The sequence below is a fragment of the Streptomyces hawaiiensis genome, assembly GCF_004803895.1.
GTDB classification, from domain to species: domain Bacteria; phylum Actinomycetota; class Actinomycetes; order Streptomycetales; family Streptomycetaceae; genus Streptomyces; species Streptomyces hawaiiensis.
In genome coordinates this window covers 6304468-6362138 of sequence record NZ_CP021978.1, presented here as the reverse complement: position 1 = coordinate 6362138, position 57671 = coordinate 6304468, and the positions used below count along the sequence as shown (strand labels likewise).

The following is a 57671-nucleotide window of genomic DNA, read 5'->3' as shown; positions in this document are numbered from 1 at the left end:
CCGGGTCGCCATGTCCACGATCTCCACCTTGGAGACCCGGGCCGGGGACAGCGCGTTCGCCACCATGTCGGCCGGGTCATCCGACCAGTCGACGATGTCGATCTTCTCGCCGTTCAGCTCACCCATGACGTTGCGCACACGGCCGCCCATGGGGCCGATGCAGGCGCCCTTGGCGTTCAGGCCCGATCGGGTGGACCGTACGGCGATCTTCGTGCGATGACCGGCCTCACGGGCGATCGCGGCGATCTCCACCGACCCGTCGGCGATCTCCGGCACCTCCAGGGCGAAGAGCTTCTTCACCAGGTTGGGGTGCGTGCGCGACAGCGTCACGGACGGGCCGCGGACGCCCTTGGCGACCCGGACGACGTAGCTGCGCAGCCGCATGCCGTGCGGGTAGGTCTCCCCCGCCACCTGCTCCTGCACCGGCAGGATGGCCTCGAGCTTGCCGATGTCGACGAGCACGTTCTTCGGGTCGCGGCCCTGCTGGACCACGCCGGTGACGATGTCGCCCTCGCGGCCGGCGTACTCACCGAGCGTCGCGTCGTCCTCGGCGTCGCGCAGGCGCTGCAGGATGACCTGCTTGGCCGTGGTGGCGGCGATACGGCCGAAACCGGACGGGGTGTCGTCGAACTCGCGGGGCTCCTGGCCCTCCTCGAGGTCGTCGGGGTCCTCCTTCGCCCACACGGTCACATGGCCGGTCTCCCGGTTGAGCTCCACGCGCGCGTGGCGGCGGCTTCCCTCGGTGCGGTGGTAGGCGATGAGGAGGGCCGACTCGATCGCCTCGACCAGCAGGGGGAAGGAGATCTCCTTCTCCCGTACCAAGCCCCGCAGGGCGCTCATGTCGATGTCCACGGCTACGCCTCCTCTTCCTTCTTGTTGTCCTTGCGGCTGAACTCGACCTGGACACGCGCCCGGACGATGTCGTCGAAGGCGAGTCTGCGCGCGGTGGCCTTGCGGCCCTTCACCCCGGGCACCTCGGTGTCGACACCCTCGTCGTCGACCTTCAGGATCCTGGCGACCAGCTCGCCGCCCTCGGCCAGCTGGAACTTCACCAGCCGGTCCGTGGCTCGGACGTAGTGCCGGTGTTCCGTGAGGAGGCGCTCCGCGCCCGGGGTGCCGACCTCGAGGGTGTACTCGCCCTCGCCCATCGCGTCCGTCTCGTCGAGCTTCGCCGAGAGCGCGCGGCTCACATCGGCGATCTGGTCCAGGTCGGCGCCCGTGTCCGAGTCGACGACGACGCGCAGCACACGCTTGCGGCCGACGGAGTCCACTTCGATCTCTTCGAGATCCAGGCCCTGGGAGCTGACGAGCGGTTCCAGGAGCTCTCGCAGCCTCTCGCTCTGGGTGGTGCTCATCCGGGTGACTCCTCGGCCGCGTGTGCTGTTGTGGGATGGGTCGCGTGTCTGATCAAAGGGTATCCGGTCGCGGGGAGTGTTGCCGTCCACCCGGTCACGAACGGTGCCGCTGAGTGATGCCGGGCGGGGGCCCGGGTACCGTGATCACGGGCGTGCAGCCCTTGCGGTCCCTTCTCTCTCGCATACCTCTCGAATGTTTCTCGAAACGAGCCCCGAGGACGTCTGACGTGCCGTTCCCCTCATCGCCGCGTGCCCGCTCGGGGCCGCGCAGAAGGAGTCTGCTCACCGTCGCCCCGGCGGCCCTCGCCCTGGCGGGCTGCACCGGCGGGGATTCCGGCGGCCCGGCCGGTGACGGTCCGTCGGCCGCCGACCGGGCCGCACGCGCGCGTGCGGCCCGGGACAGCGAGGGGCTGGTGGAGCGCTACGACGCGGTGATCGCCGCCCGGCCGGGACTCGCGGGGCGGCTGCGGCCGCTGCGCGAGGAGGTCGTACGGCACGCGAAGGCCTTCGGCGGTGGCCGGAAGGCATCGCCTTCCGCCTCTCCTTCGGCAGCGGCGTCCTCTGCGGCCTCGCCCTTCCCGTCCGAGGCTGTGCCGGGGAACGACAAGGACGCTCTCGCCGGGCTCGCCGCGGCGGAGAAGGAGCTCGCAGACCGGCGGGCCAAGGCACTGGGCGGGGTGCCGGGCGAGCTGGCCCGGCTGCTGGCGTCGGTGGCGGCGGCCGGGGCGGCGCACGTGTATCTGCTGACGGAGGGGGACGCGTGAGCGAGGACAAGGACCGGGAGCTGCGGGCCCTGCAGGCGGCGCTGGCGGCCGAGCACGCGGCGGTGTACGGGTACGGCGTCGTCGGCGGGAGGATCGGCGACGGGCAGCGCACCGAGGCACTCACGGCGTACGACGCTCACCGGGCGCGCAGGGATGCGCTGGTGCGCGAGGTGAAGGACCTGGGGGGCCGGCCGGTGGCCGCGTCCGCCGGTTACGCGCTGCCCTTCCAGGTGCCGGACTCGGCGGCGGCCGTGCGGCTCGCCGCCGAGCTGGAGGACCGGGTGGCCGGGGTGTACGCCGACCTGGTGCGCGCGGCGGGCGGCGGGCGGCGGGCCCTGGCCGCCGAGGCCCTGCGGGAGGCGGCGGTGCGGGCGGTGCGCTGGCGGGGCGAGAGCGTAGCCTTCCCTGGGCTCGCCGAGCGGGCCGGCACGGCCCCGCCCTCGGCGGCGCCGACGGCGTGACCTGCGCAGGCCACGCACCGCGGACAGCACGAAGGGAACGACTCGCGCATGGTTTTCGAACCGCCGAAGCGTCTGGTCAGGGCGCTCGGTGAGACGGCGCCGGACGGTGACGACTGGCTGGAGAAGCTGCCCGAGGCGGCGCAGCAGGCCGTCGCGCTACGCGAGTTGACCGTGGAGCGGGTGCAGGTGCCCGGCGGGCGCAGCAGCCTGGTCGTGCTGGTGCGGGCGGCCGACGGGACGCCCGCCGTGCTCAAGCTGGCGCCGGGCCGGTCCCGCCCGGAGGCGGAGCGGGCCGCGCTGGCGCACTGGGCCGGGCGGGGTGCCGTGCAGCTGCTCGAACCTTCCCCGGGCTCCGGGCTCGGCTCGAGCAGCGAGGTCCCCCCGTCCGCGGCGGGCGTGCTGCTGCTGGAGCGGCTGCGTCCGGACGTGTCGGTGCGGTCGCTGCCGGAGGCGAAGGCGCTGCTGGAGGCGGCGGGGACGCTGCGGCGGCTGTGGGTCGAGCCGCCCGCCGGCTTCCCCTTCGAGACCGTGGCCGAGCGGACCGGCCGGCAGGCCGAGGCGATGCGGGCACGGGCGCAGGCCGATCCCGAGGTGGCCCCGCTGGTCGGCCTGGCGCTCGCGGCGCGCGAGGAGCTGCTGGCCGCGCCGCCCGAACACCGGCTGCTGCACGGCACGTTCCGGCAGAGCAAGGTGCTCGGCGGGGAGCGGATGCCGTGGCTGGCCGTGGGGCCCGACCCGGTGGTCGGCGAGTGTGCCTTCGATCTGGCCCGGCTGGTCCGGGACCGGGTGGAGGACCTGATCGCCCAGCCGTCCGGCGCGGCCACGACCCGGCGCCGGGTGAAGCGGCTCGCCGAGTCCCTGGACGTGGACCAGGAGCGGCTGCGGGGCTGGACACTGTTCCGGGCAGTGGAGTCGGGCGTGCGGGCGCGGCGGGTCGGGCGGCCGCGGGACGCCGAGGTGCTGCTGGAGTTCGCGGGCTGGCTGTGAGTGCTCGGGAACGGGACCGCTGAGGCGGTCATCGGCGCGGGCCCACTCCGGTCCGGAACCGGGAGGCCACGCAGGCACCGGCGCGGGCGCAAGGGGCCCGGGGCCACGCCGGCACCGGCACAGACACGAACGCGCCGGAACCCACGCCGCCACCCCACGCAGACACGAACGCACGGAAACCACGCAGGCCCCGGCACAGACACGAACGCGCCGGAAGACCACGCCGCCACCCACGCAGACGCGACGGGCCTACGGGCCGCGGCGGCGGCGCCGCGCAGGCGCTCCGGGTTGGAGCGTCTGCGCGAGTACCGGCACGGGTGGGGGCGGCTGCGCGACGGGGCGTCCGGGGCGGGGCGGTCTCTCGCTGCGGCGGCCCCTTCGGGGCTACGCCGTGAGGCGGGCGACGGCCTCCTCGACCGTGAGTTCCTCGCGCTCGCCGGTGCGGCGGTCCTTCAGTTCCACCACGCCGTCGGCCGCGCGCCGGCCGGCCACCAGGATCTGCGGTACGCCGATCAGCTCGGAGTCCGTGAACTTGACGCCCGGGGAGACGCCGGGGCGGTCGTCGACCAGGACGCGGACACCGGCCGCGGCCAGCTTCCCGGAGATGTCGAGGGCCAGTTCGGTCTGGAGAGCCTTGCCGGCGGCGACCACGTGGACGTCGGCCGGGGCGACCTCGGCGGGCCAGCACAGGCCCTTGTCGTCGGCGCTCTGCTCTGCCAGGGCGGCCACCGCGCGGGAGACGCCGATGCCGTAGGAGCCCATCGTGACGCGGACCGGCTTGCCGTTCTGGCCGAGGACGTCGAGCTTGAGGGCGTCGGCGTACTTGCGGCCCAGCTGGAAGATGTGGCCGATCTCGATGGCGCGGTCGAGGACGAGGCCCGTGCCGCACGTCGGGCAGGGGTCGCCCTCCTGCACGACCACGACGTCGACGTACTGGTCGACCTCGAAGTCACGGCCCGCTACGACGTTCTTCGTGTGCGTGCCGGCCTTGTTGGCACCGGTGATCCAGGCCGTGCCCGGGGCGACCCGCGGGTCGGCGAGGTAGGTGACCTTGTCGAGGCCCTGCGGTCCGACGTAGCCGCGGACCAGGTCGGGGCGGGCCGCGAAGTCCGTCTCGGTGACCAGCTCGACGGCGGCCGGGGCGAAGTGCGCCTCGACCTTGGCCAGGTCGACCTCGCGGTCCCCGGGGACGCCGACGGCGACGATCTCGCCGTCGACCTTCACCAGGAGGTTCTTCAGCGTGGCCGAGGCCGGGACGCCGAGGGAGGCGGCGAGGGTCTCGATGGTCGGGGTGTCGGGGGTCGGGATGTCCTCGGCGGCCGGCACGTCCGAGGCGTCGACGGGCTTCAACTCGTACGTGATCGCCTCGGTGTTGGCGGCGAAGTCGCAGTTGGGGCAGTCGGCGAAGGTGTCCTCGCCGGCCTCGGCGGGGGCCAGGAACTCCTCGGACTTGGAGCCGCCCATCGCACCGGCGGTCGCGGCGCAGATCCGGTAGTCGAGGCCGAGGCGCGCGAAGATCTTCTGGTAGGCCTCGCGGTGCAGGGCGTAGGACCGGGCGAGGCCCTCGTCCTCGGTGTCGAAGGAGTAGGAGTCCTTCATCAGGAACTCGCGGCCGCGCAGGATGCCGGCGCGGGGGCGGGCCTCGTCGCGGTACTTGTTCTGGATCTGGTAGAGGATGACCGGCAGGTCCTTGTAGGAGGACGCCTGGTCCTTCACCAGGAGGGTGAAGATCTCCTCGTGGGTGGGGCCGAGGAGGTAGTCGCCTCCCCTGCGGTCCTGCAGGCGGAACAGCTCGGGGCCGTACTCGTCCCAGCGGCCGGTGGCCTCGTAGGGCTCGCGCGGCAGGATGGCGGGGAGCAGGACCTCCTGGGCGCCGACGGCGTCCATCTCCTCACGGACGATCCGCTCGACGTTGGCCAGCACCTTCTTGCCGAGGGGCAGCCAGCTCCAGATGCCGGCGGCGGTGCGCCGGACATAGCCGGCGCGGACGAGGAGCTTGTGGCTGAGGACCTCGGCGTCGGCCGGGTCGTCGCGCAACGTCTTCGCCAACAACTGGGACATGCGCTGGACCGGTGCGTTCGCCATGGTTCCTCTGCTCCTGCTGCGTGTAGGTGATGGCAGGAGGTTATCCGGGGGGCGCGCGGCGGTGGAAATCGGTTATCCGCGGCTCAGGGGCAGGGGGGCGCCCATCACTGCGTACGGCTTGGGCGCGCTGGGGAAGAGGACCTGGCCGGCGAGGTCCTGGTAGCCGAGGGAGCGGTAGAGGGCGCGGGCCGGGCTGTCGGTGTCGATCGCGGAGAGGATCGAGCGGGGTTCGGCGGCGCCGTCGGTGATCGTGGTGATCAGGGAGCGTCCGAGGCCGCGGTTCTGGTGCTCCGGGTGGACGTGCAGTTCGGTGATCACGAAGGAGTCGTCGAGCCAGTGGTCGTGGCCGTTCGCCCGGAGGTACGGCTCCACGACGGTGGACCACCAGTGGGTGCGGTCGTTGGGCATGCCGTAGACGAAACCGACCAGGTTGCCGTCGGCTGTCGCGCCGAGGGCGCGGGCGCCGGGGTAGGTCATGTGGCGCAGGACGATCTGGCGGCGGACGGCGACTTCGTCGGGGCCGAGACCGAAGGCCACGGCTTGGACGGCCAGGGCCTCGTCGACGTGGGCGGAGAGGTCGAGGGAGCCGATCACCAGGTCCATGGCGGGGAGCCTACAGGGGGGTTTCGGTCGTCAGCCGGGTGCGGGCTGTCTTTGGCTGGTCGCGCGCACGCGGCGCCGCGCATCGATACCGTCCCGCGCCCCTCGGAGGCGTGTTTCAGAACAGGACGCTCATGAAGGCGCCGACCTCCTGGAAGCCGACCCTTGTGTACGTCCTCCTGGCCGCCGTGTTGAAGTCGTTGACGTAGAGGCTGGCCACGGGGGCGACGTCGGCGAGGGCGTAGCGCAGTACGGCCGCCATGCCGGGGGCCGCCAGGCCGGTGCCCCGGTGTTCGGGGGCCACCCACACGCCCTGGATCTGGCAGGCGCGGTGCGTCGCGGCGCCGATCTCGGCCTTGAAGACGACCTTGCCGTCCGAGTCGAAGCGGGCGAAGGCGCGGCCGGAGCCCACGAGTTCGGCGACGCGGGCCTGGTAGAGCAGGCCGCCGTCGCCGGCCAGCGGGGAGACGCCGACCTCCTCGGTGAACATCGCCACGCACGCCGGCATGATCGTCTCCATCTCGTCCTTGCGGACGCGGCGGACGTACGGGTCCGGGGCGATGCCGGCCGGCAGGCGGTCGGCCACCATGAGGGGTTGGTGGCGGCGGACCTCGCGGGCCGGGCCCCAGTGGGGTTCCAGCAGCCGCCACAGGTCGGAGGCGGCGCCGGAGGGGCCGACGATGGAGGAGCAGCGGCGGCCGGCCCGGCGGGCGCGGTCGGCGAAGGCGCGGACGGCGCGCGGTCCGGCGCAGATCGGGACCAGGTTGGCGCCGGCGTAGCAGAGGGATGTGAGGATGCCGTCCTCGTACCAGCCCCACATCTCGCCGCCGAGCCGCCACGGGTCGAGCCCGGCGATCTGCACGCGGGACGTCACGAAAGCGTTCGCGACCGGCTCACGGTCGAGGACGGCGAGCGCGGCGTCCAGGTCGCTCGGTTCGAGGACCCGTGAGGTCGTCTGGGTCAACACGTGCGGGGGCCTCACACACTGGGGACGGCTGGTCCCCGCACTATAGCTGCGCTGCCTGGGCGGGTCGCCTCGGAGCTCGGGAGTGACGCTTCGCCGGCGGGTGCGGGTTCGTCGTGGCTTGTCGCGCCGTTCCCCGAGCCCCCGGGAATGGGCGCGGGTCGACCGGCGTCGAGGACCGTCAGCCCGCGACCGCCACCGACGGCTCGCCCGAGGCCACGCCGTCCTGTTCCATCTGCTCGGCCAGCTTCATGGCCTCTTCGATGAGGGTCTCCACGATCTTGGACTCGGGGACGGTCTTGATGACCTCGCCCTTGACGAAGATCTGGCCCTTGCCGTTGCCGGAGGCGACGCCGAGGTCGGCCTCGCGGGCCTCGCCGGGGCCGTTGACGACGCAGCCCATGACGGCGACGCGGAGCGGGACCTCCATGCCGGTGAGGCCGGCGGTGACCTCTTCGGCCAGCTTGTAGACGTCGACCTGGGCGCGGCCGCAGGACGGGCAGGAGACGATCTCCAGGCCGCGCTGCTTGAGGTTGAGCGACTCCAGGATCTGGTTGCCGACCTTGACCTCCTCGACCGGCGGGGCCGAGAGGGAGACGCGGATCGTGTCGCCGATGCCCTGGGAGAGCAGGGCGCCGAAGGCGACGGCCGACTTGATGGTGCCCTGGAAGGCCGGGCCCGCCTCCGTGACGCCGAGGTGCAGCGGGTAGTCGCACTGGGCGGCGAGCTGCTTGTACGCCTCGATCATGACGACCGGGTCGTTGTGCTTGACGGAGATCTTGATGTCGCGGAAGTCGTGCTCCTCGAAGAGGGACGCCTCCCACAGGGCCGACTCGACGAGGGCCTCGGGGGTCGCCTTGCCGTACTTCTGCAGGAGGCGCCGGTCGAGGGAGCCGGCGTTGACACCGATGCGGATCGGGGTGCCGTGGTCCCGGGCCGCCTTGGCGATCTCCTTGACCTTGTCGTCGAACTGCTTGATGTTGCCCGGGTTCACGCGGACCGCGGCGCAGCCCGCCTCGATCGCGGAGAAGACGTACTTGGGCTGGAAGTGGATGTCGGCGATGACCGGGAGCTGCGACTTGCGGGCGATGGTCGCGAGGGCGTCGGCGTCGTCCTGGGTCGGGCAGGCGACACGGACGATCTGGCAGCCCGACGCGGTGAGTTCGGCGATCTGCTGGAGCGTGGCACCGATGTCCGACGTGCGTGTCGTGGTCATCGACTGCACCGAGACAGGGGCGTCTCCGCCGACGGCCACGGATCCGACCTGGATCTGGCGGCTCTTCCGGCGCTCGGCGAGCTTGGTCGGAACGGACGGCATGCCGAGAGAAATCGCAGTCATCTGCTGTGCAACCCCAAGTCGTGGATCAAGGTCCGGTCCCGTGAGCAGCGGGCTCCGAGCTTCGAGATTACGGCACGTGCCTCGGCGCGGGCACATCCCACCCGTAGTGCCACTCGATGGGAGGCGGCCCGGCGGAAAGTATGCCGAGCCGCCTCGAACTGCGTATGACTAGGAGATTCTCACCGGGTTAACCACGTCCGCGATCAGGACCAGGATCGTGAAGCAGATGAAGATCCCGGCGACGACGTAGGCGACCGGCATGAGCTTCGCCACGTCGAAGGGGCCCGGGTCCGGCCGGCGCAGCACCTTGGCCGTGTTGCGGCGCAGCGACTCCCACAGCGCGCCCGCGATGTGGCCGCCGTCGAGCGGCAGCAGCGGGAGCATGTTGAACAGGAACAGGGAGAGGTTGAAGCCGGCGACCAGCATGAGGGCCATGGCCAGCTGCTGGGTGGGTGGGATGTCGAGGGTGAAGATCTCGCCGCCGACGCGGGCCGCGCCGACCACGCCCATCGGGGAGTCGGCCTCGCGCGGCGCGCCGTCGAAGGCCGCGTTCCACAGGGCCGGGACCTTGCCGGGCAGGGCGGCCAGGGAGTCGACGGCCTCGCCGATCCGGTCGCCCATCCAGGTCACGGAGTCGCCGAGGTCCTGCTTGACCACGCCCGTGGCGGCGCTGAAGCCGAGGAAGCCCGCCTGGACGTACTGGCCTTCGACGATCTGGCCACTGGAGTCCTTCTTGGCGACCTGGTTGGTGGCGATCTTGGCGTGCAGGGTGACGTCCTGGCCCTTGCGGTCGACGACGATCGGCACCTCCTTGCCGGGGGTGGCGCGGATCAGGTCGGACAGCTTGTTCCAGTCGTCGGTCTTGACGCCGTTGAAGGAGACGATCTTGTCGCCGGCCTTGAGCCCGGCGGCGGCGGCCGGGGCGGCCGGGTCGCCCTTCTCGCACTTGTCCCGGTTCTCGTTCTGCGCGATGACGCACTGGGAGACCGAGCTGACCGTGGTGGTCTGCTGGGTGATGCCGAAGCCCATCAGGACGGTGAGGAACAGCGCCACCGCCAGGATCAGGTTCATGAAGGGGCCCGCGAACATCACGATCACGCGCTTCCAGGGGGCGCGCGTGTAGAACATGCGCTTCTCGTCGCCCGGCTTGAGCTCCTCGTAGGCGGCGGTGCGGGCGTCCTCGATCATGCCGCGCCACGGGGAGGTGGAGCGGGCCTCCATGCGGCCGTCGGGGCCGGGCGGGAACATGCCGATCATGCGGATGTAGCCGCCGAACGGGATGGCCTTGATGCCGTACTCCGTCTCGCCCTTGTTGCGCGAGAAGAGCGTGGGGCCGAAGCCGACCATGTACTGCGGCACGCGGATGCCGAAGAGCTTGGCGGTGGACAGGTGCCCCAGCTCGTGCCACGCGATCGAGAACAGCAGGCCGACCGCGAAGAGGACTATGCCGAGGATGAACATCAGGGTCGTCATGCACGGGCCTCCGCCGTCTGTGCCGCCAGTTGCCGGGCCCGGGTGCGCGCCCAGGTCTCCGCTTCGAGGACGTCCGACACGGTGAGTGAGGTTCCCGTACGCGGTGTGCCGTGCTCCTCGACGACCCGGGTGACGGTGTCCATGATCCCGTTGAAGGACAGTGCGCCCTGGCGGAACGCCTCCACGCACTCCTCGTTGGCCGCATTGAACACCGCCGGGGCGGTGCCCGCGAGCTCGCCCACGTGCCGGGCGAGGTTCACCGAGGGGAAGGCCTCGTTGTCGAGCGGGAAGAACTCCCAGGTCGAGGCCTTGCTCCAGTCGAAGGTGGGCGCCGCGTCGGGCACCCGCTCGGGCCAGCCGAGGCCGATGGCGATGGGCCCGCGCATGTCGGGCGGGGTCGCCTGGGCCAGTGTCGATCCATCCGTGAACTCAACCATCGAGTGGACATACGACTGGGGATGCACGACGACCTCAATGCGGTCGAAGGGAATGTCGTAGAGGAGGTGTGCCTCGATGACCTCCAGGCCCTTGTTGACGAGGGTCGCGGAGTTGATCGTGATGACCGGGCCCATGGCCCAGGTGGGGTGGGCGAGGGCTTCCTCGACGGTGACGCTCGCGAGCTCGGCCTTCGTACGGCCGCGGAAGGGGCCGCCGGAGGCGGTGACGACCAGCTTGCGGACGTCGGCGCGGGTGCCGGCGGCCAGGGCCTGGAAGAGTGCGGCGTGCTCGGAGTCGACCGGGATGATCTGCCCGGGCTTGGCGAGGGCCTTGACCAGCGGGCCGCCCACGATGAGCGACTCCTTGTTGGCGAGCGCGAGGGTGCGGCCCGCCTCCAGGGCGGCCAGGGTCGGGGCGAGGCCGATGGAGCCGGTGATGCCGTTCAGGACGGTGTGGCAGTCGGACACCGCGAGCTGGGTGGCGGCGTCCGGCCCGGCGAGGAGCTCGGGGAGCGGCTCGCTCGTGCCGTACTGCGCGGTGAGCGCCTCGCGCAGGGCCGGCAGGACGTCCTCGCGGGCCACCGCGACGGTGCGCACCCGCAGCCGGTACGCCTGCTCGGCGAGCAGGGCGACCCGGCCGCCGTTGGCCGAGAGGCCGGTGACGCGGAACCGGTCGGGGTTGCGCAGCACGAGGTCGATGGCCTGGGTCCCGATGGACCCGGTGGAGCCGAGGATCACCACGTCCTTGGGACCGTCTCCCGCTACGGGGTCGTAGACCAGGTGGGGATCGGCGAGGGGGGCTGGACTGTCGCTCATTGCTCCATTGTTGCCGTAAGGGCGGTGTGTGAGGACAGCGCATCCCCCTCACGGGGGGTGTGTTACCGGCCATCGCCTCACGCACGCGCACGAGATCACGGCGCGTCTCCTCATGGGGGGCGCGGTTCCACGACGCCGCGCCCCCCCCATGAGCTCGGTCAGCGGATCGGCCGGTGGACGTTCTCCTTCTGGCTCGGCCCCGGTGTCGCGTCCGCGATCCAGGGGCCCTCGCCCGACGGGTCGACGATGCCCTGCTCCAGCCACTCGTACGTGCCCGACAGGACGCCCTTGACGACCTTGCGGTCGAGGTCGTCGGTGTTGGTCCACAGGCGGGTGAAGAGCTCCTCGATCCGGATCCTGGCCTGGCGGCAGAAGACGTCGGCGAGCTGGTAGGCCTCACGGCCGTGGTCGCCCTGGCCGCGTAGCAGTTCGGCCCGGACGCAGGACGCGCTCATGGCGAACAGTTCGGCGCCGATGTCGACGATCCGGCCGAGGAAGCCCTGCTTGGACTCCATGCGGCCCTGCCAGCGGGACATGGCGTAGAAGGTGGAGCGGGCGAGCTTGCGGGCGGTGCGCTCGACGTAGCGCAGGTGCCCGGAGAGGTCCACCTCGTGTTTGAACTCGCCGTAGGAGGCCGGGAGCTGGCCGGGCCCGGCGACCAGTTTCGGCAGCCACTTGGCGTAGAACACGCCCGCGTTCGCGCCCGCCTTCGCCTTGTCGCCGAGGGACTTGTCGGGGTCGATGAGGTCGCCGGCGACCGAGAGGTGGGCGTCGACGGCCTCGCGTGCGATGAGCAGGTGCATGATCTCGGTGGAGCCCTCGAAGATGCGGTTGATGCGCAGGTCGCGCAGGAGCTGCTCGGCGGGGACGCCGCGCTCGCCGCGGGCCCTCAGGGAGTCGGCCGTCTCGAAGCCGCGGCCGCCGCGGATCTGGACGAGTTCGTCGGCCATCGTCCAGGCCATCTCGGAGGCGTACAGCTTGGCGAGGGCGCCTTCGATGCGGATGTCGTTGCGGTCCTCGTCGGCCATCTGCGAGGCCAGGTCCGTCACGGCTTCCAGGGCGAAGGTGGTGGCCGCGATGAAGGAGATCTTGGAGCCGACCGCCTCGTGGTGCGCGACGGGCTTGCCCCACTGCTCGCGGGCCGCCGACCACTCCCGGGCGATCTTCAGGCACCACTTGCCGGCCGCGACGCAGGAGGCCGGCAGGGACAGCCGCCCGGTGTTGAGGGTGGTCAGGGCGATCTTCAGGCCCTGGCCCTCCTCGCCGACGCGGTTGGCGGCGGGGACGCGGACCTGGTGGAAGCGGGTGACGCCGTTCTCGATGCCGCGCAGTCCCATGAAGGCGTTGCGGTTCTCCACGGTGACGCCCGGCGAGTTCGTCTCGACGACGAAAGCGGTGATGCCGCCGCGGTGGCCCTCGCTCTTCGGGACCCGGGCCATGACGACCAGCAGGTCGGCGACGACTCCGTTGGTCGTCCACAGCTTCACGCCGTCGAGGACGTAGTCGTCGCCGTCGGGTACGGCCGTGGTGGCGAGGCGGGCCGGGTCGGAGCCGACGTCGGGCTCGGTGAGCAGGAAGGCGCTGATGTCCGTGCGGGCGCAGCGCGGCAGGAAGCGCTCGCGCTGCTCCTGCGTGCCGAACAGCTTCAGGGGCTGGGGCACGCCGATCGACTGGTGCGCGGAGAGCAGCACGCCGATCGCGGGGCTGGCGGAGCCGGCCAGGGAGAGCGCCTTGTTGTAGTACACCTGCCCGAGGCCGAGACCGCCGTACTTGGTGTCGATCTTCATGCCGAAGGCGCCGAGCTCCTTCAGCCCGTCGATCACCTCGTCGGGGATCCGGGCCTCGCGCTCGATGAGGGCCCCGTCGACCTTCGTCTCGACGAAGTCGCGGAGCTTGGCGAGGAACTCCTCGCCGCGCTGGGCGACCTCGTCGTCCGGGAGGGGGTGGGGGTGGATGAGGTCGAGCCGGAAGCGGCCGAGGAACAGCTCCTTGGCGAAGCTGGGCTTGCGCCAGTGCTGTTCCCGGGCGGCCTCCGCCACCTCACGGGCCTCCCGCTCGGTGACGGCGGGACGGGAAGAGGGGGTAGTGGAAGCGGACATGAGGGGCACCTCGCCGCAACTAGGAAGATTGAGGACCGTTTCGTTACTGACCAGTGCTACTGGATCGTTGGTACCCGAATCCGGACGCTCCCACCAGTCCCCGCGCGTCCGTTCAGCCGAAGGGGGCGGAGCGCGCCCGGCACTTGTCGCGCGCCTGACGACGGTGTTGCATCGAGGTGCCGTCCCGGCGACGACTCCCTGCCCTGAGAGCGCTCCGGGAAAACCGTATCGAAGCGCTTCGACAACCTATGGACACCCACTCCTGCTGGAGCTACTGTCGAACCACCCTCACCCACCGTTATCAGCAACGCGCATTGTCGAAGCGCTTCACAAGAGCTTGGAGAGCTGGATGGTCACCCTCGCCGAGGTCGCCCAGCACGCCGGAGTCTCGGCGAGCACGGTGAGCTATGTCCTCAGCGGCAAGCGGTCCATCTCCGCGAACACCCGGCAGCGGGTCGAGCGGAGCATCCGCGAGCTCGGGTACCACCCGAACGCCGGGGCCCGTGCCCTGGCCAGCAGCAAGTCGAACATCATCGCGCTGATGGTCCCGCTGCGCACGGACATGTACGTGCCCGTGATGATGGAGATCGCCATCGCCGTGGCGACCTCCGCCCGCGCCCACGGGTACGACGTGCTGCTGCTCACCGGCGAGGAGGGCCCCGACGCGGTGCGCCGCGTGGCGGGCAGCGGGCTCGCCGACGGGATGATCCTGATGGACGTCGAGCTCGACGACGAGCGGCTGCCGTTGCTGCGCGCGACGGACCAGCCGTCCGTGCTGATCGGGCTGCCCGCCGACACCTCGGGTCTGACCTGCGTCGATCTGGACTTCCGGGCGACAGGTGCGCTGTGCGTGGAGCACCTGGCCAAGCAGGGGCACCAGGACATCGCTGTCATCGGGGAGGCCCCGGCCGTCTACGAGCGGCACACCGGCTTCGCCGAACGCACCCTGGACGGACTCCGGTCCCGGTCCCGTGAGCTGGGGGTGCGGCTGCTGCACCGGCCGTGCGAGGGAGGGTACGACGCGATGGCGGTGACGCTCGCCCGGATCCTCGACGAACGCCCGGACACCTCGGGACTCATCGTGCAGAACGAGTCGGCGGTGGAGCCGCTGCTCGCGCTGCTGCGGCAGCAGGGCCGGGCCGTGCCGGAGGACGTGTCGGTGGTCGCGATCTGCCCCGACCAGGTCGCGATGCAGGCCTCGGTGCGGCTCACGTCGGTCGCCATCCCCGCGCAGGAGATGGGCCGGCACGCCGTGGACCACCTGGTCGCCAAGCTCGAGGGGCGGGGCAGCGACGAGGTCGTGCTGATCGCGCCCGAGCTGACGGCACGGGGGAGCACGGGGCCGGCGCCGACCCGGTCGTAGGCCCCTCGTCCCCACCCGTCGTGAACACCGCCCTCCTCTGAGGGCACCCCCATGTCTGCACTCCTCCAGGAGCACAGGAGCACGCCACGTGAATCAGCCTGCCGAAACCCAGCCCCAGGTGAGCCTGGCGCAGTCCTCCCCCACCGTCGGCACGTTCCGCGAGCGGGGCGGCGCGCTGGAGTGGAGCGGCCGTCAGGAGACCGTCCGGATCGAGCCGTGGGGTCCGGACGCGGTCCGGGTGCGTGCCCGGCTCGGCGGTCCGGTCCTCGAAGGACTCCCGGGCGCGCTGCTCGACGAGGCTCCCGCCACGCCGTCGACGGTGAAGATCGAGGACGGCCAGGGACTGCTGACCGTCGGCGCGCTCACCGTCGAGGTGAGCGCCGAGGGCCTGATCCGCTTCCTGCGGACGGAGGACTCCGCCGAGATCCTCGCCGAGGACCGCGCCCACTTCTGGTGGCCCGGCTCCCGCCTCTACACGGCCGTCGGCAACGGCCACCACCGTCTGGAGCAGCGCTTCGCCGCCTACGACGACGAGAAGCTGTACGGCCTCGGCCAGCACCAGCACGGGCGCCTGGACCAGAAGGGCCTGGTGCTGGACCTGGTCCAGCGCAACGCCGAGGTCGGCATCCCGGTGCTGACCTCCAGCCGCGGCTACACCCTGCTGTGGAACAACCCGGCGATCGGCCGCGTGGAGCTGGCACACAACGGCACCCGGTGGGTCGCCGACTCGGCGCGGCAGATCGACTACTGGATCACGGCGGGCGAACCGGCCGCCGCCCAGCGCCGCTACAGCGCGGTCACCGGCCGGACGCCGATGCTGCCTCAGTGGGCGGCGGGCTTCTGGCAGTGCAAGCTGCGCTACCGCACCCAGGACGAACTCATGGCGGTGGCCCGGGAATACAAGCGGCGCGGGCTGCCCATCTCGGCGATCGTCTGCGACTTCTTCCACTGGACGCACCTCGGCGACTGGAAGTTCGACCCGAAGGAGTGGCCGGACCCGGCGGCGATGGTGCGCGAGCTGGAGGAGCTCGGCATCAAGCTGGTGGTCAGCGTCTGGCCGTCGGTGTCGCCGCTGAGCGAGAACCACCCGGTCCTGGAACAGCGCGGCTGGTTCATCGGCACCCAGTACGGCCCGATGGCGCACGCCGACTGGCCCGACAAGGAGGTCGCCTCCACGGTCCAGGTGGCCTTCTACGACGCCACCAACCCGGAGGCCCGGGAGTTCGTGTGGTCGAAGGTGAAGGAGAACTACCTCGACCCGTACGGCATCACGGCGTTCTGGCTGGACGCCTGCGAGCCGGAGCTGAAGCCGGGCTTCCAGGAGAACCTGCGCTACTGGGCGGGCCCGGGCCTGGAGGTCGGCAACTCCTACCCCGCGGAGAACGCCCGCACGTTCTACGAGGGCCTTGCGGCCACCGGCGAGGAGGAGATCGTCACCCTCAACCGCTCGGCGTGGGCGGGCAGTCAGCGCTACGGCGCCGCCCTGTGGTCGGGTGACATCGGCACGGACTTCCCGACCCTGCGCCGCCAGATCGCGGCCGGCCTGAACACGGCCCTGTCGGGCATCCCGTGGTGGAACACCGATATCGGCGGCTTCCACGGCGGCGACCCGGACGACCCGGCCTACCGGGAGGTGATGGTCCGCTGGTTCCAGTTCGGCGCGCTGTCCCCGCTGATGCGGCTGCACGGCTTCCGCGACCCGGGCATGCCGCTGGGCCCGGAGATGACCGGCGGCCCGAACGAGGTGTGGTCGTACGGCGAGGAGGCCGGGACGATCCTGGAGCGGTACCTGCGGCTGCGCGAGCGGCTGAAGCCGTATGTGCTGGACGTCATGCGGGCGGCCCACGAGGAGGGCCTGCCGGTGATGCGGCCGCTGTTCCTGGAGTTCCCGGACGACCAGGCGACCTGGTCGGTCGACGACTCCTACCTGTTCGGCCCTGACCTGCTGGTCGCCCCGGTGCTGACGGCCGGCGCCACCGCCCGCACGGCGTACCTGCCGGCGGGGGCGTCCTGGACGGACGCCTGGACGGGTGAGACGTACGAGGGCGGCCGGGCCGTGACGGTCGACGCCCCGCTGGACCGCATCCCGCTCTTCCTGCGGGACGGGGCGCGGCTGCCTGTAGCGGAGTAGCCGCGTCGAAGGGGGTGGCCGGACCGATGGAGGTCTTCCGGCCATCCCCTTTCGCCTGCCCGTCCAACTTCGGTCCACTCAAGGCAAGTTCAAGAGGGTAGGTTTCCCGCGTGTCCTCGTCTCCGATCGCCCTCACCCTCGCCAACCTGGCACTGCGGCCCGCCTTCGGCTCCCGCAGGGACCCCGGACGGATCTTCGACCGCATCGTGGTGGAGGCCGGGGAGGCGCCGGGAGACCGGGAGTTCGTCGACGACTTCCGGGCCCTGCTGGGCTGGTGGGCGAAGGCCGAGCACCTCACCCCGGTCGGCTGGCAGGCCGCCCAGGGGCACGTCCGGCGCCAGCTCGCCAACCGGGCGCGGGTGCGGCGGCTGATCGCCGAGCATCCGCAGATCGAGCGGGAGCCGATCGAGAAGCCGGTGTTCGTGGTGGGGCTGCCGCGCACCGCGACCACGGTCACGCACTCGGTGCTGTCGATCTCGGACGAACACCGATGTCCTTCGCTGTGGGAACTGCTCACGCCCGATCTGGAATTGCCGCCCCGGCAGCGACGGAAGGCGGTCACGGCCGGGCGCCGGATGGTGCAGGGCACGGACCTGTTCGCGCCGCGCTTCCGTGACATCCACGCGATGGCCGCCGAGGGCCCCGAGGAGTGCACCTTCGCCCTGCCGCACGCCCTGATGCCGTTCTCCCAGGCCCGGATCCCCGAGTACCTGGCCTGGCACTGCGAGCGCGACTTCACCGCCGACTACCGGTACCTCAAGCAGGTCTACCAGGTGCTCCAGTACGGCCGTCCGCGGCGGCGCTGGATGCTGAAGTCCCCCATGCACCTGGAGAACCTGGACGCGCTGCTGACGGTCTTCCCCGACGCGACGATCGTGTGGTGCCACCGCGACCCGGTGACCGTCGTGGCGTCCTTCTGCTCCCTGATCGAGCACGGCATGGCCGTCAGCACCCGCCCCGTCGACCTGACCGGCATCGGCGCCACCTGGCTGGGCCTGCTGAGCAGGGCCATGACGCGCGGTCTCGCCGCCCGGGCCGCCATCCCCGCGCAGCAGCTGGTGGACGCCCCGTACTCCTGGCTGGGCTCGGATCCCACGACCGGCGCCCCGAAGCTCTACGCCGCTGTCGGCGCCCCGTGGACCGGGGCCGACGCGGCCCGGCTCCCCGCGGCCGTCGCCCGCCCCAAGGGCGCCCGCAAGCACACCTACGACCTGTCCCGCTACGGCCTGACGCGCGACCGGGTCGAGTCGGCCTTCGCCGAGTACAACGTGCTGCGGGCCGAGGTCGACCGCGCCTGACGGCACGGCCGGCCCCGGCCACCGCGACGGATCAGCTGCTGCTGACCGTCAGGTTGTTGGTGGTGAAGTTCAGCCCGCCGGACGACGAGGTGATCTCGTAGCCGAACTGCACGTCACCGATCGTCTCGTTGCCCATCCACTTCTTGGTGTCCTTGATCCACTTCAGGATCGGCAGCATGTTGACGCTGCCGGAGCTGGAGTCGGACGTCCGCAGGAACGAGAAGACCTCGTTGCTGCCGTTGCTGCCCTTGTACACGTTCCAGGTGTGACCGCCGAGGGTGACGGACCCCTGAGAGGTGCCGATGGGGCCGACGGCGCCGTTGTAGTTGACCCAGAGCATGATCTCGTAGTCGTAGTCGGTGTCCCAGATGTCGTACGACGTGTTGTACGCGCCGGACGACGGGACGCTGACGTTGTAGTTGCTGGTCAGCGAGGACAGGGAGGTGATCGACTTGTTGATCACCTTCTTGGAGTTGGGGTAGGACTTGATCCCGCCGGTGTTGGGGTGGTCGGCCCAGGCGCCCCAGTTGGTGCCGGAGTTGGCCCAGATGCACTGGCTGCCGGCGCCGCCGCCCCAGATGTTGTTGTAGAGCGTGTAGCCGTTGAGGCTGGTGTTGCCCCACTGGTCGCACGAGTTCCAGACGGCGGCGGAGGCGGGGGCGGAGGCGAGGCCGATGGTGGCGCCGAGTGCCAGGGCGGGAGCCAGCAGGGCCTTGGTGACCCTGCTCAGCGTGCGTGATGCCATGGTGTCCCTTCCATGGGTGGGGGGGGGTGGGGGGAACTACCACGCCCTCAGGGCGAGGACGTGGTCTTCTCCGGCGACGAGGTGGAGGGATTCTGCGCCGGAGGAAGTCCGCAGTTCGACGCGGTGGGTGCGGCCGGGCCGGATGACGGCGCGGGCGCCGTCCCGCGTCCAGGTGAGGTCGAGCTCGGCCCCGAACCGGGTGCGCACCCCGCGCAGGGCACCTTCGGGGTACGCCGCCGGCGGCGCGGGCAGCAGGACCAGCCGGTCGGGGGTCGACTGGACGAGCATCTCGATCAGCACGGCGGGCAGGGTGTGCGCGGCGTCGGCGTTGTAGACGTCACGGCCGGGGTAGTGGGCGCTCATCAGGGAGGCGTGGAAGAAGTCGCCGTCCAGGACCTGGCCGAGGGCGTGGGCGACGCGGCCCGCGTCCCGGAGCCGGGCCGCGATGAGGGCGTGGTGCAGATGGCCGTGCGCGGAGTCGTTCTCGGCGCCGCGCAGTTCGAGGGCGCGGTGTGCGGCGGCGGCGAGTTCGGGGGTGTCGTAGGGGGTGATCTCGTCGAGCGGCCAGACGCCGTAGAGGTGGCTGAGGTGCCGGTGGTCGTAGGAGTCGGTGAGGCCGGGCCACGCCCATTCGGCCAGGGCTCCGTCCTCGTTGATCCGGTGCGGCGGGAGCCGGTCGGCGAGGGCGTTCCAGCGGTCCGCGTCGGGGCCCGGGTGGTAGGCGGCGGCCGTGCGCAGGGCGTGGCGGGCCGCGGAGAGGTCCATGGCCGCGTTGAGGGTGCCCCAGCTCGCGTTGGCGGGCCGGTTCTCGGGTGAGTAGGAGGGGACGACGACGAGGTCGCCGTTCTCGTCCGTCCTGGTGAGGAAGTCCTCGTAGAACAGGGCGACTTCGGCGAGTGCGGCGGCGGTGCGCGGGTCGCGGGTGCCGTGGGTCTCGTCGTGGTCGACGAGCGGCTTGAGCAGCCAGTCGGCGCCGGCGGTCCACAGGTGCAGCGGGTACTCACGGTTGTAGTGGTAGGAGTGGCCGGACTCGCCGTCGGTGTGGGCGGGGGCGACGACGCCCCGGGCTCCGAAGATCGCGCGGGCGTTGTCGCGCCAGTCGGGAAGCTGTCGCCGGATCAGGTTCGCGTGGGCTTCGGTGACCTCGGGGAGGGCGGCGGCAGCAGCCGAGGCGGTCTGGAGGTTGAGGTTGGCGTCGTTGGTGAACGCGCCCGACCAGGCGGTGTTCCAGTCGCCGGTCCACAGTCCGGTCAGGCGGGGCGGGAAGAGGCCGCTCGCGCAGAGCAGGTGGTAGCGCCCGGCCGCGAAGAGGCGTTCCAGCAGGGCGGCGCTGCGGGGCTGCTTGAGCAGCTCCGAGCCCGGCAGGGCCCGTTCGGCGGGGTCGGCGGCGAGGTCGAGGGTGACGCGGTCGTAGGCGGTGCGGTGGAGCGCGAGGTGGCGGTCGAGGAGCTCGTCGAACTCGGTCGGCAGGTCGCGCAGGGCACGGCCCTCGGCGACCACGTCGAGTTCGCCGGTGTGCCGGTGCACCCGGGTGAGGAGCAGCACGGACCGGGCGCCCTCGATGTGCACGCCCGGGGGCACGAGGGTGGTCGTGCCGCCGGTGACGGTGACTTGGGTGACGCCGGTGCAGGCCCGGTCGCTGTCCGGGTAGCGGGCGCGCAGGCTGAGCAGGGCGCCCTCGGGGGTGAGGACGGCTCCGTGGCCGATGCCCAGTCCGGCGGGAGCGCCGGGCAGCCGGGGGTCCAGGTCGACGTCGAGGGTGAGGCCCGGTCCGCCGACGTGCTGGACGATCACGTCGTCGGCGCGGGAGACGAAGACCCGGCCGGTCCAGCCGGCACAGGCCGCACTGACCACGCCGGTGGTGAAGTCGACGTCACGGCGATAGTCGTGACCGGCGTCGGCGGGCCGGTTCAGCCGGACCTGGAAGGCGGGGTGGAAGGGCTGCACCCACTGGTGCGGGCGGCCGTCCGTGAAATCCTCGGCGGCTCCGGTGTCCCCCGCCAGGAGGCGGTCCTGGAGCGCGGCCAGGTCGCCGGCGAGCTGCGGGGGGCGGGGGTCCCGGCCGTTGGGCCGCACCAGGGTGTGGTGCGTGACGACGACCCGCTCGGCGTGCGGATCACCGAACACCAGGGCGCCGTGCCGGCCGTTGCCGCTGAGGAAGGCGTCCTCCCAGCGGGCGGCCGGGTGCGGCTCCCAGGTGCCGTGGACGGGAGCGGAGGCGGTCATGGCCGGAGCACCGCCGCCTCGTAGCGGCCGAGGGTGACCCGGTCGGTGACGTCCGCCCCGGTCAGCAGGTCGCGGTGGGTGCCGGGCACCTCGACGGTCACCGGCTCCCGGCCGTGGTTGAGCACGAACAGCACCTCGCCCCGGCGCACGGCCTCGACCTGTTCGGGGAGGCCGTCGAGCACCGGCCGGACGTCCACGCCCCCGGCGATCGAGGCCAGCAGGCCGCGCAGCGCCTCGGGCTCCGGAAGCGTGGAGACGTACCAGGCCCGGCCCTTGCGCAGGACGGCGGGCAGTCCGTCGAGTTCGCCGCCCTTGTACGGGACGGTCTCCTCGGCGGTGCCGTCTCCCTCCAGCTCCTCGGACCACAGTGTGCCCCGGAAGCCCTCACAGGCGACGGTCTCCCCCGCGTCCAGCGGCCACCACTCGTGCAGCGTGCGGATGCCGAACAGGTCGCGCAGCCGGGCGTCCATGCCGCCGGGGCGCACACGGTCGTCCTGGTCGGCGACGCCGGTCTGGAACCCGCAGACTAGGGTGCCGCCCTGCCGTACGTAGGCGAGGAGATTGTCGATCGCCGCGTCGGTGAGGGCGTACAGCTGGGGCACGACGACCAGCGAGTACGACGTCAGGTCGTGCTCGGGGTGGGCGAAGTCGGTGGTGAGGTGCGCCTGCCACAGGGCGCGGTGCCAGGCGCGCAGCACGTCCGGGTACTCCACCTGACTGGACAGGCGGCCGTCCTGGGCGCCGGCCCACCAGGCGTGCCAGTCGTGCAGGACGGCGACGTTCGCGGTGATGTGCCGGCCGCTCACCTCGGGCGCGATCCGCTCCAGGTCGGCGCCGAGCCGCTTGACCTCCTGGTACGTCCGGCCCTCCTCCCCCGCGTGGCTGACCATGCCGGAGTGGAACTTCTCCGCGCCCTGCCGCGACTGCCGCCACTGGAAGTAGCAGACGGCGTCGGCTCCCCGGGCCACCGCCTGGAGGGACCACAGCCGGTTGAGGCCGCGCGGCTTGGGGTGGTTCACGCCCCGCCAGTTGACCGGCCCGGCCGCCTGTTCCATCAGCATCCAGGGCCCGCGCGCCTGGGAGCGGGTCATGTCCTGGACCAGGGCGCCGTTCTGCGCGCCGAGGGGGTCGCGCGGGTCGGGGTAGAGGTCGACGGAGACGACGTCCTCCTCCTGCGCCCAGCGCCACGCGTCCTGCCCGAACCACAGCGGCATGAAGTTGCTGGTGACCGGCAGGTGCGGGGTGTGCCGGCGGACGATGTCCCGCTCGGCGGTGTAACACTCCAGGAGCATGTCGGAGGTGAAGCGGCGGAAGTCCAGGACCTGGCCGGGGTTGCGCATGTAGTGCGGCAGGCGGGGCGGCAGGATGCCGTCCCAGGTGTCGTAGCCCTGGCTCCAGAAGGCGGTGCCCCAGGCCTCGTTGAGGGCGTCGAGCGTGCCGTACTTCTCGCGCAGCCACCGTCGGAAGGCGGCTGCGGCCTCGTCGCCGTGGTCGAAGGTGCAGTATTCGTTGTTGATGTGCCACATCGTCAGGGCCGGGTGGCCGCCGTAGCGGGCGGCCAGGTCCTCGGTGATGGCGGCGGCATAGCGCCGGTAGGTGGCGCTGGAGTGCGAGAAGTGCTGCCGGCCGCCCCACCACTCGGTGCGGCCGTCCTCGGTGACGGGCAGGGTGTCGGGGTGCAGCCGGCCCATCCAGGGCGGGGGCGAGGAGGTGGGCGTGGCGAGGACGACGCCGATGCCGCTGTCGTGCATCAGGTCCATCAGTGTGTCCAGCCAGCCGAACTCCCGTGCTCCCGGCTCCGGTTCGAGCGTCGACCAGGAGAAGACGCCGAGGGTGACCGAGTTGACGCCGGCGGCCTTCATCAGCCGGACGTCCTCGTGCCAGGTCTCCTCGGGCCACTGCTCCGGGTTGTAGTCGCCGCCGAAGAGGAGACGGCCCCGGGTGGCGTCGCTCAGGCCGGGCCGATTCCTCTCGGGCATCAGGCGGGCTCCCCGTACTGCACGCCGCGTCCGTTGGTGGCGATGTACACGCGGCCGTAGACGCGCGGGTCGCCGGTGACGGCGGCGCCGATCCAGCCCCATTGGCGCCGGTCGTCGTTGATCCGCGTCCAGGTCTTCGCCTCGTCGTCCGAGCGGTACACGGCGGTGATGGTCTCGGTGGAGCCGACCATGTAGATCGCCGGGTAGGAGGCGCCCTCGGCGGCCTTGCCGAAGCCGAGGGTGTACGAGGCCCAGCAGCTGGCGACCTTGGTGAAGGTCGCGCCGCCGTCGGTCGAGCGGTACAGCCCGTTCCACTTGAGGCTCAGCCAGAGGTCGCCGGAGCGCCCAGGGGCGGCGGTCAGCTGGAACTCGGTGTCGCCCGAGTTCAGGCCGGTGGCCCGCGCGGTGAAGTTCCGGCCGCCGTCGGTGCTGGCGTGGAGCGTGCCGGTGGTGGTGTCGAAGGCGTAGAAGCGGGTCGGGTCGACCGGGTCGGCGAGCGGCGTGGCGCCCTTGGGGAAGGTGGCGACCTCGGACCAGGTGCCGCCGTTGTCGGCCGAGCGGTAGCCGGGGTTGGCCGTGCCGAAGGACCACAGCAGCACGCTGCCGTCGGCGTTGGCGGCGATCGGCCCCGGCGCGGACTTGGCGACGTCCGGCTGGGCCTTGAAAGGTGCCCAGGTCTTGCCGCCGTCGTTCGACCAGGCGCCGTTGCCGTGGTCGCCCCACCCGGCCCGCACGACGTACGACGGCTTGGCCGCGGCCAGCGACAGGCCCGTCGCCGTGCCGAACACCGGGTTCGACGCCATGCCGCGCGACGGGGACGCCGTGAGCCGCTCGTGGTACATCACGCCGATGTCCCCGGAGCCGCTGAGCAGGTGCGCCTGACCGGTCGGGGGCGAGATCAGCTGCCGTATGGACGCCTCCTCCACACCGCGGATCTGCGGGGCCCAGCACTTGAGGTCGCGGGTGCCGTAGAGGGTCGCGCCGGTGCCGTAGACGACGTGCCGGGAGTCGTACGGGTCGAGCCCGACGGCCTGGATCCACCAGCCGAACTTGGGCTCGTCGGCGCCGAAGGTGAGGTAGGGCGTCTCGGAGACGTCGAGGACGGCCTTGTCCTTCAGGGACTTCCAGGTGCGACCGCCGTCGGTGGTGCGGTACAGGGTGTCGATCAGCGACCAGCGGTTGTTGGTGGAGACGACGACGGTCCCGGGGCGACGGGCGTCCACGGCGACACCGCCGTAACCGAAGGAGTCGGTCCCGCCGTCATCGGTCGGCCCGCCGGGCTTCACCGGCGTGACCTCGGTCCATTTCCCGTTCGTCGTGTGCAGCTTGTGCACGCTGCCGTCGGACTGCCCGTTGGGGCCGGGGGCGTTGGCGTACGTGACGTACAGCTCGCGCGTGTGCTTGTCGTACGCGGCCCGGATCGGCACCCGGGCGGCGGTGCCGGTGGGCTGCCCGGGGACGGCCTCCCAGGTCGTGCCGTCGGCGGTGCGGTACAGGTTGGGCCGGCCGGCCGTGCCGTCGGAGTCGCCCCAGCCGGCGTAGACCGTACGGCCCGCCGCGACGAGGAGGGTGACGCCCTGGCCCGTGGCGCTGGGCGCGGCCGGGAAGCTCACGGCCTTGAACGTCGCACCCCGGTCGGTGGACTTGAGCAGCCCGTCGTGCCGGGTGCCGAGCCACAGCGTGTCGCTGTCCCGGGGATCGACCAGCAGCCGCTCACCGCATCCGCGCCCGTCCTCGTTGGCCCCGAGCTTGACGGTCAGGTCGGTGCGCTTCCAGGTGGCACCCCGGTCCTCGGACCGCAGCACGGCCCCGTTGCCGGCCCAGGACTGCGCGTACGTGCCCAGGGAGAGGTACAGCCGGTTCGGATGGGCCGGGTCGACGGCCATGGCCTCGACGCCGAGCAGGTTCCAGTCGTCCCAGCCGATGTGGTCGGTCAGCGGGGTCCACCGGTCGGTCCGGTCGTCCCAGCGGTAGGCACCGCCGATGTCGGTACGGAGGTAGGCGAGCCCGCGTACGGAGGGGTGGAACAGCACGCCGGTGATGAATCCGGTGCCGCCCTGGACGGCGTTGCGCCAGCGGTATCCGCTCTTCGCGGCGGCCGCGGGTGTGACGGCGCCGGCGTGCCCCTGAGCGACCGGAAGGGAGACGACCGCGGCGACGGCAGCGGTCCCGGCCAGCACGGAACGTCTGCTGAGGTGAAACGTGCTCATGACATACCTCGGTTCTTGCAAGAGGGGAAAGTGGGTGCCCTCAGGGGCGCGGGGAGCTGCGCGGCAAGCCACGAAGCAGCCGCGGACGACGAACGACGGACGGCCCTACGGTCAGCCCTTCACGGCCCCCGTGAGCATGCCCTTCTTGAAATGCCTCTGGACGAACGGCGAAATCACGGCCACCGGCAGCAACGCCATCACCATCACGGCCATCTGGATCGCGAGCGCGGAGATCTGCCCGGTCTTGATCGCCTGACTCACCCCGACCGGCGCTTCCTGCTTCTGCACCAGCTGGATCATGACGTTCTGCAGCGGCATCATGCTCTGGTCACTGAGATAGATCGACGCGTTGAACCAGGCACTCCAGTACCCCACCGCGTAGAACAGCGTGATCACCGCGATGACGGCCCGCGAGAGCGGCAGGACGATCTGCCAGAGGATCCGCCAGTCTCCCGCCCCGTCGATGCGCGCACTGTCGATGAGCTCCGGCGAGATGCCCATGAAGAACGCGCGCAGCACGAGGATGTTGAAGACGCTCACCGCGCTCGGCAGGATCAGCGCGAGATACGTGTCGGTCAGGCCCAGGGACTGCACCAGCAGATACGTCGGAATGAGCCCGGCCCCGAAGAACATCGTCGCGAGCAGCGTCATCAGCAGCCAGCGGTGACCCAGCGACCCGCTGCGGGACAGGCCGTAGGCGGCCAGCACCGACACCGTCATGGAGAACACCGTGCCGGCCAGCGTGACGCACACACTGACGATGGCGGCCCGGGTCACCTGCCCGCCGCTCAGCAGTTCCTGGTAGGCGATGAAGGTGATGTCCTTCGGGATCACCACGAGCCCGCCGGCCGCGTTGATGGTCTGCTTCGAGGACAGGCTGGTGACGATGACGATCCACAGCGGGAACAGGACCGCAAGGCAGGCGGCGGCCAGCACGATGCCCTTGCCCGCGAGGCCGGCCTTGCCGGGCTCGTCCTCCCAGACGGGCCTCGGCGGAGCCTCCCACCAGCGGGGTTCGCGCGCCGCCTCGTCGAGGGCGGCCTTGTCGATGACGGCGGTCACTTCTTGTACACCCCCTGCTCGCCCATGAAGTGGGCCACCTTGTTCGCGGCGAGGACGAGCGCCACACTCACCAGGCCCTTGATCAGTCCGGCCGCAGCCGCATAACTGAAGTCCTGGTTGCGGACGCCGTTCCACCACACATAGGTGTCGAGAACCTCCGCCGCCCCCGGTCCGACCGCGTCGCGTTGCAGCAGGATCTGCTCGAAGCCGACGGTGAGCGCGTCACCGACCCGCAGCACCAGCAGCAGGGCGATCACGGGCCGCAGCGCGGGGAGCGTGACGTGCCACATCCGGCGCCAGCGCCCGGCCCCGTCCATGGCCGCCGCCTCGTACAGGTCGGGGCTCACGGAGGCGAGTGCGGCGAGGAAGACGATGATGCCCCAGCCCGCGTCCTTCCAGACGCCCTCGGCCGTCACCAGGAACTTGAAGATCCCGGGGTCGGTCATGAGGTCGAAGCCCTCGTAGCCGTGCTGGCGCAGGGTCTGCGCGATGATGCCCGCTCCGCCGAAGATCTGCTGGAAGACGGTGATCACCAGCACCCAGGAGAAGAAGTGCGGCAGGTAGAGGATCGCCTGCGACACCGCCCGGATCCGCGGCCTGATCACGCTGTTGATGAGCAGCGCGAGCACGATCGGGATGGGGAAGAACAGCACCAGCTGAAGGCCGAACAGCACGAGCGTGTTCCGTACGGCGTCCCAGAACGCCGAGTCCGCGAAGATCCGCTCGAACTGCTCGACGCCCACCCAGGGGCTCTCCAGCATCGCGACGAAGCCGTTGGAGCTGACGTAGGGGTCGTACTCCTGGAAAGCGACGACATTGCCCAGGATCGGTATGTAGTTGAAGACCAGGACCAGCGCGACGGCCGGCAGGGTCATCAGGATCAGCGTGCGGTCGCGGCGCAACCGCAGCCTGAGGCTCAGCTTGCCGGAAAGTTTCTTCTTCCCCGGCTGCTCCCCGGTGGCGTCCGCCGCCCGGGAAGCCGTCTCGGTGGTCTCCGCCTCGGCCCTGCTGCGAGGCACCGTGCTGTTGGACACGGATTTCTCCTTGCCTCAGCGCCGGGTCACTGCGCGGAACCGTTGGTGTCGTGCAGCTTCTGGTACCAGTCCCGCAGCTTGTCGCCGCCCTGCTTCTTCCAGTCGGAGACGGCCTGCTGCACATCGCTGATCTTCTTGCGGCCGCGGACGACGTCGTCCTCCAGCTGCTCGAAGTCGTTGGAGAGGTTGGTGTAGCGCGTCGGCTCGGTGATCTGCATGCCCCAAAAGGTGGACTTCTTGGTGAAGCCGCCCATCCGCTGCTGCCACTCCACCTGCTCCTTCGCGATGTCCGGGAAATCCGGGTGCGCGATGGTCGGGGCAGGGCTCGCGAGCATCACGTAGGCGTTCACGACCTCCTGGTTGCCCTTGTCGTTCTTGGTGGGCACCCCGTCCTTGACGGTGTAGTGCGTGCCCTCCACCCCGTAGTTGGTGAGCATGTACTCCTTGGTGCCGTACGGGGCGGCGGTGACGTTGGCGGCGGCCAGGATGTCCTCGACGACGGCCTTGGAGGCGCGCTTGCTGACGAAGGCGAAGATGCCCGCGGGCGAGCCGGCCCACAGGGTGGGGTCACCGCCGTCGGCGCCGAAGATGTCCATGCCGGAGATCCGGAAGTCGTTGTTCTGGCCCGCCTGCTCGGCCATCTTGCCCCACCAGTCCGAGATGTTGTTGTTGTAGATCAGCACCTGGCCGGCGGTGAAACGGTCGCCCGCCGTGCCCTGGACCGCCTTGGCGTCGGGGTGGACCACACCCGCTGTGTACAGCTTGCGCGTCCACTCCAGCGCTTCGAGGTACTCCTCGGTCTCGACCCGGTAGATCATCTTGCCGTCGGCCAGGTTCCAGCCGAGCGGCTTCTCGCTGCCGGAGAGCACGCCGAAGAAGTTGAAGGCGGACCACTTCATGTCGTCGCAGGCCCACACCTTGGACTTGGACCGGGTGATCTCCTTGGCGAGGGCGAGGAACTCGTCCGGGGACTTGGGGAGCTCGTAGCCCTCCTTGTCGAAGATGTCCTTGCGGTAGAAGGGCACGATGCCGTTGACCGAGGGGGCGGGCTGGGGCAGGCCGCGCAGCTTGCCGCCGAAGATGGAGTACTGCCATGCACCGCTCGGGATGGCCGCGAGGTTCGGGTACTTCTTGACCGCGTCCCCGGACAGGTAGGGGCCGAGGTCGGCGAACTTGCTGATGATGGCGCTGGGTATCTTGCCGCCCATGTTCCAGCTGGGGATGACCACGACGTCCGGCAGGTCGCTGGAGGCGAGGACCGCGCCGAGTTTCTCGTCGTAGGTCATGCCGTCCTGGTTCTGCCAGGTGATGTCGACGCCGATCAGGTCGTTCATCGCCTTGTAGTAGGCGTTGTCACCCTTCGGAGGCGTGCCCCAGAACGGCGACATGATCTTGATGGAGCCGCCCTTGCCGAGCTTCTTCGGCACCGAGCCCTTGAGGTCGGCCAGGCTGAGCTTGCTGGTGAAGCCCATGGCCGAGCCGTTCTTGGACGGGATGTCCGGCGAGACCACGTTGCTCGCGACGTAGGCCGGCAGCAGCTTCTTGGCGCTCTTGCCGGCCGTGGTGCCGTCCTTCGAACCGCTGTCCGACCCGCCGCAGGCGGCGAGCAGCGGTACCCCGCCGGCCACGGCTGCGGTGGCGACCGCCGTGGAGGCGAGGAAACTTCTCCGGCTCGGTCCGGAGGAGGCGGAGGCGGCGTTCGGCGTCATTGCGTCAACCCTTCATGGCGCACCAGGACACCCGGCGGAGGGCCGTCGGCTGCGGTGTCTCGAGTGGAACTGGCTGAGCCGAAGCGATACTCCGACGCGTGACGCGGAATGTGCACCACCGGGTGGCGGACTTCACAGTCGAAGCGCTTCGATGTTGCTGCGAGGTTAAGTGAACACCCAGGGGTGCACAAGGGGCGATTCCAAGATTCCTCCGAGGTGTGCACGAGCGCGTGCGGCTCTCGTGGGCCGTTGGAATGCCGCCCGAAGCTCGGAGTTGTTGCGCCGAGGTGTCTTGACACCCACCCCTGCGCCGATCGAGCATCGAAGCGCTTCGAAAGGGCCTTGCCGCTCCATCGCAAAGGGATTCCCACGTGACCGCACACCCGCCGCCCATGCCGCCGTTCCGCGATCCGCGCCTGTCGTTCGCGAAGCGGATCGACGACCTCCTGTCGCGGCTCACGATCGAGGAGAAGACCGCGTTCCTGCATCAGTTCGCGCCCGCGGTCGAGCGGCTCGGTGTCGCCGCCTTCCGCACCGGCCAGGAGGCCCTGCACGGCGTGGCATGGATGGGCCCGGCGACGGTGTTCCCGCAGGCGGTCGGCCTCGGGGCCACCTGGAACCCGGAGCTGGTGCGGCGCGTCGGCGACGCGGTGTCCAAGGAGATCCGCGCGATGCGCGCCAAGGACGACCGGGTCGGCCTCAACGTCTGGGCCCCGACGGTCAACCTGCTGCGCCACCCTCTGTGGGGCCGCAACGAGGAGGGCTACTCGGAGGACCCGAAGCTCACCTCGGCGATCGCCACGGCCTACACGCGCGGTCTGCGCGGCGACCACCCCACCTACTGGCGCACCGCGCCCGTGCTGAAGCACTGGCTGGCCCACAACAACGAGACGGACCGCTCCACGACGTCGAGCTCGGTGCGCCCGCGCGTGCTGCACGAGTACGACCTGCGGGCCTTCCGCGAGACCGTCGAGGCGGGCGCGGTGGCCGGGGTGATGCCGGCGTACAACCTGGTCAACGGCCGTCCCAACCACGTCTCCCCGTATCTGTCCGAGCACCTGCGGACCTGGACGGAAGAGGACCTGCTGGTCTGCTCGGACGCGGGCGCGCCGAGCAACCTGGTCGACTCCGAGCACTACTTCGACACCCACGAGGAGGCCACCGCCGCCTCCCTCGTCGCGGGCGTCGACAGCTTCACCGACCACGGCACGGACTCCTCGCAGATGACCGGGCGGCTGCGCGGCGCCCTGGAGCGCGGTCTGCTGACCGAGGCCGATCTCGACACGGCCGTCCGCCGCCAGCTCTCGGTCCGCTTCCGGCTCGGCGAGTTCGACCCGGAGTACGACCCGCACGACGCGACCGGCGAGTTCGACACCCCGGCGCACCGCGCCCTCGCCCTGGAGGCCGCCGAGCAGGCGGTCGTGCTGCTCAAGAACGACGGGGTGCTGCCGCTCGCCCCCGACACTCGCATCGCGGTGGTCGGGCTGCTCGCCGACGAGTGCAAGCTCGACTGGTACAGCGGCACGCTCATCCACCGCTCGACCCCGCTGGAGGGCCTGTACGAGCGGTTCGGCGCGGAGCGGGTGGAGTTCGCGGAGGGTGTGGACCGGGTCCGGCTGAAGACCTCCGCGGGCGCGTTCCTGCACGTGCCGGTGGCCGAGGGGGCCGCCGCCGAGGTGCGCGGCGCCGAGGGCGCCCTCGACCCGGCACTGCTCACGGGCCGCACCGACCTGCCCGCGCTCACGACCGACGCCGGCGGCACCGAACTGGCGCTCGCGGACTGGGGCGAGGGAGTCCTGACCCTGCGCGCCCCCGACGGCCGCTACCTCTCGGTCGCCGACGACGGCTACCTGCGCGCCTCCGCCGACCAGCCGGGCGGCTGGATCGTGCAGGAGACGTTCCGGCTGGAACCGCACGGGAACGGGCACCTCCTGAAGCACCTGGGGACGGGTCGCCATGTGTCTGTCTCCGCCGACGGCGTGAAGGTTGCCGACGAAGATCCCGAGGTCTTCGAGCTGGTCGTCGCCGAGCGGGGCGAGGAGGCGGTGGCGCGTGCCGCCGCGGCGGCCGACGTGGTCGTGGTGGTCGCGGGCAACGACCCGTACATCAACGGGCGCGAGACCGAGGACCGTACGACTCTGCGCCTGCCGGAACAGCAGGAGCGGCTGCTGCGGGCGGCCCGCGCGGCGAACCCGGCCACCGTGCTGGCGCTGGTCTCCGCCTACCCGTACGCCGTCGACCCCGCCGAGCTCCCGGCGGTGCTGTGGAGCGCGCACGGCGGCCAGGCGGCCGGCACCGCCCTGGCCCGCGTCCTGGCCGGTGACGTCTCCCCCGCCGGGCGCCTCCCGCAGACCTGGTACGCCGACGACGCCGACCTGCCCGGCCTCCTCGACTACGACGTGATCGGCGCCCGCCAGACGTACCTGTACTTCGAGGGGACGCCCCTGTTCCCCTTCGGGCACGGCCTGTCGTACGCGTCGTTCGCGTACGGCGACCTGACGGCCCGGGCCGAGGAGACGACGGTGCGGGTCTCCTTCTCCGTCACCAACACCGGTGACGTCACGGCCGACGAGGTGGCCCAGCTCTACACCCGGGCCGTCGACGCGTCCGTGCCGCGTCCGCGCCGCGAGCTGCTGGACCACCGCCGTGTCACCCTCGCCCCGGGGGCCACGGCCGAGCTGAGCTTCGAAGTCCCGCTGACCGCTTTCGGGTTCTGGGACGTGGCCCAGGACCGGTGGCGCGTGGAGCCGGGCGGGTACGAGCTGCTGGCCGGGGCGTCCAGCGAGGACGTCCGGCTGCGGACGACCCTCACGCTCGACGGTGAGCCGGCCCTGCCGCGCGCGGTCGTCACGGACGGCCTCCCGGCGGCCGGGTTCGACGAGCACAGCGGCATCGAGATCGTCGACCGGACGAAGGTCTCGGGCGACGCGGTGACACCGGCGGGCACGGCGACGGGCGAACTGGTCTATCGCGCCTGTGACTTCGGGCGGGGCGTCTCCGAGGTGACGGTGGAGGTGGCCGGCGAGGGCACGGTCGAGCTCTCCCTCGACGGCGGCCAGGCACTCGCGGTGCTGTCTCCCGCCTCACCGACATCGGGTCCGTACGACTACGTCACGCTCGGCGCGTCCGTCGTCGCCGCGGGCGTCCACGACGTGCACCTCAGGCTGCGCGGCCCGCTGCGGCTCGCGCACGTCGGCTTCTCCGGCTGAGGGTCCGGAGCAGGCCGGCGCAGAGAAGGGGCCCGGCACCGGAAGGCATCGGTGCCGGGCCCCTTCGCAGAGCCTATATGAAAATGGTTTCCATAAGCTAGGGGGTGGCTAGAGGTCGATGCCGGTGAGGACCAGCACCCGCTCGTAGGTGTAGTCCTCCATGGCGAACCGCACGCCCTCGCGGCCCACACCGGACTGCTTGACGCCGCCGTACGGCATCTGGTCGGCGCGGTAGGACGGCACGTCGCCGATGACCACGCCGCCGACCTCCAAGGCGCGGTGGGCGCGGAAGGCGGTCTGCAGGTCGTGGGTGAACACGCCCGCCTGGAGGCCGTACTTGGAGTCGTTGACGGCGGCGAAGGCCGCGGCCTCGCCGTTCACCTTCTGCACCGTGAGGACCGGCCCGAAGACCTCCTCGCAGGAGAGCGTGACACCGGCCGGAACCTCGGCCAGGACGGTCGGCGCGTAGGAGGCGCCGTCGCGCTTTCCGCCGGTGAGCAGTTGAGCCCCGGAGTCCACGGCCTCCTGGACCCACGTCTCCACGCGCCGGGCGGCGTCCTCGCTGACCAGCGGGCCGACGTCGGTCTTGTCGTCGCTCGGGTCACCGGTGACCTGGGCCTCGACGGCGGCGACGACGCGCGGCAGCAGCCGGTCGTACACCGAGGCGTCGGCGATGACCCGCTGCACGGAGATGCAGGACTGGCCGCCCTGGTAGTTGGAGAAGGTGGCGATGCGGGTCGCGGCCCATTCCAGATCCTCGTCGCTCGCCCAGTCGGCGAGGACGACGGCCGCGCCGTTGCCGCCCAGTTCCAGGGTGCAGTGCTTGCGCGGCACCGAGTCCATGATCGCGTAGCCGACCTTTTCGGAGCCGGTGAAGGAGATCACGGGCAGGCGCTCGTCCTGTACGAGGGCGGGCATCTTGTCGTTGGCGACCGGCAGGATGCTCCAGGAGCCCGCGGGCAGCTCGGTCTCGGCCAGCAGGTCGCCGATGATCAGGCCGGACAGCGGGGTCGCCGGAGCCGGCTTCAGGATGATCGGGGCACCGGCGGCGATGGCCGGGGCGATCTTGTGGGCGCAGAGGTTCAACGGGAAGTTGAAGGGCGCGATGCCGAGCACGACGCCCTTCGGGAAGCGGCGGGTGAGGGCGAGCCGGCCCTGGCCGCCGAGGTCGGTGTCGAGGCGCTGGGCCTCGCCGCCGTTGAACCGCCGGGCCTCCTCGGCAGCGAACCGGAACACGGACACGGCCCGCCCGACCTCGCCGCGCGCCCACTTCAGGGGCTTGCCGTTCTCGGCGGAGATCAGCTGCGCGATCTCCTCGGTGCGCTCGACCAGGCGCTTGCTCACGTGGTCGAGGGCGGCGGCCCGGACATGGGCGGGGGTGGCGGCGAACTCGTCCAGGACGGCGTGCGCGGCGGCCACGGCCTCCTCGACCTGCGCGTCGGTCGGCACGCTCACCTTGCCGACGAGCCGCCCGTCCCACGGCGAGCTGACGTCGAAGGTGTCCTCGCCGGTGGCCTGGCGGCCGGCGAGCCAGAAGGCGTGGGTGGCTGCCACATCGTTCTCGGGCATTTTGGTTCCGGCCCTTCGGCGTTGGGGGTGATCCTGTGCTGCGGGACCAACGGTAGGCGCGAGGTGGCCGAAGGGCGTTTGTCCGGGCCGTAGCAGTGGGGGACGCGGACACTCCGGATTGGCTACTCGGTGGTGGTCGCCTTCAGGGCGAGCCAGAGCTCCATGCGGACGTCCGGGTCGTCCAGGGAGCGGCCCAGGATCTCCTCGACCCGGCGCATGCGGTAGCGCAGGGTGTGGCGGTGGACGCCGAGTTCGGCCGCCGCCGCGTCCCACTGGCCGTGCTTGGACAGCCAGGCGCGCAGGGAGGCGACGAGGTCGCCGCGGCCGGTGGCGTCATGCTCGTTCAGCGGCCGCAGTATCCCGTCGGCGAACGCCCGCACCGCGTCGTCCGCCAGCAGCGGCAGCACCGATCCGGCCGCCATCCGCTCGTGCTCCACGAGGACGCGCCCGCGCCGCCGCGCCACCGACAGCGCCTGCCGGGCCTGCTTGTACGCTGCGGACGCGGCGATGGGCCCGGCCGGTGCCGACAGGCCGACGACCAGTTCGTCGTCCTCGCCGCCCGGCACCTTCTCGCGTATGCCGGCCCGGGCCGTCTCCAGGGCGGCCGCGTACTCCCCGCAGGCCGCCGCGGCGGCGCCGCCGTCCGCGGCCAGCACCACCAGCCGCTCCCCCTCCGGCACCACCAGCACGGCCTCGCCGGCCCGGGCCGCCGCGGACTCCACGACGTCGGCGAGCGCCGCGAGGGGGTCGCCGCCGGTGTCGGCCGCGGCGAGCGCCGCGGCCGAGGGCCGCTCGACGGGCGGAGCGCCCTTGCGTGCCTCGGCCCGGGCCAGCGCGGCCGACGCCGACACCGGCACCCGCTCCGCGACCATCATCCGGAACGGCGCGTCCAGCAGCTCGCCGTACAGGTCCCCGGCGACCGCGCGGGCATGGTCCGGCTCCCCGGCCAGCAGCATGCGCAGCACCGCCGCGCCGACCCGCTGCTCGGCCGCCTGGAGGGACCGGGAGCGTTCCGTGGTCAGGGTCAGCAGCGCGATGGCCGAGTGGACGGCGTAGCGCTCGGCGGTGCCCGGGGCGGCGGCCGTACCGACGGCGAGGGCAGCCCGGGGCCGCCGGCCGGTGCCGAGGGTGTGCAGCTCGATCCGGTCCTCGTTCTCCGGCCCACCGACCACCGAGGAGGCGGGCGCGGGGCGGTCCCGCAGCGTCTGCACGTCACCGGTGAGCCGCGCGGCGCGCCGCCCCGCCCACTCCGGGGCCGTGGCGACGACCGCGCCCGAGGCGTCGTACAGCGCCGCCCATCCGTCGACCTGCGAGGCCAGCGCCGCCAGCAGCCCCTCCGGGCCCCCGGCCTGGGCCTGCCGGGTCAGCTCGCGCTGGGCGGCGAACCCGGCGGTGACGGCCCGGTACTGGTCGGCGGCGATCGCGGCGGACACGGCCTTGCTGATGGCGAGGAACGGGGTGCGGCGCGGCACCTCCAGCAGTGGCAGGCCCTCCTCCTCGGCCGCGTCGACGAGCGCCTCGGGGATCTCCTCGTAGTTGACGCCGACGGCGAAGCCGAGCCCCACCACGCCGGCCCCGGCCAGCCGCCGCACGTAGCGGCGCATGGCCTCCGGGTCCTCGGCGTCCAGCTTGAGCGCGGTGATCAGCAGCAGTTCCCCGCCCTCCATGTAGGGCACGGGGTCGGCGAGCTCACTGGGGTGCGCCCAGCGGACCGGCACGTCGAGGCGGTGTTCGCCTGCCCGCACGGTCAGTTTCAGCGCGGAGTGGTGGACGAGCGAGGCGAGCGTCGGGGGCATGAGGCCTTCTGCGTCAGGGCTGTGTGATCTCTGTGGTCTTTTGGCCGCCTCGTATGAACGACCTGTGACGATTCTGCCTCACCGTACGGTCCCCGCGTACCGCACGGCTGGGAAGGGTCAGCCCCGCAGATCCACCAGCAGCGGTGGCGCGTGCTCGCCCTTGACGTCGGTCAGCGACAGCACCGCGTGCCCCGCCGGCACGCCGTGCGCCAGCTCGGAGGCGGACCAGCGCTCCCGCTCGACCTGCCGCACGGTCACCGCCCGCGCGGTCGGGGCCTTGCCGGTGATCACCCGGCGCAGCATGTGCACGGCCTTGCCCGCCGGGGTCTCCGCGATGATCTGCCGGTCGGTGACGTCCCGGGCCTCGGTCCACTCCTTGCCCCAGACCTCGGCGAAGTCCTGCCCGTCCCACGGCGTGAGTCCCGCCAGCGCCATCCGGCATCCGGTGGCCCCGAGCAGCGGCCCCCGCAGCGGCCGGGCCACGTCGTCCAGCGTCCGCAGGGTGAGCACGACTCCGGCGTTGCCGGACCGCAGCCGCTGGATGCCCCGCACGGCCTCGGGCGTCACCACCCCGGTCGCGTCGTCCAGCAGCAGGCACGCGAACAGCGACCGGTCCTCGCGTACGGCGACACTCGCCGTGAACTGCGCGAGCACGAGCCGGGCCAGCATCTTGGAGGCGTCGGCGTGCCCACGCTGGGGCAGGTCGATGCGCACCCGCACCGGATGGTCGAGGGCCTTGAGGGTGAAGGGCCGGGACTGACCGGAGGTGTCGAAGAACCCGGCGAAGGCGGGCCGGTCGAGCAGCGCCACGCGGTCGCCCAGCGCCCCGGCGACGTCCCCGGGCTGCCCCATCTGCCGCTCCCGGGCGTCGAGCTCGCGCAGCAGCGACTCCTGCCCGGCCTCGTGGAGGCCCTGCCGCAGCGCGGCGAACGGACCCGGCGACCCGTCCAGCAGCTGCCGCAGCTCCGGTACGGAGGGGAAACGCCCGTGCACGGCCCGGAACGGCCCGAGCAGCTGGGCGAGGACGGTGGTGGACCGGCGGCTGTCGCTGCCGGGATGCGGATCGGCGAGATCTCCGACGAGCGCCTCGGCGAGCACGGCAGCGGCCTCGTCCGGGTCGGCGCTGCCCCCGTACAGATCGAGGTCGTACTCGGACTCCTGGTTCCCGATCCGTACGACCACGTCATACGCGTCGGCCGGCCCGAGCCCCGCGCCGGCCGCCCCGACGACGACCACGGCGGCGCGCCCGGCGAGGGCGTGCAGACAGAGCGACTCGGCGAGAGGACGGACGACGGTCCCGGTCTTGCCGGAGCCGGCGGGGCCGACGGCCACGAGCGAGGTGCCGAGCAGGTCGGGCCCGAGGGCCAGCCCCGTGTCGCGGTAGGCGTAGGGGTTGCGGGCGTCGTCCACGGTGGTCCCCAGCCGCACCTGTCCGGTGACGAGGTCGTGCCGGGCGAGCCGGGCGGGCAGGTCGCGCTCCCCGGAGGGGTGCAGGCACGCGGCGGCACCGTCCTTGAGCACGGCGCCGCTGAAGGTGGCGAGGCTGTGCCGTCCGGTGCGTACGCCCTGCCAGGCACGGAGGATCCGGGCATGGTCGACGTCCCGCATCAGCCCGGTACGGGCCTCGGCGGCGAGGCGCTCGGCGGCGTCGGCGGCACCGGCGGCGCGCAGTTCGTTCCACTGGGCCGGGTCGTCCTCGGGGGTCGTCCGGGTTTCCAGTGCCTCCGGCCGACGGAAGCGGGGGGTGACGAAGCGGCGCCACACCTCGCCCCAGCGGCCCAGCCGGGCCGCCCCGACCATGATCCCCAGGGCGACGAGCAGCTCGTACCCCCGGTAGACGATGAACGTCCCGGTCTCCCCGAGATCGCTGTCTCCGCCCCGCCAGGCGTCGGGAACGATCAGGTCGAACGGCACCCACCACCAGGTGCCGAGGTACCCGTTCTGCAGCAGCGACCAGATCAGCCATCCCACGAGGAAGGCGATCAGCGCCCCGCTCAGCAGCTGCCGGGTGGGGATCTCCTCGGGTTCTTCCGCGGGCCGCGGGCGGTGCCCGAACCGCCACACGCCCGGCGCGGCGTCGGGGCGTGGCGCGCGCAGCCAGGTGAGGAACGCCGACCCGTCCGGCAGCGGCGGCATCCCGGGGGCCCGGGGTGGCCGGGGCGGCATCGCGGGCACCTGAGGAGGTGCCGCCGGGCGCGGCACGGGACTCGCATGCGTACCCCGCGCGTCCTGCGTCCCGTCGCTGTCCATCGCCCTTGCCCCCTGACCAGCCGCTCCGTCCACCATCAGCGAGCCAATCTAACGCCCTCCGCTGGGGAGTTCACCGCTTACGCGGCCGGGTCGTGGGCACCAGCCCACGAGACTGCCATGTCCACCCCGGACAACGCGCTCCGCCGACAACGCCCACATGGAGCATGCCCACCCCCCTTCTCCCGCCCTAGCCTGCGAGAAAAGAAGCCGAGCGTCCGTAAGAGACCATCCGCACCACCCCAGGAGCCCCGCATGACCGCACTTCCGCAGGAGCGCCGCGTCGTCACCGCCATTCCCGGTCCGAAGTCGCAGGAGCTGCAGGCTCGGCGTACCGCCGCGGTCGCGCAGGGCGTGGGGTCCGTGCTGCCCGTGTTCACGGCGCGGGCGGGCGGCGGGATCATCGAGGACGTCGACGGCAACCGGCTGATCGACTTCGGGTCGGGCATCGCCGTGACGTCCGTGGGCGCCTCCGCCGAGGCCGTCGTACGGCGGGCGTCGGCGCAGCTCGCCGACTTCACCCACACCTGCTTCATGGTCACGCCCTACGAGGGGTACGTCGAGGTCGCCGAGGCGCTCGCCGAGCTGACCCCCGGTGACCACGCCAAGAAGAGCGCCCTGTTCAACTCCGGCGCCGAGGCCGTCGAGAACGCCGTGAAGATCGCCCGGGCGTACACCAAGCGGCAGGCCGTCGTGGTGTTCGACCACGGCTACCACGGCCGCACCAACCTCACCATGGCGCTGACCGCGAAGAACATGCCGTACAAGCACGGCTTCGGCCCGTTCGCCCCCGAGGTGTACCGGGTGCCGGTGGCGTACGGCTACCGCTGGCCGACCGGGCCTGAGAACGCCGGCCCCGAGGCCGCCGCGCAGGCCATCGACCAGATCAGCAAGCAGGTCGGCGCGGAGAACGTCGCCGCGATCATCATCGAGCCGGTGCTCGGCGAGGGCGGCTTCATCGAGCCGGCCAAGGGCTTCCTGCCGGCGATCAGCCGGTTCGCGAAGGACCACGGCATCGTCTTCGTCGCCGACGAGATCCAGTCCGGCTTCTGCCGTACGGGCCAGTGGTTCGCGTGCGAGGACGAGGGCATCGTCCCGGACCTCATCACGACGGCGAAGGGCATCGCCGGCGGTCTGCCGCTCGCGGCCGTCACCGGGCGCGCCGAGATCATGGACGCCGCGCACGCCGGCGGCCTGGGCGGCACCTACGGCGGCAACCCGGTCGCCTGCGCGGGTGCGCTCGGCTCGATCGAGACGATGAAGGAACTCGACCTCAACGCCAGGGCGAAGAACATCGAGGCCGTCATGAAGGCCCGCCTCACCGCCATGGCCGAGAAGTTCGACCTCATCGGGGATGTCCGGGGCCGGGGCGCCATGATCGCCATCGAGCTGGTCAAGGACCGCGCCACCAAGGAGCCGAACCCGGAGGCGACCGCCGCACTCGCCAAGGCCTGCCACGCCGAGGGCCTGCTGGTCCTGACCTGTGGCACCTACGGCAACGTGCTCCGTTTCCTGCCCCCGCTGGTGATCGGCGAGGACCTGCTGAACGAGGGCCTGGACATCATCGAGCAGGCGTTCTCCCGCATCTGAACCGCCCTCGCGCGCATCTGAGCCACCGTCCGGGCAGGTGAGCCGCCCCGGTTCCGCTACCGGGGCGGCGAGCTGCAGAGCCTGTGAAGAAGGTGTGCGAGGTGGATGACAGGGGGCCCTACGGCCTGTCCTGCGCCCCGCCCCTGTCGTAGGTTCTACCCAGATGAGAGATACACCCCGCCCACAGGGGACTGTGGGTGACATCAGGCCGGGGCCTCCCCAGCTTCGACCTGGTCGTGCCCTCGCGCACACAACCGGAGCCTGAGGCTCTGGATCTCCTCACCGATCGGACAGTCGCCCGCCCCAAACCCCCCGGGGCGCGCGACGTTCCGGTCCGGACGGCCGCCCCGGAACCACCCCCCCTGTTCCGGGGCGGCCGACCTCCCTCTACGCCCCCTTCCTGAGCATCTCGGTGAGTGCCGAGACGCTGTGCGGGCCGTGACCCGCCTCGGCCGCCCTCCGCAACAGGTCGTTCAGGGGTACCAGCCAGGCGGTGTCGACGTTCGCCTCCTCCGCCAGGTCCGCGTCATGGGCCGCGCCCGCGAGGAAAAGGTCCACCGAACTCGCGCCGTCGCTGTAGTCGCCCCTGTCGATCTCCGCGGCGTAGACCGGCAGCAGTGCCTTGATCATGTCCAGCCACTTGCCCGCGAACCGCACCATCGACTCCACCCGCAGTCCCCGCGCCTGGACGGCGGCGGCCCCCTGGAAGAAGCCGACGAGCGCGGGCAGCAGCATCGCGCCCACGGCCATCTCGTACAACGCGGCGAGATCGGGTTCCTCCCCGAGGTGGAGGGTGTCGCCTCCCAGCACCCTCAGAGTCGCTCCGTACTCCTCGAAGACGCCCCGGTCACCGCTGTAGTAGAGGAGGGTGTCCGGTTCTCCCACCGCCGCAGGTACGTTCTTGACCGCGCCGGCGAGCAGGCGGGCGCCGTGCGTGCCGGCCCAGGCGGCCGTTTCGCGGGCGTCGGCGGGGGAACCGCTGTTCAGGGTGACGAGGGCCCGGCCCCGTAGCGCCCCGGCGGCCGGCCGTAGCGCCGCGCGGGTGTCCGCGAAGGTGGTCAGGCAGGTCACGACCAGCCCGCTCGCCCCGACCGCGTCCGCGACCGACGCGGCGTGCACCGCTCCCTGCTCCACCAGGGGCTCGGCTCGGGCCGGGGTGCGGTTCCAGACCGTCGTCGGATGTCCTGCCGCCAGAAACGCTCCGGCGAGTGCCCGGCCCATCGAACCCGTCCCGATGACGGTCACTGGCGTGCGGTTGTCCCCAGCCATGTTTCTCTCCCTTGTTCTCCGTACGGGAATCCATGCTGGGTGGTCGCGTACATTCCCTCAAGTACCTACTTTTTTCTCGGGTACTGACAGTTTTGTTCGTATGGAGGGGCGAAGGATGAAGCGGACGTACACGTGTGGGCTGGATGCGGCGATCGCCGTCATGGGCGGCAAGTGGAAGGGTCTGATTCTGTTCTCGCTCGGGGAAGGCCCTTTACGCTTCGGTGAGTTGCGGCGCGCGGTGGCCGGCATCAGCGAACGGGTGCTGATTCTTCAGCTGCGGGAGATGGAGAACAGCGGTCTGGTGCACCGGGAGGTGCACCAGCAGGTTCCGCCGAAGGTGGAGTACTCGCTGACGGAATTCGGCCGTTCCCTCAATGCCGCGATGGCGCCGCTCGGGGAATGGGGCGAGGACAACCTTCAGCGGATCGAGGCCATTCCGTGAGGGGAATTCATTGCCTTTCGGTTGTCGGCGCGGGCTCCGGGCGGTGAATCCCCCGCGGGCGGTAGCCCAGGACGTCGGCCAGGCCGAGAGCATCCGCGAGCAGCCAGATGATCGCGAGCCACATCTCCGTGCCCTGCAGCCCGGGTTCACGGCCCGGCCCGGTGCCGTCGGACGTGGGGCCGAAGCCGAAGCCCTGGCCGGGGTGCCAGCGGCGCAGGGCGGCGGAGAGCTGGGTCGCCGCCCAGGCGCGGGTCTCCTCTCCACGGTGCGTGGTCTGCCGGCCACAGAGCCACAGAGGGTGGATCACGTCCAGGACGTTGCAGGCGTTCTCGCGGCCGGGCGCGAAGTGGCGGGTGTCGCGCGCGTGGTCGAGGACGGTGTCGATCACACGCTCCGGGTACGGCACGGGCAGGCCGAACTGGGCGAAGGAACCGCGGGTGAGCCGGTAGTAGCCGTTGACCATCTGCAGGCGCCCGGACTCCTGGCTGGGTGAGCCCCACATCCCGGTCCACGGGTCGGCGTGGGTGTGCAGCCAGCCGAACAGCGCCTCCAGCGCGCCCGGCGCGGCCGCCTCGCCTCCGGCGCACAGGTTCCAGTGCGCGGCGGTGGCCCAGGAGTCGACCCACGCCCCGGCGTGCCAGGCACGGCCGTCCCAGGGCAGTGCGCCGAGGTGCCGGACCAGCCGGTCGGCCGTCGTGGTCCGCACCGCATGGACCGGGTGGGCGAAGGAACTGCCGAGCAGGTCCAGCGCGTAGCCGACGCACAGCACGTGATAGGCCGGGGGCCCGTCGTCCTCGGGCAGCCCGGCCGGTCCGGGCAGCGGCGGGGCCGCGCCGTACTCGGGGACCAGACCGGTGGCGGGGTCCTGCGACGCCCGGAGCCGCTCGACGTGCCCGGCGGCCGGCAGGTGCGACGGTACGTCTCCGAGGAGCAGGTCGGCGATCTCGACGGCGTCGCAGTGGGCCCGCACGGTCGGCTCGCTGCCGGGCCGGTCGGCGTAGCGGCCGGTGTCCGGACGCCAGGAGCGGTTCAGCAGATCGGTCGCCTGAGCCCGGGCGGTCTCGGCGAAGGCCGCCAGTTCCTCGGCGAGGGTCTCGGTGCCGGCCGGGCGCTTCGTCCCGCGCGGCTCGCGCCGGTCCCGGATCCGGCGCGCCGGGTTGCCCGCCGCCACCGACCACGCCGGCAGGTCCTTCGTGACGACCGCCCCCGCGCCGACGACGCAGTGGTCGCCGATGGTGACCCCGTCGACGACGACCACGTGCGAGCCGATCCACACGTCGTCACCGACCGTGATCCCCCGGCTGGTGACCGGCTGCTGATGGACCGGCAGGCCGGGCGCGGAGCCGTGGTTGAAGCCGAGCAGCGAGCTGTGCGCGCCGATGCGCACCCCGTCTCCGAGGGTGACGGTGCCCCGCACCACCGTGAAGGGATTGACGGTGCAGTCGGCGCCCGTGCGTATCTCGCCGGTGACGTAGGCCTGGGCCGCGATGTACGAGCGGTCGCCCAGGTGCAGGAGGTCCGGGTACACCGCGGCCGTCTCCGCCACGAAGCAGCCTTCGCCCAGACGCACCTCCCCGGGCCCGGCGAGCAGCCGCTGCTGCCGCTGATCCTGTGCGGCGCGCTGCTCCTCGGAGGCCTGTCCGGCGAAGAGCCAGGGGCAGTGGTCGAAGAGGCCGGCGTCGTGGGACGGCTGGTTCACGTGATCCTCCGCAGGGGCCGCTGGTCGGCGTCTGTGCTCGTGCCAAGCTGTGCCCCATGCCGATCTCCGCGAACCAGGAACGCGCCACGCTCCCGGGCTCCGTCGCCCTCCTGCTCGCCCTTCCGGCCCTCCTCTTCGCCCTGATCACCTGGCAGGTCGTCGCCGACGGCCCGCTCGTCCGGCTCGACGAGCGCCTCAGCCGCCTCCTCGTGAACCCGGACCGCTGCTCCGAACTCCTCGCCGACCTGGGCAACATCCAGGTCGCGGTCCCGGTCCTCGCCGTCGCGCTCGGATACGTCGCCGTACGCCACCGTCGCGCCGGCGCGGACCGCTGGTGGCTGCCCGTCGCCGCGGCGGCCCTGCTCATGGCCCTGGTCCCGGCGCTGGTCGTCCCGCTCAAGGTGCTCACCGACCGCCCGGGCACCCCGGCCGTCCCGCCCGGTACCGGCTACTACCCCTCGGGCCACACCGCCACCGCCGCCATCGCCTACGGCTCCGCGACCCTGCTCCTGCTCCCCTGGCTCCGCACGGCCCTGGCCCGCCGCGCTCTGATCACCCTCTGCGTCGCTCTCGTCCTCGGTGCGAGCTACGGCCTGGTCCGCCGCGGCTACCACTGGCCCCTGGACGTGGTGGGCAGCTGGTGTCTGTGCGCGGTGCTCCTGTCGTCGCTGTGGCTGTTCGTCGGGACGGCGAAGACACCCGGGCGGTCTCACGCACCGGGGCCCTGACCGTCGTTCTCCGTCGCCAGCCCCGCCGCCGCCTCGTGCATCGCCAGTTCCAGCAGGGCCGGATCCGTCAGCAGGCCCGAGCCGTCCGGTGGGACCAGCCAGCGGACGCCACCGGGTGAGGAACGGCCCGGGTACGGCACCACGATCCAGGTGCCCGCGCCCGCCGTGCGGATGCCCGTGCCGAGCCAGCGGGCCGCGGTGCCCGGCGGCACGAAGAAACCCATGCGCGCGTCACCGAAGTCGACGAGCACGGGCCCCGGCCGGTCGAGGACACGGCTCAGCACGTCGAGCGTGGCGTAACCGAGTTCGCCGGGCAGGATGAGCACGTCCCAGGCGCTGCCTGCCGGCAGCAGCGCGACCCCGAGCGGGTTGCGCTCCCACTCCCAGCGGCAGGCCTCGGGGTCGGGTGCCACGGATGCGAGCCACTCGACCGCCGTCTTCGGACCGGTCATCGGAAAGACCCCCTTCTCTCTCGCGGATCTCGCGGACGCGCGGGGCGTCCGGAGGCCATCACGAGGGAGACGGGGGTTCCCCCCCGGTCATTACGCGGGTTCCGGCAGCTCGTTGGGGTGAACCGGATCACACTCGGTCGATCAGCTGTCGAATCCCAGCCCCAGCCGGTCCATCGTGCGCAGCCACAGGTTGCGGCGACCGCCCTGGGCGTCCGCGCGGGCCAGGGACCACTTGGTGAGGGCGATGCCCGTCCAGGCGAACGGCTCGGGCGGGAACGGCAGCGGCTTCTTGCGGACCATCTCCAGTTCGGTGCGCTCGGTGCGCTCCCCCGCCAGCAGGTCCAGCATCACCTCGGCGCCGAACCGGGTGGCGCCGACGCCGAGGCCGGTGTACCCGGCCGCGTACGCCACCCTGCTCTGGTGCGCGGTGCCGAAGAACGCCGAGAAGCGGGAGCAGGTGTCGATCGCGCCGCCCCAGGCGTGGCTGAAGCGAACGTCCTCCAGTTGCGGGAAGCAGGTGAAGAAGTGCCCGGCGAGCTTGGCGTAGGTCTCGGGGCGGTCGTCGTACTCGGCGCGGACCCGGCCGCCGTAGGGGTAGATCGCGTCGTAGCCGCCCCAGAGGATCCGGTTGTCGGCGGACAGGCGGAAGTAGTGGAACTGGTTGGCGCTGTCGCCGAGGCCCTGGCGGTTCTTCCAGCCGATCGAGTCGAGCTGCCCGGCGGTGAGCGGCTCGGTCATCAGGGCGTAGTCGTAGACCGGGACGGTGTACGAGCGGACGCGTCTGACCAGGTTCGGGAAGATGTTGGTGCCGAGGGCGACCCGGCGGGCGCGGATCCGGCCGTAGGGGGTGCGTACGGCCATGCCGGCCCCGTACGGCTTCAGGGTCAGGGCGGGGGTGTGCTCGTAGACGCGGACGCCCAGCTCCACGCATGCCCGCTTCAGGCCCCAGGCGAGCTTCGCCGGGTTCAGCATGGCGACGCCCCTGCGGTCCCACAGGCCCGCCTGGAAGGTGGGTGAGTCGACCTGCTCCCGTACGGCGTCGGCGTCCAGGAACTCGACGCCCTCGGCCAGGCCCCGGCGGGATGTCTCCTCGTGCCACTCGCGCAGTTCCCGCGCCTGGTAGGGCTCGGTGGCGACGTCGATCTCGCCGGTGCGTTCGAAGTCGCAGTCGAGGGAGTGCCGGGCGACGGCCGCCTCGATCGCGTCGAGGTTGCGGTCGCCCAGCTCCTGGAGCTTGTGGATCTCGTCGGGCCAGCGGGCGAGGCCGTTGGGCAGGCCGTGGGTGAGGGAGGCGGCGCAGAACCCGCCGTTGCGGCCGGAGGCGGCCCAGCCCGCCTCGCGGCCCTCCACCAGCACCACGTCCCGCTGCGGGTCGCGTTCCTTGGCGATCAGCGCCGTCCACAGCCCGCTGTAGCCGCCGCCGACGACCAGCAGGTCGCAGGTCTCGGAGGTGGTGAGGGCGGGTTCGGGACGGGGCCGGCCGGGGTCGTCCAGCCAGTACGGGACCGGCTGGGCGTCGGAAAGCGAACGGGTCCACTGATTCATGGCGCTCGGGGCCATGATGTCAACTCCCTACGGTTAAGCCTTTTGTCTGTTGCGGCGGTTTCCGGCGAGCATGGAAACCAGGACGAACAGTACGGCGACGACGAACATGGTCGTGCCGATGACATTGATCTGAACGGGCGTTCCGCGCTGCGCCGAGCCCCAGACGAACATGGGGAACGTGACGGTCGAGCCGGCGTTGAAATTGGTGATGATGAAGTCGTCGAAGGAGAGCGCGAAGGCGAGCAGGGCGCCCGCCGCGATGCCCGGAGCCGCGATGGGCAGCGTGACCCGGACGAAGGTCTGGAACGGGCCCGCGTACAAGTCCCGTGCCGCCTCCTCCAATTTCGGGTCCATCGACATCACACGCGCCTTGACGGCCGTGACCACGAAACTCAGGCAGAACATGATGTGGGCGATGAGAATCGTCCAGAAGCCCAGCTGGGCGCCCATGTTGAGGAACAGGGTGAGCAGCGAGGCGGCCATGACGACCTCGGGCATCGCCATCGGCAGGAAGATCAGCGAGTTCACGGCGCCGCGGGCGCGGAACCGGTAGCGGACCAGGGCGAAGGCGATCAGGGTGCCGAGGAGTGTGGCGCCGAGTGTCGCCCAGAACGCGATCTGGAGGCTGAGGGACAGCGATCCGCACAGTCCGGAGACGCCGCACGGATCCTTCCAGGCGTCCAGGGAGAACTGCTGCCATTCGTAGTTGAAGCGCCCCTTCGGTTTGTTGAAGGAGAACACCGTCACGATGACGTTCGGCAGGAGCAGATAGCCGAGGGTCAGCAGTCCCGCCAGGACGACGAGATTTCTCTTGAGCCAGTTGACGAAGGGCATTTAGACCAGATCCTCCGTCCCGGACCTGCGGATGTAGAGCGTGACCATGAGCAGAATGGCCGCCATGAGAATGAAGGAGAGCGCCGCGGCCGTCGGATAGTCGAGCACTCTCAGGAACTGCGTCTGGATGACGTTTCCGACCATGCGGGTGTCGGTCGAGCCGAGCAGATCGGCGTTCACGTAGTCACCGGCCGCCGGAATGAAGGTGAGCAGCGTGCCGGAGACGACGCCCGGCATCGACAGCGGGAAGGTGACCTTGCGGAACGTCGTCGAGGGGCGTGCGTACAGATCGCCGGCGGCCTCGTGGAGCCGTCCGTCGATGCGCTCCAGTGAGGTGTAGAGCGGCAGGATCATGAACGGCAGGAAGTTGTACGTCAGACCGCACACCACCGCGAGGGGCGTGGCGAGGACGCGGTCGCCGGCGGTCCAGCCGAGCCAGCTGGTGACGTCCAGGACGTGCAGCGTGTTGAGCGCGCCGACGACCGGGCCGCCGTCCGCGAGGATCGTCTTCCAGGCGAGGGTGCGGATCAGGAAGCTGGTGAAGAACGGCGCGATCACCAGGATCATGATCAGGTTCCGCCAGCGGCCCGCGCGGAAGGCGATCAGATACGCCAGCGGGTAGCCGAGCAGCAGGCACAGGATCGTCGCCGTGCCGGCGTAGAGCACCGAGCGGACGAACTGCGGCCAGTACGCGGACAGCGCGTCCCAGTACGTGGCGAAGTGCCAGGTGACCTTGTAGCCCTCCTCCAGGGAGCCCGTCTGCACGGACGTGGAGGCCTGGTAGATCATCGGCAGCGCGAAGAAGACGACCAGCCAGAGGATGCCGGGCAGCAGCAGCCAGTACGGCGTCCAGCGGCCCCTGCGCTTCGGGGGCTTCGGTTCGGGGGCTTGCGGCGCGAGGGGTGGTGGCGCCTCGGTGAGTGTCGACATCAGGCCGCCTCTTCCACTCCGGCGTCGGCGTCCTGGGCGGCGTCCAGGCCGAAGGTGTGGGCCGGGTTCCAGTGCAGGACGACCTCGGCGCCGGGCACCAGGCGGGGGTCCCGGTCGATGTTCTGGGCGTAGACCTCGAAGTCGGAGCAGACCGGGCTGTCGACGACGTACTGCGTGGAGACGCCGATGAAGCTGGAGTCGGCGATCCGCCCCGTGATGCGGTTGCGGCCCTCCGGGATGGCGCCGGCGTCGTCCGCGTGGGTGAGGGAGATCTTCTCCGGGCGGACGCCGGCCAGCACCTTGCCGCCGGTCGTCGTGGGCGCGGAACAGCGCGCCTCCGGCAGGACGAGTTTGCCGCCGCCCGCCTTCAGCACGATCTCCTCGCCGCTCCTGGAGTCGACCTCGGCCTCGATGAAGTTGGAGGTGCCGAGGAAGTTCGCGACGAAGGTGGTGCGCGGGTTCTCGTAGAGGTCGGTGGGCGCGCCCAGCTGCTCGACGCGGCCCGCGTTCATCACGGCGACCGTGTCGGCCATCGTCATGGCCTCCTCCTGGTCGTGGGTGACGTGGATGAAGGTGATGCCGACCTCGGTCTGGATGCGCTTGAGCTCCAGCTGCATCTGGCGGCGCAGCTTCAGGTCGAGGGCGCCGAGCGGCTCGTCGAGCAGGAGCACCTTGGGGTGGTTGATCAGGGCGCGGGCCACGGCGACGCGCTGCTGCTGGCCGCCGGAGAGCTGGTGCGGCTTCTTGCGGGCCTGCTCGCCGAGCTGCACGAGCTCCAGCATCTCCTCGACCTGCTTCTTCACCGACTTCAGGCCGCGCCGGCGCAGGCCGAAGGCGACGTTCTCGAAGATGTCGAGGTGCGGGAAGAGGGCGTACGACTGGAAGACCGTGTTCACCGGCCGCTTGTACGGGGGCAGCGCGGTGACGTCCTGGTCGCCCAGGTGCACGGTGCCCGACGTGGGCTCCTCCAGGCCGGCGATCATGCGCAGGGTGGTGGTCTTGCCGCAGCCGGAGGCGCCGAGCAGGGCGAAGAAGGAGCCCTGCGGCACGGTCAGGTCGAGCGGGTGCACGGCGGTGAAGGCGCCGTAGGTCTTGGCTATGCCCGTGAGGCGGACGTCGCCGCTGGGGTCTGTCTTGTTCGTCATGGTGGTCACGCCCCCGTCAGCTTCGCGAACTTCGCTTCGAACTCGGTCTCTTCCTTCGAGCTCAGCGAGCGGAAGGCGTGGGACTTGGCGGCCATGGCCTTGTCGGGGATGATCAGCGGGTTGTTCGCCGCGTCCTCGTCGATCTTTTCCAGCTCGGCCTTCACGCCGTCGACGGGGCACACGTAGTTGATGTACGCGGCGAGTTCGGCGGCCGCCTTCGGCTCGTAGTAGAAGTCGATGAGCCGCTCGGCGTTGGTCTTGTGGCGGGCCTTGTTGGGGATCAGCAGGTTGTCGGTCGACGTCACGTAGCCGCTGTCCGGGATGAGGAAGTCGATGTCGGGGCTGTCCGCCTTGAGCTGGACGACGTCCCCGGCCCAGGCGACGCAGGCCGCGAAGTCGCCGCTGGTCAGGTCCGAGGTGTAGTCGTTGCCCGTGAAGCGGCGGATCTGGCCCTTGTCGACGGCCTTCTGGAGGCGGGCGACGGCAGCGTCGTAGTCGTCGGCGGTGAAGTCCGCCGGGTCCTTGCCCATGTCGAGCAGGGTCATGCCGATGCTGTCGCGCATCTCCGACAGGAAGCCGACCCGGCCCTTGAGCTTGGGGTTGTCGAGCAGGTCGGATATCGACTTCACCTCGACGCCGTCGAGGGCCTTCTTGTTGTACGCGATGACGGTGGAGATGCCCTGCCAGACGTACGAGTAGGCGCGGCCCGGGTCCCAGTCGGGGCTGCGGAACTGGGCCGACAGGTTGGCGTAGGCGTGCGGCAGGTTGCTCGGGTCGAGTTTCTGCACCCAGCCGAGGCGGATGAGGCGGGCGGCCAGCCAGTCGGTGAGGACGATGAGGTCGCGGCCGGTGTCCTGGCCCGCGGCGAGCTGCGGCTTGATCTTGCCGAAGAACTCGTTGTTGTCGTTGATGTCCTCGGTGTACGTGACCTTGATGCCGGTGCGTTGCGTGAACTGCTCCAGCGTCGGGTGGTGCTTGCCGCTGTCGTCGACGTCCATGTACTCGGTCCAGTTGGAGAAGTTCACCGTCTTCTCCTTGGCCGAGTGGTCCTGCGCCGAGACGCCGCCCTTGGACTGGCCGGCTGCCGGGATGCCGCAGGCGCTCAGCGCCCCGAGGCCGCCGGCCGCGAGCGCCCCGCCCGCGGAGGCGCGCAGCAGGGACCGCCGGGTGAGGGCGGCCCTGCCGTTGGTGACACTCCGCCGCATGGCGGCCACTTGGGCCGGGGACAGGCGGTCGGGCTCGTACTGCTCCATGCGCGTGGTTGCCCTTTCGGAGGGTGGGCGGCCGGTGGTCAGGCGGCCTGCGTACGACTATCGGTCCCCGAAGACGGTGCGGTGCCAGTCCTTCGCGGCCACCGCGGTGTTGTCGAACATGACGTGCTTGATCTGGGTGTACTCCTCGAACGAGTACGCGGACATGTCCTTGCCGTAGCCGGAGGACTTGTAGCCGCCGTGCGGCATCTCGCTGATGATCGGGATGTGGTCGTTGACCCACACGCAGCCCGCCTTGATCTCGCGCGTGGCCCGGTTCGCCCGGTACACGTCCCGGCTCCAGGCGGAGGCGGCGAGCCCGTACGGGGTGTCGTTGGCGAGCGCGAGGCCCTCGTCGTCGGTGTCGAACGGCAGCACGACCAGGACCGGTCCGAAGATCTCGGACTGGACGACCTCGCTGTCCTGGGCCGCGTCGGCGATCAGGGTGGGCCGGTAGTAGGCGCCCTTGGCGAGCTCGCCCTCGGGTGCCTCGCCGCCGGTCACCACGCGCGCGTAGGCCCGCGCCCGGTCGACGAACCCGGCGACCCGGTCCCGCTGGGCGTGCGAGATCAGCGGGCCGAGGTCGGTCCCGGCGGCGAAGGGGTCGCCGAGCCGGACCGTCTCCATGAGCGCCGCGGTCCGCTCCACGAAGGCGTCGTACAGCGGCCGCTGCACGTACGCGCGCGTGGCGGCCGTGCAGTCCTGCCCGGTGTTGATGAGCGCGCCCGCGACCGCGCCGTGGGCGGCGGCCTCCAGGTCGGCGTCGTCGAAGACCACGAAGGGCGCCTTGCCGCCGAGCTCCAGGTGGAGGCGCTTGACGGTGGCGGTGGCGACCTCGGCGACACGCTTGCCGACGGCGGTGGAGCCGGTGAAGGAGGTCATCGCCACGTCCGGGTGGCCGACGAGGTGCTCTCCGGCCTCCCGGCCGGTGCCGGTGACGATGTTGATCACACCGTCCGGGATCCCGGCGTCGGTGGCCGCCCGCGCGAAGAGCAGTGAGGTCAGCGGGGTGAGCTCGGCGGGCTTCAGGACGATGGTGTTGCCCGCGGCGATCGCCGGGAGGATCTTCCAGGCGGCCATCTGCAGGGGGTAGTTCCAGGGGGCGATCGACCCGACGACCCCGATGGGCTCGCGCCGGACGTACGAGGTGTGGTCGCCGGAGTACTCACCGGCGGACTGGCCCTGCAGAAGACGTGCGGCACCGGCGAAGAAGGCGGTGTTGTCGATGGTCCCCGGGACGTCGAACTCACGGGTCAGCTTCAGCGGCTTGCCGCACTGGAGCGACTCGGCGCGGGCGAAGTCCTCGGCCCGGTCGGCCAGGACCGCGGCGAACCGGTGCAGGGCGTCGGACCGCTCGCCGGGGGTGGCTCCCGCCCAGCCGGGGAAGGCCGCGCGGGCGGCGGCGACGGCCCGGTCGACGTCGGCCGTGCCCGCCAGCTCGTAGGTGAGGACCTCCTCACCCGACGCCGGGTCGGTGACGGCGTGCGTGCGGCCGGAGGTACCCCTGGTCAGGCGCCCCGCGATGTACTGCGCGCCCTGCGCGAAGCGCTCCTCGGCCGGAAATCGGTCCGGGGTGGCAGTGCCCGGGTTGTGCATGTCGCTCTCCTCCGTGTCCCCTGATGGGGCCGGCGTGGCTCAGGCTCGATTTGAGTGCCGATCCTGACAGAGGTATGCCACTCCAACAAGTGATTCCGTTGTTGATTTTTGGTTACGCGACGGAATCTGTCGACCAGGTGTCGAGTTCGCCGCGAAAAGGCAGGACGCTGTGTCAGTGGCGCGTGCCAGACTCGCGTGCATGGAGAAGATCACGGGGGCGGTCGGCTCGCAGGAGGACCTGATCAGGGCGGTCCGCGCGGGGGCCAGGGTCAAGTATCTGCACTTCTGGGGGCATCGGCCGCGGCCGGACGGCCGGATCGGTGCGAGCTGTCTGAGCCAGTGGTGGCCGTCGCCGTTCACGGTGGACGGCGCGGTGTACGCGACGGCCGAGCACTGGATGATGGCGGAGAAGGCCCGGCTCTTCGAGGACCCGGCGGCGGAGCGGGCCGCGCTGGCCGCCGGGCATCCCGCCGAGGCGAAGAAGGCCGGGCGGCTGGTGCGCGGGTTCGACGAGACGGTGTGGGTGCGGGAGCGGTTCCGGATCGTCGTCGAGGGCAGCGTCCACAAGTTCGCCGCGCATCCCGCACTGCTGGCGTACCTGCTGGGCACGGGCGACCGGGTGCTGGTCGAGGCGAGCCCCGTGGACCGGGTGTGGGGCATCGGGCTGGCCGCGGACGACGAGGCGGCGATGGATCCGCAGCGGTGGCGGGGGCCGAATCTGCTGGGGTTCGCGCTGATGGAGGCGCGGGAACGGCTGCGGACGGCGGGAGCATGAGTGAGGGGCCGGCCCCCTGGACCGGCCCCTGCTGAACTCCGGGAGTTCCGTTCAGGCAGCCGCGCCGAGCCCGCCCATGATGCTGGCGAACAGCAGGAAGCCGAGCAGCGGAAGGATCACGGTGGCGATGATGCCGCAGACCAGGCCCGCGGTCGCCGCGCCCTTGTTGGTGGCCTCACCGCGGGTGGCCCTGCCGCGGCCGATGGCGCCGAAGATGATCGCGAGAATGCCCAGGATCACGCCGAAGAACCACATGATGAACGTCACGCTGCACACCACGCCGATGATGCCCAGCACCAGCCCCGTGGTTCCCATGCCGTTGCTGGGCTGCGCGGGCATCCCGTAGCCGGGCGCCTGCGGGTAACCCACGGGCGGCGCGGCCGGGTAGCCGGGGCTGCCCTGGGGGTAGCCGTAGCCCGGGCCGGGCTGCTGCGGATAGCCGTACCCGGGGGCCGGCTGCTGCGGCGGCTGGGCCGGCGGGCCGAAACCACCCGGGGGCGGGTTGGTGTTGGACATGGACGATCTCCCCTCCGTTGTCAGACCAGGGCATCGTAGTGGCCAAGTCGGCCGTGGAGGGCGGCAGTTTCAGCGCTGGGACGGGGCCGTGGCCACCGGACCGAGGGCGCCGTAGTACGGGTCGTCGTCGTAGTCGTCGCTGTTGATCGCGGCCGTGATGCCGACGGCGATCAGGACGATCACCGCGATGCCGAGGATGATCCCGATGATGCCCATGATCAGACCGGCCTGGGCCTGACCGTGGTTGGTGGCCACTCCGGCCTCGGCCCGCTTGCGGCCCTTGATGCCGAAGACGACGGCGAGGATGCCGGTGACCAGGGAGACCACACCGTAGAGGCAGAAGAGGGTGCAGGAGATGATGCCGAGCACCATCGCGGCGACGCCCATGCCGTTCTGGGGGGCCATGGGCATGCCGGGCCAGCCGTGTCCCGCCGGGGGGTAGCCGGAGTAACCGGGGTAGCCGTAGCCGCCGGGGGCTCCCGGACCGGTGGGGGCCACGGGCGGGGGCGGCACGGCCCCGGCGCCGGTGCCGGACGGGTCGTACTGCGGCGTACCGGTGGGCGGGGTGAATCCCGGCATGGAGGTGACCGTGGCCTGGTCGTGCACGGACGGTGGCTGCGGCGCCGGGTTCTTGTCGAGCGAGGGCTTGCTCTCCGGTGGCGCCCACGGGTCGTGGCTGCCGCCGTCTGGCTGCGTCGCGTCCGTCATCGTGCGTCCCCCCTGGGTCGATCGTGCCGCCATGCTACGGGGCCGTTCGATGGCGGCCACAGGGCGGGTGCGGGGGCCGGTCAGGCCACCGTGGCGGGGCCGCGGGATCTCCGGCACCACCGTGGCGGGGCCGCGGGATCGCCACGGCCCCGCGCCCCCGAAAAGCCGCACCGTCCCACCGCATACGATGAATCCGAGTCATCGATCAGCCGATCACCCGCGCCCGCCCGCCCTGTGCAGGCCGAGGCGCCGTTCCGGGGAGGAACCTTGACCCAGCATCTCGTCGACCCGCGCGCCCCGCGCGACCTCACGGCGTTCATCGCGAACCTGCCCAAGGCCGAACTGCATGTGCACCACGTGGGCTCCGCCTCCCCCCGGATCGTCTCCGAACTGGCCGCGCGGCACCCCGACTCGAAGGTGCCGACCGACCCCGAGGCGCTGGCCGACTACTTCACGTTCACCGACTTCGCGCACTTCATCGACGTGTACCTGTCGGTCGTCGACCTGATCCGCACCCCGGAGGACGTCCGGCTGCTGACGTACGAGGTGGCCCGGGACCTGGCCCGGCAGCAGGTGCGGTACGCCGAGCTGACCATCACTCCCTTCTCGTCCACCCGCCGCGGCATCGACGAGCGCGCCTTCATGGACGCGATCGAGGACGCCCGCAAGGCCGCCGAGGCCGAGTTCGGGACCGTGCTGCGCTGGTGCTTCGACATCCCCGGCGAGGCGGGTCTGCAGGCCGCCGAGGAGACGACCCGGCTCGCCACCGACGACCGGCTGCGCCCCGAGGGCCTGGTCTCCTTCGGTCTCGGCGGGCCCGAGGTCGGCGTGGAGCGGCCGCAGTTCAAGCCGTACTTCGACCGGGCGATCGCCGCCGGGCTGCACTCCGTCCCGCACGCCGGCGAGACGACCGGCCCGCAGACGGTGTGGGACGCGCTGACCCACCTGCGGGCCGAGCGCATCGGGCACGGCACCAGCTCCGCGCAGGACCCGAAGCTGCTCGCGCACCTCGCCGAGCACCGGATCCCGCTGGAGGTGTGCCCGACCTCGAACATCGCCACCCGCGCGGTCCGCACCCTCGACGAGCACCCGATCAAGGAGTTCGTGCGGGCCGGGGTCCTCGTCACGATCAACTCCGACGACCCGCCGATGTTCGGCACCGACCTCGACAACGAGTACGCGGTCGCCGCCCGACTGCTGGACCTCGACGAGCGCGGCCTGGCCGAGCTGGCGAAGAACGCCGTCGAGGCGTCCTTCCTGGAGGCGGGGGGCAAGGCCCGGATCACGGACGAGATCGACACGTACACCGCGCAGTGGCTCTCCCGGTGACGCCCGCCCCGGTCGCCGTGGCCCACCGGGGCGACCCCTACCGCGTCCGTGAGAACACCGTCGCCTCGCTGCGTTCCGCGCTGCGCCGAGGCGCGGACGCGGTGGAGATCGACGTACGGCTCACCCGGGACGGTGTGCCGGTGCTGCTGCACGACGCGACGCTGAAACGGCTCTGGGAGCACGAGCGGCCGCTGCTCGCGCTGTCCTTCGAGGAAGTGCGCGGACTGACCGGCGGCGGGGTGCCCCCCTTGGCCGAGGCACTGACCGCGACCGCCGGGCACCGGGTGATGATCGACCTGCCCGGGTCGCCCGAGGTGCGGGCGGTGCGCCGGATCATGGGCGTCGTGGAGGAGGCCGGGGCGGCGGACCGCGTCTACTACTGTGCGGGCGCCGACGCCATGCTCGCCGTGCGCGCGGCCGACGCGGACGCCGAGATCGCCCTCACCTGGACGACCCTGGCCCCGCCCCGGCCCGTGCTGCTGGAGGCGATCCGCCCGCGCTGGCTCAACTACCGCTTCTCGCTGGTGGACCGCCCTCTCGCCGAGCGCGTGCACGGCGACGGCTGCCTGCTGTCCGTCTGGACCCCCGACACCCGCCGCTCCATGCGACGGCTGCTTCAGGCGGGCGTGGACTCGATCACGACGAACCGCGTCGACGTGCTGTGCGCTACACGCGCGAGCGCTGCGGCACCGTCGCAGGATCGGCCGGGGTCGAGCGCGTGACGTACTGCGGCACCGGCGCGCTGTCCGTGCCGGTGTCGCGGACGAGTCCGTAGCGGATGGCGCCCTGGGCGGGGCCCTCGCCGACGTCCTTCTCCACGGCGTCCCGGTTCGACGGGAAGACGATGAGGCCGTAGTCGCAGCCCCGTTCGTTCTGGGTGAGGGTGACGGTGCCGTCGAGGTAGAAGTACTCGTTCTGCCACATCTGCTGGGTGCCGGGCGGCAGGACGGCGTAGCCGATGTCGGGGCCGCCCATGCCGGTGGCGTAGCCGTTCGGGGCGCCGGGCAGCGGGTCGTCCATCCGGCGCGAGCCGCCGGACGCCACGTGGAACAGCCTGCCCTTCAGGCCGGTCCAGGAGGGCATGACCAGCGCGCCGGGCCGGGACTTGGGCGAGATCTGCCAGCGGACCAGGACGTAGCCCTGCCCGGTGAGGGTCACGCTGTCGCCGCGGTGCTGCATGACGGCCTTCGGGCCGCCGGTGCTGGTGATGCCGGACTCGGGGCGGCGCGGCAGGGCGGCGGGCCGGGCGTTCGGGTCGGGAGCGCGGTCGACGGCGTCGACGACCGTGCCGTACGGGTCGGTCTTCTTCGTCGCCGAGGGCGAGGACTTGGGGGTGGGGGCGACCGGGGCGGAGGAGCGCGGCGGGGCGGAGGTGGCCGTTGCCGTGGGGGTGATCGCGGCCCGGGGCGGCGGGGCGTCCGGCGGCTGGGTGACGACGTAGGCGCCGCCCGCGAGGATCGTCGCGCCCGCCGTCATCGCGACGGCCGGCTTGGTGAGCGCGCCGAGCAGCTTGGCGGACCAGCCGGCGGAGGTGGCCGCCACCGCGGTCTTGCCGCCGAAGGCGAGCGACAGGGTGAAGCCGACGGGCAGCGGGACGAGGGCGATGCCGACCAGGAGGCGTTCGGCAGGGACGACCGCCTCGCGGGTGTCGCCGCAGTAGCCGCAGCCGCGGACGTGCCGGGCCAGCCGCTTGCGCCACACCGAGTCGGGCCGGCCGTTCCAGCGGCCGGTCACCTCGCGCAGGTCGGGGCAGGCGCCGTCCAGGGCGCGGACGATGCCGCGCGAGGTCTCCAGGCGCTCCTTCATCCGCTGGACGCGCACCGCGGCGTGCTGCCGGGTGATGCCCACGGCGGCGGCCAGCTCGCGCCGGGTCAGTTCGCCCGCGACCTCCAGCCACCACAGCGACAGCAGCTGCCGGTCGTCGTCGTCGAGCCACCGCACCGCCTCGGCGACCTCGCGCCGCTGGCCCTCCAGCTGGAGCCGCAGCACGGTCAGTTCGGCGAAGTCGGAGGCCGCTGCCTCCTCCAGCCGGTCCGGGGTCCGCCGCCGGGCCCGGTCGCGGATCTGCCGCATGGCGATCGCCACCAGCCAGGACCGGAAGCTGTCCGGGTCGCGCAGCGAGCCGAGGTTGTCGACCGCGCGCAGCATGGTCTCCTGGACGACGTCGTCGACGTCGGCGTGCCCGTTCAGGGCCCGGCCCACGATGTTGTAGACCAGCGGCAGCCAGCCCGCGACCAGCTCGTCCAGCGCCCGCCGGTCGCCGGCCTGTGCGGCCGTGATGACGGCGCGCCAGTTCTCACTGTCCACGGGGCCCCTCGCCGGCTGGGATCGGTACTTTTCCGCACGCACCTTCTCAGGCGGCCCGGGGGTCTTGGCTATGTGGGGGATCACATGCGGGGAGACGGCGTGAAGGTTTCCGGGATAACGGTTTTTCTCAGCCGCTGAGCACCGGGGTGGCCACCGGCGCGGTCAGCGCCTCCAGCCGCTTGATCCGCTGCCGTACGACATACAGCGGGATCACCCCGAACACCCCGAAGGCCATGTCGATCACCGACCACCAGAAGGGGATCTGGCGGATCGGTCCGCAGATCAGGGCGAGCGGCACGATGCCCGCACAGGCGATCATCGCGAACTCGACGACCCAGATGTTGCGGACCGGGTCACGGTAGGGCCCGTAGAAGGCGACCGCGATCACCAGGTGCGCGAAGGCCAGCCAGTCCGTGCCGTAGAGGAGGAAGGGGTAGTCGGCGTCGGCCCGGTCGAGACCGGTCCGGACGCGCGCGATCCAGTCCGTCAGGCCGGGCAGGTACTCGCCGACGGACAGCGCGCGCAACAGGTCCTCGGTCCAGCGCAGCTCATGCACCAGGGGAAAGGCCGTGGCGCCGCTCAGCACCAGGCACACGAC

At 71.6% G+C, this 57671-nt stretch carries 45 protein-coding genes and 1 pseudogene (2 of these 46 only partly in view); 14 read left to right on the top strand and 32 right to left on the bottom strand.

Annotated elements, in window-relative coordinates:
- Positions 1–852: the 5' portion of a transcription termination factor NusA gene (nusA, locus tag CEB94_RS29455; protein ID WP_175435053.1), read on the bottom strand. 147 nt of this gene lie to the left of the window's left edge; only the first 852 of its 999 coding nucleotides appear in the window; the start codon lies at positions 850–852; its stop codon lies beyond the left edge, outside the window.
- A 2-nt stretch (positions 853–854) separates the two neighbouring features.
- A complete protein-coding gene (gene rimP / locus CEB94_RS29450; RefSeq protein WP_175435052.1) occupies positions 855–1355 on the bottom strand; it encodes a ribosome maturation factor RimP in 501 nt (166 codons plus the stop codon).
- Between the two features lie 227 nt (positions 1356–1582).
- On the opposite strand from rimP, the gene CEB94_RS29445 reads away from it, so the two are divergent.
- The 3 genes from CEB94_RS29445 to CEB94_RS29435 are packed head-to-tail and all read left to right on the top strand — an operon-like array spanning position 1583 to position 3567.
- A complete protein-coding gene (locus CEB94_RS29445; RefSeq protein WP_175435051.1) occupies positions 1583–2119 on the top strand; it encodes a hypothetical protein in 537 nt (178 codons plus the stop codon).
- Positions 2116–2580, top strand: a complete 465-nt coding sequence (locus tag CEB94_RS29440) for a ferritin-like domain-containing protein (protein WP_175435050.1) — start codon at positions 2116–2118, stop codon at positions 2578–2580. The genes CEB94_RS29445 and CEB94_RS29440 overlap by 4 nt, the downstream gene beginning before the upstream one ends.
- A gap of 48 nt (positions 2581–2628) precedes the next feature.
- Positions 2629–3567 carry an aminoglycoside phosphotransferase family protein gene (locus CEB94_RS29435; protein ID WP_175435049.1) on the top strand — a complete coding sequence of 313 codons (939 nt, stop codon included), beginning with the start codon at positions 2629–2631 and terminating at the stop codon, positions 3565–3567.
- A gap of 384 nt (positions 3568–3951) precedes the next feature.
- On the opposite strand, the gene CEB94_RS29430 is transcribed toward CEB94_RS29435, so the two are convergent.
- From CEB94_RS29430 to CEB94_RS29400, 7 genes are all read right to left on the bottom strand, one after another.
- Entirely contained in the window at positions 3952–5652 is a 1701-nt protein-coding gene (locus CEB94_RS29430) for a proline--tRNA ligase (protein ID WP_175435048.1), read from the bottom strand.
- A gap of 72 nt (positions 5653–5724) precedes the next feature.
- Complete coding sequence (locus CEB94_RS29425) at positions 5725–6255, bottom strand: GNAT family N-acetyltransferase (protein ID WP_175435047.1); 531 nt, start codon at positions 6253–6255, stop codon at positions 5725–5727.
- A gap of 115 nt (positions 6256–6370) precedes the next feature.
- A complete protein-coding gene (locus tag CEB94_RS29420) occupies positions 6371–7219 on the bottom strand; it encodes a GNAT family N-acetyltransferase (protein WP_175435046.1) in 849 nt (282 codons plus the stop codon).
- 178 nt (positions 7220–7397) lie between these two features.
- A complete protein-coding gene (ispG, locus tag CEB94_RS29415; RefSeq protein WP_175435045.1) occupies positions 7398–8555 on the bottom strand; it encodes a flavodoxin-dependent (E)-4-hydroxy-3-methylbut-2-enyl-diphosphate synthase in 1158 nt (385 codons plus the stop codon).
- Positions 8556–8723: 168 nt separating this feature from the next.
- On the bottom strand, positions 8724–10016 hold the full coding sequence (locus tag CEB94_RS29410; RefSeq protein ID WP_175437211.1) for a M50 family metallopeptidase: 1293 nt from the start codon (positions 10014–10016) through the stop codon (positions 8724–8726).
- Positions 10017–10024: 8 nt separating this feature from the next.
- The gene (gene dxr / locus CEB94_RS29405; RefSeq protein WP_175435044.1) at positions 10025–11281 is read right to left on the bottom strand and encodes a 1-deoxy-D-xylulose-5-phosphate reductoisomerase; all 1257 of its coding nucleotides are present in this window, start codon (positions 11279–11281) and stop codon (positions 10025–10027) included.
- Positions 11282–11439: 158 nt separating this feature from the next.
- Positions 11440–13380, bottom strand: coding sequence for an acyl-CoA dehydrogenase family protein (locus CEB94_RS29400; RefSeq protein ID WP_175435043.1), 1941 nt, complete (start codon positions 13378–13380; stop codon positions 11440–11442).
- A gap of 349 nt (positions 13381–13729) precedes the next feature.
- On the opposite strand from CEB94_RS29400, the gene CEB94_RS29395 reads away from it, so the two are divergent.
- The 3 genes from CEB94_RS29395 to CEB94_RS29385 all read left to right on the top strand — a co-directional run bounded on the left by CEB94_RS29395 (position 13730) and on the right by CEB94_RS29385 (position 18172).
- Positions 13730–14743 (top strand): LacI family DNA-binding transcriptional regulator, encoded by a 1014-nt coding sequence (locus CEB94_RS29395; protein ID WP_175435042.1) that lies wholly within the window; start codon positions 13730–13732, stop codon positions 14741–14743.
- A gap of 88 nt (positions 14744–14831) precedes the next feature.
- A complete protein-coding gene (locus CEB94_RS29390) occupies positions 14832–16874 on the top strand; it encodes a glycoside hydrolase family 31 protein (RefSeq protein ID WP_175435041.1) in 2043 nt (680 codons plus the stop codon).
- A gap of 110 nt (positions 16875–16984) precedes the next feature.
- Entirely contained in the window at positions 16985–18172 is a 1188-nt protein-coding gene (locus CEB94_RS29385; protein WP_175435040.1) for a sulfotransferase family protein, read from the top strand.
- 31 nt (positions 18173–18203) lie between these two features.
- On the opposite strand, the gene CEB94_RS29380 is transcribed toward CEB94_RS29385, so the two are convergent.
- The 7 genes from CEB94_RS29380 to CEB94_RS29350 form a co-directional block, all read right to left on the bottom strand.
- On the bottom strand, positions 18204–18917 hold the full coding sequence (locus tag CEB94_RS29380) for a glycoside hydrolase family 12 protein (RefSeq protein WP_175435039.1): 714 nt from the start codon (positions 18915–18917) through the stop codon (positions 18204–18206).
- A gap of 36 nt (positions 18918–18953) precedes the next feature.
- The gene (locus CEB94_RS29375; RefSeq protein WP_175435038.1) at positions 18954–21143 is read right to left on the bottom strand and encodes a glycosyl hydrolase family 95 catalytic domain-containing protein; all 2190 of its coding nucleotides are present in this window, start codon (positions 21141–21143) and stop codon (positions 18954–18956) included.
- The gene (locus CEB94_RS29370) at positions 21140–23122 is read right to left on the bottom strand and encodes a beta-galactosidase (protein ID WP_175435037.1); all 1983 of its coding nucleotides are present in this window, start codon (positions 23120–23122) and stop codon (positions 21140–21142) included. The genes CEB94_RS29375 and CEB94_RS29370 overlap by 4 nt, the downstream gene beginning before the upstream one ends.
- Positions 23122–25332 carry a sialidase family protein gene (locus tag CEB94_RS29365; RefSeq protein WP_175435036.1) on the bottom strand — a complete coding sequence of 737 codons (2211 nt, stop codon included), beginning with the start codon at positions 25330–25332 and terminating at the stop codon, positions 23122–23124. Before CEB94_RS29365 ends, CEB94_RS29370 begins: the two co-directional genes overlap by 1 nt.
- 111 nt (positions 25333–25443) lie before the next feature.
- On the bottom strand, positions 25444–26394 hold the full coding sequence (locus CEB94_RS29360) for a carbohydrate ABC transporter permease (protein WP_175435035.1): 951 nt from the start codon (positions 26392–26394) through the stop codon (positions 25444–25446).
- A complete protein-coding gene (locus tag CEB94_RS29355; RefSeq protein WP_175435034.1) occupies positions 26391–27428 on the bottom strand; it encodes an ABC transporter permease in 1038 nt (345 codons plus the stop codon). The genes CEB94_RS29360 and CEB94_RS29355 overlap by 4 nt, the downstream gene beginning before the upstream one ends.
- A 26-nt stretch (positions 27429–27454) precedes the next feature.
- Entirely contained in the window at positions 27455–29137 is a 1683-nt protein-coding gene (locus tag CEB94_RS29350; RefSeq protein WP_175435033.1) for an extracellular solute-binding protein, read from the bottom strand.
- Between the two features lie 371 nt (positions 29138–29508).
- On the opposite strand from CEB94_RS29350, the gene CEB94_RS29345 reads away from it, so the two are divergent.
- Positions 29509–32346, top strand: coding sequence for a glycoside hydrolase family 3 C-terminal domain-containing protein (locus CEB94_RS29345; RefSeq protein WP_175435032.1), 2838 nt, complete (start codon positions 29509–29511; stop codon positions 32344–32346).
- A gap of 108 nt (positions 32347–32454) precedes the next feature.
- Here CEB94_RS29345 and CEB94_RS29340 read toward each other — a convergent pair whose 3' ends face one another.
- The 3 genes from CEB94_RS29340 to CEB94_RS29330 all read right to left on the bottom strand — a co-directional run bounded on the left by CEB94_RS29340 (position 32455) and on the right by CEB94_RS29330 (position 37961).
- On the bottom strand, positions 32455–33900 hold the full coding sequence (locus CEB94_RS29340; RefSeq protein ID WP_175437210.1) for an aldehyde dehydrogenase family protein: 1446 nt from the start codon (positions 33898–33900) through the stop codon (positions 32455–32457).
- A 137-nt stretch (positions 33901–34037) separates the two neighbouring features.
- Positions 34038–35711 carry a PucR family transcriptional regulator gene (locus tag CEB94_RS29335; protein WP_175435031.1) on the bottom strand — a complete coding sequence of 558 codons (1674 nt, stop codon included), beginning with the start codon at positions 35709–35711 and terminating at the stop codon, positions 34038–34040.
- Positions 35712–35828: 117 nt separating this feature from the next.
- The gene (locus tag CEB94_RS29330; RefSeq protein ID WP_175435030.1) at positions 35829–37961 is read right to left on the bottom strand and encodes an ATP-binding protein; all 2133 of its coding nucleotides are present in this window, start codon (positions 37959–37961) and stop codon (positions 35829–35831) included.
- A 252-nt stretch (positions 37962–38213) separates the two neighbouring features.
- Here CEB94_RS29330 and gabT point away from each other — a divergent pair, with 252 nt between their 5' ends.
- Both gabT and CEB94_RS41130 read left to right on the top strand, forming a co-directional pair.
- On the top strand, positions 38214–39548 hold the full coding sequence (gabT, locus tag CEB94_RS29325; protein ID WP_175435029.1) for a 4-aminobutyrate--2-oxoglutarate transaminase: 1335 nt from the start codon (positions 38214–38216) through the stop codon (positions 39546–39548).
- Between the two features lie 163 nt (positions 39549–39711).
- Positions 39712–39936, top strand: a pseudogene (locus CEB94_RS41130) (phosphatase PAP2 family protein); the annotation flags it as partial.
- Here CEB94_RS41130 and CEB94_RS29320 read toward each other — a convergent pair.
- Complete coding sequence (locus CEB94_RS29320) at positions 39936–40817, bottom strand: NAD(P)-dependent oxidoreductase (protein ID WP_175435028.1); 882 nt, start codon at positions 40815–40817, stop codon at positions 39936–39938. The pseudogene CEB94_RS41130 and the gene CEB94_RS29320 overlap by 1 nt on opposite strands.
- Before the next feature lie 115 nt (positions 40818–40932).
- On the opposite strand from CEB94_RS29320, the gene CEB94_RS29315 reads away from it, so the two are divergent.
- Complete coding sequence (locus CEB94_RS29315) at positions 40933–41259, top strand: winged helix-turn-helix transcriptional regulator (RefSeq protein WP_175435027.1); 327 nt, start codon at positions 40933–40935, stop codon at positions 41257–41259.
- Between the two features lie 7 nt (positions 41260–41266).
- Here CEB94_RS29315 and CEB94_RS29310 read toward each other — a convergent pair whose 3' ends face one another.
- Positions 41267–42958: an acyltransferase gene (locus tag CEB94_RS29310; protein ID WP_175435026.1), complete on the bottom strand. Its 1692-nt coding sequence runs from the start codon at positions 42956–42958 to the stop codon at positions 41267–41269.
- Positions 42959–43014: 56 nt separating this feature from the next.
- Here CEB94_RS29310 and CEB94_RS29305 point away from each other — a divergent pair, with 56 nt between their 5' ends.
- Positions 43015–43686: a phosphatase PAP2 family protein gene (locus tag CEB94_RS29305; protein WP_175435025.1), complete on the top strand. Its 672-nt coding sequence runs from the start codon at positions 43015–43017 to the stop codon at positions 43684–43686.
- Here the strand turns inward: CEB94_RS29305 and CEB94_RS29300 are convergent.
- From CEB94_RS29300 to CEB94_RS29270, 7 genes are all read right to left on the bottom strand, one after another.
- Positions 43668–44138 (bottom strand): hypothetical protein, encoded by a 471-nt coding sequence (locus CEB94_RS29300; protein ID WP_175435024.1) that lies wholly within the window; start codon positions 44136–44138, stop codon positions 43668–43670. The two genes, CEB94_RS29305 and CEB94_RS29300, sit on opposite strands and share 19 nt — an antisense overlap.
- 141 nt (positions 44139–44279) lie before the next feature.
- Complete coding sequence (locus CEB94_RS29295; RefSeq protein ID WP_175435023.1) at positions 44280–45698, bottom strand: NAD(P)/FAD-dependent oxidoreductase; 1419 nt, start codon at positions 45696–45698, stop codon at positions 44280–44282.
- 18 nt (positions 45699–45716) lie between these two features.
- A complete protein-coding gene (locus CEB94_RS29290; RefSeq protein ID WP_175435022.1) occupies positions 45717–46517 on the bottom strand; it encodes an ABC transporter permease in 801 nt (266 codons plus the stop codon).
- Positions 46518–47447: an ABC transporter permease gene (locus CEB94_RS29285; protein ID WP_175435021.1), complete on the bottom strand. Its 930-nt coding sequence runs from the start codon at positions 47445–47447 to the stop codon at positions 46518–46520. It lies immediately after the preceding gene.
- The gene (locus CEB94_RS29280; RefSeq protein WP_175435020.1) at positions 47447–48601 is read right to left on the bottom strand and encodes an ABC transporter ATP-binding protein; all 1155 of its coding nucleotides are present in this window, start codon (positions 48599–48601) and stop codon (positions 47447–47449) included. The genes CEB94_RS29285 and CEB94_RS29280 overlap by 1 nt, the downstream gene beginning before the upstream one ends.
- The gene (locus tag CEB94_RS29275) at positions 48598–49845 is read right to left on the bottom strand and encodes a polyamine ABC transporter substrate-binding protein (RefSeq protein ID WP_175435019.1); all 1248 of its coding nucleotides are present in this window, start codon (positions 49843–49845) and stop codon (positions 48598–48600) included. Before CEB94_RS29275 ends, CEB94_RS29280 begins: the two co-directional genes overlap by 4 nt.
- Before the next feature lie 57 nt (positions 49846–49902).
- Complete coding sequence (locus CEB94_RS29270; RefSeq protein WP_175435018.1) at positions 49903–51438, bottom strand: gamma-aminobutyraldehyde dehydrogenase; 1536 nt, start codon at positions 51436–51438, stop codon at positions 49903–49905.
- A gap of 199 nt (positions 51439–51637) precedes the next feature.
- Between CEB94_RS29270 and CEB94_RS29265 the strand changes: the two genes are divergently transcribed.
- Positions 51638–52213: a riboflavin biosynthesis intermediates N-glycosidase gene (locus tag CEB94_RS29265; protein ID WP_175435017.1), complete on the top strand. Its 576-nt coding sequence runs from the start codon at positions 51638–51640 to the stop codon at positions 52211–52213.
- 51 nt (positions 52214–52264) lie between these two features.
- Here CEB94_RS29265 and CEB94_RS29260 read toward each other — a convergent pair whose 3' ends face one another.
- On the bottom strand, positions 52265–52729 hold the full coding sequence (locus tag CEB94_RS29260) for a DUF4190 domain-containing protein (protein WP_175435016.1): 465 nt from the start codon (positions 52727–52729) through the stop codon (positions 52265–52267).
- Between the two features lie 69 nt (positions 52730–52798).
- Positions 52799–53437: a DUF4190 domain-containing protein gene (locus tag CEB94_RS29255; RefSeq protein ID WP_175435015.1), complete on the bottom strand. Its 639-nt coding sequence runs from the start codon at positions 53435–53437 to the stop codon at positions 52799–52801.
- 267 nt (positions 53438–53704) lie between these two features.
- Between CEB94_RS29255 and CEB94_RS29250 the strand changes: the two genes are divergently transcribed.
- Together CEB94_RS29250 and CEB94_RS29245 are read left to right on the top strand one after the other, a co-directional pair.
- Positions 53705–54766, top strand: a complete 1062-nt coding sequence (locus tag CEB94_RS29250) for an adenosine deaminase (protein ID WP_175435014.1) — start codon at positions 53705–53707, stop codon at positions 54764–54766.
- Entirely contained in the window at positions 54763–55488 is a 726-nt protein-coding gene (locus tag CEB94_RS29245) for a glycerophosphodiester phosphodiesterase (RefSeq protein ID WP_246111945.1), read from the top strand. Before CEB94_RS29250 ends, CEB94_RS29245 begins: the two co-directional genes overlap by 4 nt.
- Here the strand turns inward: CEB94_RS29245 and CEB94_RS29240 are convergent.
- The gene (locus CEB94_RS29240; protein WP_175435013.1) at positions 55433–57073 is read right to left on the bottom strand and encodes an RNA polymerase sigma factor; all 1641 of its coding nucleotides are present in this window, start codon (positions 57071–57073) and stop codon (positions 55433–55435) included. The genes CEB94_RS29245 and CEB94_RS29240 overlap by 56 nt on opposite strands.
- A gap of 127 nt (positions 57074–57200) precedes the next feature.
- A protein-coding gene (locus tag CEB94_RS29235) for a hypothetical protein (RefSeq protein ID WP_175435012.1) crosses the window boundary here: on the bottom strand, positions 57201–57671 show its 3' portion. It continues 54 nt past the right edge of the window; the window shows 471 of its 525 coding nt (coding positions 55–525); its start codon lies off the right edge, out of view; the stop codon is at positions 57201–57203.

Coding starts and splice junctions, on each gene's coding strand:
- CEB94_RS29320 (WP_175435028.1), bottom strand. CDS start 40,817: ATGGCTGGGGACAACCGCACGCCAGTGACCGTCATCGGGACGGGTTCG.
- CEB94_RS29255 (WP_175435015.1), bottom strand. CDS start 53,437: ATGACGGACGCGACGCAGCCAGACGGCGGCAGCCACGACCCGTGGGCG.
- CEB94_RS29285 (WP_175435021.1), bottom strand. CDS start 47,447: ATGTCGACACTCACCGAGGCGCCACCACCCCTCGCGCCGCAAGCCCCC.
- CEB94_RS29330 (WP_175435030.1), bottom strand. CDS start 37,961: ATGGACAGCGACGGGACGCAGGACGCGCGGGGTACGCATGCGAGTCCC.
- CEB94_RS29400 (WP_175435043.1), bottom strand. CDS start 13,380: ATGTCCGCTTCCACTACCCCCTCTTCCCGTCCCGCCGTCACCGAGCGG.
- rimP (WP_175435052.1), bottom strand. CDS start 1,355: ATGAGCACCACCCAGAGCGAGAGGCTGCGAGAGCTCCTGGAACCGCTC.
- CEB94_RS29260 (WP_175435016.1), bottom strand. CDS start 52,729: ATGTCCAACACCAACCCGCCCCCGGGTGGTTTCGGCCCGCCGGCCCAG.
- CEB94_RS29425 (WP_175435047.1), bottom strand. CDS start 6,255: ATGGACCTGGTGATCGGCTCCCTCGACCTCTCCGCCCACGTCGACGAG.
- CEB94_RS29270 (WP_175435018.1), bottom strand. CDS start 51,438: ATGCACAACCCGGGCACTGCCACCCCGGACCGATTTCCGGCCGAGGAG.
- CEB94_RS29350 (WP_175435033.1), bottom strand. CDS start 29,137: ATGACGCCGAACGCCGCCTCCGCCTCCTCCGGACCGAGCCGGAGAAGT.
- CEB94_RS29395 (WP_175435042.1), top strand. CDS start 13,730: ATGGTCACCCTCGCCGAGGTCGCCCAGCACGCCGGAGTCTCGGCGAGC.
- CEB94_RS29430 (WP_175435048.1), bottom strand. CDS start 5,652: ATGGCGAACGCACCGGTCCAGCGCATGTCCCAGTTGTTGGCGAAGACG.
- CEB94_RS29335 (WP_175435031.1), bottom strand. CDS start 35,711: ATGCCCCCGACGCTCGCCTCGCTCGTCCACCACTCCGCGCTGAAACTG.
- CEB94_RS29375 (WP_175435038.1), bottom strand. CDS start 21,143: ATGACCGCCTCCGCTCCCGTCCACGGCACCTGGGAGCCGCACCCGGCC.
- CEB94_RS29305 (WP_175435025.1), top strand. CDS start 43,015: ATGCCGATCTCCGCGAACCAGGAACGCGCCACGCTCCCGGGCTCCGTC.
- CEB94_RS29410 (WP_175437211.1), bottom strand. CDS start 10,016: ATGTTCATCCTCGGCATAGTCCTCTTCGCGGTCGGCCTGCTGTTCTCG.
- CEB94_RS29290 (WP_175435022.1), bottom strand. CDS start 46,517: ATGCCCTTCGTCAACTGGCTCAAGAGAAATCTCGTCGTCCTGGCGGGA.
- CEB94_RS29435 (WP_175435049.1), top strand. CDS start 2,629: ATGGTTTTCGAACCGCCGAAGCGTCTGGTCAGGGCGCTCGGTGAGACG.
- gabT (WP_175435029.1), top strand. CDS start 38,214: ATGACCGCACTTCCGCAGGAGCGCCGCGTCGTCACCGCCATTCCCGGT.
- ispG (WP_175435045.1), bottom strand. CDS start 8,555: ATGACTGCGATTTCTCTCGGCATGCCGTCCGTTCCGACCAAGCTCGCC.
- CEB94_RS29265 (WP_175435017.1), top strand. CDS start 51,638: ATGGAGAAGATCACGGGGGCGGTCGGCTCGCAGGAGGACCTGATCAGG.
- CEB94_RS29295 (WP_175435023.1), bottom strand. CDS start 45,698: ATGGCCCCGAGCGCCATGAATCAGTGGACCCGTTCGCTTTCCGACGCC.
- CEB94_RS29315 (WP_175435027.1), top strand. CDS start 40,933: ATGAAGCGGACGTACACGTGTGGGCTGGATGCGGCGATCGCCGTCATG.
- CEB94_RS29370 (WP_175435037.1), bottom strand. CDS start 23,122: ATGCCCGAGAGGAATCGGCCCGGCCTGAGCGACGCCACCCGGGGCCGT.
- CEB94_RS29275 (WP_175435019.1), bottom strand. CDS start 49,845: ATGGAGCAGTACGAGCCCGACCGCCTGTCCCCGGCCCAAGTGGCCGCC.
- dxr (WP_175435044.1), bottom strand. CDS start 11,281: ATGAGCGACAGTCCAGCCCCCCTCGCCGATCCCCACCTGGTCTACGAC.
- CEB94_RS29300 (WP_175435024.1), bottom strand. CDS start 44,138: ATGACCGGTCCGAAGACGGCGGTCGAGTGGCTCGCATCCGTGGCACCC.
- CEB94_RS29380 (WP_175435039.1), bottom strand. CDS start 18,917: ATGGCATCACGCACGCTGAGCAGGGTCACCAAGGCCCTGCTGGCTCCC.
- CEB94_RS29365 (WP_175435036.1), bottom strand. CDS start 25,332: ATGAGCACGTTTCACCTCAGCAGACGTTCCGTGCTGGCCGGGACCGCT.